Here is a 57,671-nt window from a genome sequence, read left to right as displayed (position 1 = left end):
CCCCTGCGGAGCAGGGCAGGGAAAGACCAATCGCCGTCAAGGCGATTGGTCGTCCCCATCCAGCTGCGCGCACTGCGTCACAAACCGACGCGCTACTGTGTGAAGGGTGAAGACCACCCCTGTGAAGCGGGCGTTCAAGTACCGCTTCCATCCGACCGACGCGCAGGCGGCAGAGCTGTCCCGCACGTTCGGTTGCGTGCGGAAGGTCTACAACCTGGCCCTTGCGGCGCGCACGCAAGCGTGGACGCGGCAGGAGCGGGTGAACTACAACGCCACCTCGGCGATGCTGACGGCCTGGAAGAAGACCGAGGAACTCGCCTACCTCAACGAGGTCTCCTCGGTCCCGCTCCAGCAGGCGCTCAGGCATCTGCAGACGGCGTTCACGAACTTCTTCGGCAGGCGGGCGAAGTACCCGCGCTTCAAGTCGCGGAAGAAGTCCCGCAAGTCGGCCGAGTACACCACCAGTGCGTTCCGGTTCCGCGACGGGAAGCTGACTCTGGCGAAGATGGCGGAGCCGCTCGACATCGTGTGGTCCCGCCCACTGCCCGAGAAAGCCTCGCCGTCCACGGTGACCGTGTCCCAGGACGCGGCCGGGCGCTGGTACGTGTCCCTGCTGTGCGAAGACCCCTCCGTCCAGCCGCTGCCCGCCGCCGGTGCGGCCGTCGGCGTCGACGTCGGGCTCGACCACCTCCTGACCCTCTCGAGCGGTGAGAAGGTCTGCAACCCCCGGTGTGAGCGCCGTGACCGTGCCCGTCTCGCGAAGGCTCAGCGGCAGCTCGCCCGCAAGGCCGCCGGCGACGGCGCAAACCGCCGCAAGGCCCGGCACAAGGCCGCCCGGGTGTACGCCCGGATCGCCGACCGGCGCCGGGACAACCTGCACAAGCTGACGACTCGGCTCGTTCGTGAGAACCAAACGATCGTGATCGAGGACCTCACCGTCCGGAACATGGTGAAGAACAAAAGGCTGGCCCGTGCCGTCAGCGACGCGGCGTGGGCCGGTTTCCGGAGCATGCTGGAGTACAAGGCCCGGTGGTACGGCCGCGAAGTGATCGCGGTCGACCGCTGGTTCCCCTCCTCCAGGCTGTGTTCCGCCTGCGGCGCCTTGCAGGACAAGATGCCGTTGAGCGTCCGCGAGTGGACGTGCGACTGCGGGACGACCCACGACCGGGACGTGAACGCAGCGAAGAACATTCTGGCGGCCGGGCTGGCCGTGTCTGTCTGTGGAGCTGGTGTAAGACCTCAACGGAGTACTCCGGGCGGGCAGTCGGCGACGAAGCAGAAACCCCTACGACGCAAGCCGTAGGAATCCCCTCCCAACAGGGAGGGGAGGATGTCAAGTGGGTTCCTCCCGCACAGTCAGGGCCGCGATGGCGGCTTCACTCGGTCTCTCTCCGCGGCCGACGGGCGGTTCCAACCCTTCCGCCAGGCCTTCCTCCGCCAGGCGGGCCAGCCTCTTGCGGGCGCGTGACAGGCGGGAGCGCACCGTGCCGACGGCGATGCCCAGCGCGGCGGCCGTCTGCTGGTAGTCCAGACCGGACCACACGCACAGGGCCAGCACCTCCCGCTCCTGGCGGCGCAGCCGGCTCAGGGCCGCGTGCACGGCACGCAGTCGGCGGGCGTCGTCGAGGCGTCCGACGGTGGCCGGCGCGAAGTCCTCCACCGCCCGCGGCCGGGGCTGCCGCGCCAGGAACGACTGCCGCCTGCGCAGTCCCCGTTGGGCGTTCTCCGCCTTGTGGGTGGCGATGCCGAGCAGCCAGGGCAGCAGGGAGCCGCCGTCCTCGTGCACCCGGTCCCGTGTCCGCCAGGCGGCCAGAAAGGTCTCGGACATGACCTCCTCGGCCGTCGACCAGTCGCCGGTCAGGCGCAGCCCGTGGTTGTAGACGGCACGGGCGAACTCCTCGTACAACTGGGCGAACGTCTCACGATCCCCCTCGCGCACACGCCGGCGTATCTCGTTCTCTGAGTCCCTCACACCCGTATCTCTCCCTGGCGCCCCAGGAGTTCCTGTGGTCTGCGTCACGCACGGGCACGACGGTCAGCGCGCTTCCCACGCCCGCTCAGGCCAGACCCGCCCGCGGCGCGGCCTCCAGCTCGAAGCGGGCGTCGGGGTCGGCGAGGGCTTCGCCGAACCGGCGGTGCACCTGCTGCAGGCGCCGGCGTGCGGTCTGGGGGTGGATGCCGAGGCGGGCGGCGATCTGCGGGGCCGTGCCGTGCGGCGTCTGCAGGCAGGCCAGCAGGGTACCGGCGGGGCGGTCGTGCTGCTTGCGAGCGAGCGGCTTGCGGCGCCGGCGCACCATGAGGCGGACCAGGGCCGGGCCCGTCGGCAGGAGCAGCCGGCCGAGGGGGCGGGGCGGCCACGAAGGCGTACGGCCTGTGCGTACGCGTTGGGAGACACTGCCGGAGTTCTGGAGGCCAGCGCCTCGTCCGCGAGTGCCACGGCTCGCTGCCGATGCCTAGCACCGTGGCGGTGGCCGCCGGCGATGGCAGTTGGCCTGCCTGCCCAGCGCTCGGCAGTACCGGCGGGCGACCCCCACCGACATCCGGCCGTCCCTTGGAGAACGACACGGCATCGACCGCCCAGGCGTGCGGGCCGATCAGTGGCACCATCCGCTGCGCGATCCGCCGCCGCACCGGCACCGGATCCCAGGTCGACAGGTCCACGAACTGCCGGAGGTCCTGCTCGTTGGAGGGGCGCGCCGTTGGCGACCCGCTCGACGGGCAGTCCGGCCCGGGCCTCGGCGAGGTGCAGCGAGGTGTTCTTCTCGTGGCCCACGCCGAGCAGCAGGACCCTCGCGTCCAGCCGGTAGAGCTCCCCGAGGGGGAGGCGTCCCCGAACGGTTCCGCGAGGTCGTGACAGGCGGTGACCCGTGCCGCGTGCCGGCCCGTCGCGGCGAAGGAGCGGTGCGGGTGGGCACTGCGGAGCGCACCGGGACTCGTCCGCAGGGCCTCGGCGATCGCGCCCATGGACATCGACGGGGTCCACCGCGGTTCGTACGGCGGGAGAGCCCGGCGGATCAGATCCCAGTGCTCCGCCGGGTCGGCGGCCAGGTAGGCCGGGTCGCACAGCTGCCAGGACTGGCTGGGTGCGACCGGGGTTCCCTCGGCCGTGACGGCGTCCGACAGGGCGAGGACGACCGCGGGTGCCCCGCCGACGACACGGGAGAAGGCGGACAGTGCGCTGTGCACGATCAGCGTGTCCGTGGGCTCGACCCGAGGGCCCGCAGGTCGGCGGTGATCAGCGCCGGGGTGGTCAGGGTCATCACAGTGTCCGAACGTGGAACGCCGGTCCGTCCGAGGGGAGTTCGAGGTGGCCCGTGCCGTCCGGGCGCAGGGCGCCCGCGTCACCGTACAGTGCCTCGGCCGAGACCGGGAGGAGCAGGCGTACCGGCTCGTGCCCGGAGCGCACGGCATGGATCAGCAGGCGTTCGCCGCCGAGTTCACGCAGGAACGTGAGGCTGTCGGCGCCGGTGTGCAGCCAGCGGGCGGCGACGGAATCGGGCGCGTCGGTCATCCGCTGCTGCAGCTGTGGCGAGGACCAGTTCGGCTTGGGCATCGAGGGGACGCCCATCCAGGTCTCGTAGCCCGGTTCGCCGTCGTCGAACCAGAACATGCCCCGTTCCGGCGCTTCCTTGTCGGTGCGGGCGGCGGCGAGCCAGGAGTGGCCGTCGCCGCAGTGGTTCGTGGTCAGATCGCCAGGATGCGCCAGCCGCGGGCGTGCACCGCGTCGATGAGGTCCCGGTAGGCGGGCTCGCCGCTGAGCAGCGGGTCGATCCGGTCGAAGGCGGAGGCGTTGTAGCGGTGGTTGGAGCGGGCCGGGAAGACCGGGGTGAGCCAGAGCGTGTCCGCACCGAGGGAGGCGATGTGCTCGAGGCGGGCCCGATACCGTCGAGGTCGCCGCCGTAGAGCTGGTGCGGGGTCTCGGGGCCACGGCCCGGGCAGGCCGGTGGAGTACCTGGCGAGTCCTCACATCCCCGCCGGCGAGATGGCTTGGGAGCGCGGCATCGGCTCCGAGCGGTTGTCCGTTCAGCGCGCCGTCGTTCTGCGCAAGGGAGAGATGAGAGTGACGTCGGATCAGTTCTGCGCGAAGCGGATCCCGTGTGCGGCCTGTACCCGGCTGCCGGTCCGGTACCTCCCCAGGTCAAGGCCTTCCGCACCATGGGCACGACCGGGCGGCTGCGTGATGTACGGCGGCCTGAGCGGGGGCCGGGCGTTGACGAGGGCGTACGGAATGTTCGGCGACCAGTAGTGCACCGCTCAACTACGCCTCGCTCGGGGCGTCCGAGAGGCACTCCCTTTGACATCGGGGACATGTGTTAACAGACTGTACATACGTGCCTTTCAGGCACTCGTGTGCTGGTCCGAGACGACCGCCGAGAAGGTCCGGAGGGATCACGCCCTTCCGAGGAGCCCCAAGTGTCCGAAGTCCTCACCCCGCCACGCCCCGTGCCGGACACCCCGCAGCTGCTGGCGCTGTCCCGCCTGGACGGACTTCTGGCGCAGGCGGTCGAGGCTCTCACGGACCGGTGGGCGGCACAGAGCACGGCGGAGACCCTTCCGGCACTGCACATCAGCGCCGCCGAGGCCCGGCACCTGCTTCAACGGCCACCCGGACGCCCGCTGCTCGACGGGGCTCCCAAGGGGCCCCGGGAACGGCCCGGCTGGGACGACATCACGGCCGGGCACGGCGGCTGGTCATGGCTGCGGTCCCGGCATGGCCTCACCGACCTCGAACTCGACCTGACCCTCATGGCACTGGCCCCCGAGGTCGACCTCCGGTACGAACGGATCTACGGCTATCTCCAGGACGACATGAGCCGCAGACGTCCCCTCGTCGGCCTCGCCCTGGATCTTCTGGCCGGTACCGCCGAGGAAAGGCTCGCCGCCCGGTCCGTCCTCGCTTCCGACGCCTCACTGCTCAGACATCGCGTTCTGGACCTCGTTCCTGATCCCCGCTGCGTCGCCCCTCCCCTGCTCGCGCACTTCCTGGTACTGGACGAACAGATCACCGACGTCCTGCTCGGCCAGAGCGGACTGGATCGCAGACTCGCCGGATGCTGCCGCCTGGAGATCCCGGACGCGGACCCCGCCCCCGGCGCGGACCCGGCTCGCCTCGCCGAGTGGGCCGGGGCGCGGGGACCACTGCGCGTCCACGTGAAGGGGCCCGCCGGATCCGCCCGGGGCCGGCCCGCCCGCGACCTGGCCACAGGGCTGGGGCTCGCCCTGCTGACACTGGAGCCCGGCAGCGTGCCGGACGACACCGACACCGCCGCGGACGTCCTCGCGGTCACGTTCCGAGAGGCCTCGCTGCTGGGCGCACTGCTCCGCATCGACGGCATCGAGCACCTCCGGCGCCCGGACGACGACCGCGGAACACGCGAACGGATCCTCTGCGACCTCCTGGCCGAGCACGACGGCCACGTCGTCGTCGAAGGAGAGACCGACTGGACACCCACGGCCCGGCACTCCCTCGGTTTCGTCCCCGTCCCCGTGCCCCGCTGCGACCGCTCCACCCGGCTGCTGCTGTGGGAGCGGGAACTGGCCGCGCACGGCGTGGGCACGGCCCCCGCCGATCTGCACGATCTCGCCGCCCGCTTCCGGCTGGGCCCGGACCGGATCGCCGACGCGGCGCTGACGGCCGTCGGACAGGCCGCGCGGCGCGCGGCCGGCGTCACCGAGCGGAACCCCGGCACACCCACGGACCTTCCGTGCGCACCCACCCGGGAGGAGCTGTTCGCCGCAGCCCGCGCCCAGAGCAGCCACCGGCTGAGGGGACCGGTACAGCGCGTGCGGACCCTGCACGGGTGGGACGACCTCGTCCTGCCGCCGGACTGCGCGGCACAACTCACCGAGCTGTGCGCACGCGTGGCCCACAGCGGCCGGGTCATGGACGACTGGGGCTTCGCACGAACGCTCTCCCACGGCAGGGGCGTCAGCGCGCTGTTCACCGGCCCGCCCGGCACGGGCAAGACCATGGCCGCCGAGGTCATCGCCCATGAACTCGGGCTGGAGCTGGCCCGGATCGACCTGGCCACCGTGGTCAGCAAGTACATCGGCGAGACGGAGAAGAACCTCGACCGCGTCTTCACGGCGGCCGCCGACACCGACGCCGTCCTGCTCTTCGACGAGGCAGACGCCCTGTTCGGCAAACGCTCCGAGGTACGGGAGGCGCACGACCGCTACGCCAACATCGAGGTCGCCCATCTGCTGCAACGCATGGAGCGGTACGAGGGCCTGGTCGTCCTGACGTCCAATCTGCGCCGCAACCTGGACGATGCGTTCACCCGACGGCTTCAGTTCATCGTCGAGTTCCCCTTCCCCGGCCGCGTGGACCGCGAGCGGCTCTGGCGGGTGTGTCTGCCGCCGGACGCCCCGCGCGACGCCGCGCTGGACTTCGGCCGACTGGCCCGCGACTTCCCGCTGACCGGCGGCAGCATCCGGAACATCGTGCTGCACGCCGCGTATCTGGCGGCCTCCGCGAACACGGCGATCGGCATGCCGCAACTGCTGCGCGCCACCCGCCGCGAGTACCAGAAGCTGGACCAAGTCATGCCCGGGGCGGGTCCCGACGGCGAGGAGAGGGGCTGAGCCGTGTTCCAGGACGTGGACGCCACACTCCGGGCGATGCTGGACGACGACGAGGCGCCGGAGATCCTCCAGGCCGCCGACGTCAGCTTCGTGACGCCCGACAAGGACTTCAAGCCCGCCCAGGACACGGTGAACCTGTTCCTCCACGACATCCAGGAGAATCGCGTCCTCAGGGATCAGGATCCCCTCCTGGAGCGCCTGCCCGACGACGGGTTCGTCAGCCGGCGCCCGCCGATGCGCGTGGACTGCTCGTACGTGGTGACCGTCTGGTCCCACAAGACCGGGGCGGTGAAGACCGAGGAGGAGCACCGGCTGCTCGGCGAGCTGCTCGGGTGGCTCAGCCGCTTCGCCGTGATCGACGAACGGTTCCTGCGGGGACAGCTGGTCCGGCAGCCGGCGCTCTTCCCCGTCCCCGCCGCCGTGGGCCGCCCGAGGGAGGGCACGGGAAGCAGTCAGTTCTGGACGGCCCTGGGCATCGCGCCCCGGCCCGCGCTGTCGTTCACGCTGACACTCGCCGTCGAGTCCCCCGAGGCGGCGGAACGGTTCCCGCGCGTACGCGAGGTCCGGGTGGAGCCCACGGCCGGTCATCCGAGGCTCAGAGGACGGCTGTTGCAGGACGTGGGCGGCTCGGTGCAGCCGGCCTCCGGAGCGCGGGTGGAGGTGCTGGAGGCCGGGCGCGACATGGTCGTGGGCAGCTCCGGCGCCTTCGCCTTCGACCGTCTGGACTTCAGCACCTACACCCTGCTCGTCCGGCTCACGGGCCGGCCGGACACCCGTACCCAAGTGGAGTACACGTCCGGCCGGGACGTCCACACGGTCGTCCTCCCGCCGCATGACCCCTGACGCCGACCCGACGCACCCCAGACCGAGGCCAGGAGGATTCGATGACCGACATCGAGACGAGAGCACCGGGCATCCATCTCCAGGAAGTCGACACAGCCGGCCCCATCGCGGCGGCGGGAACCAGTACGGCGGCCCTGATCGGCACGGTGGCGAGCGACAGCGCCGACATCGTGCCGGGCAAGCCGGTGCTGGTGACCAACTGGACCTCGTACGTGCGGAAGTTCGGGGGGTTCGAGAAGCCGCTCGGCCTGCCGTACGCCGCGCGCGGATTCTTCGAGAACGGCGGCAGCCTGGCCTACATCGTGCCGGTGACCGACGCGGCGGGTCTGGAGGGCGCACTGGAGGCGCTCACGCACACGCTCGACGTCAGCATCGTCTGCGTGCCCGGCCAGACGTCGTTCGAGCAGCAGCAGAAGGTGATCACCCACTGCGAGACGATGGGCGACCGGTTCGCCGTGCTGGACGGAGCCCGTGGTGCCGAGAACCCCGGTGACACCACGGCGTTGCAGGCCCAGCGCGACGGGCTGATGACCGATCGCGGCTTCGGTGCCCTGTACTGGCCGTGGATCGTCATCGACGACCCCGAGGCCCCGGCGGACGGCGCCGAACCGTCGACCGTGACGGTCGCGCCCTCGGGCCACATCGCCGGCGTCATGGCGCGCAGCGATGCCCGGCGTGGCGTACACAAGGCACCCGCCAACGAGATCGTCCGGGGCGCCCTCGACCTGGAGCACCATCTCAACGACGCCGAGCAGGGCGTGCTGAACAGCTCCAGCATCAACGCGCTTCGCGTCTTCCCGGGCGGACGGCCCGTGGTGTGGGGCGCCCGGGCCCTGTCCAACCGCGCCGAATGGCGCTACGTCAATGTACGCAGGCTCGTCGCGTTCATCTCGGACTCCTTGGTGCAGGGGCTGCGCTGGGCGGTGTTCGAGCCGAACAACACGGCGCTGTGGAAAGCCCTGGAACGCACGATCACGGAGTTCCTGACCCGCGTGTGGCAGTCCGGGGCACTGTTCGGGCGGACGGCCGAGGAGGCCTTCTACGTCAAGATCGACGAGGAGCTCAACCCGGCCCCGGTCCGTGAACTCGGCCAGGTGATCGTCGAGATCGGACTCGCACCCACCCGGCCCGCCGAGCACGTGGTGATCCGGCTCGGCCTGTGGTCCGGCAGCGGGCAGGCCGTCGAGGCCTAGACGCGTGGAAGGAAGGACGGGACATGGCACAGACAGGTCAGCGGGTCGATCCCTTCCGCAACTTCAACTTCTTGGTGGAGTTGGACGGCATAGCGCAGGCCAGCTTCAGCGAGTGCAGCGGCCTGGGGTCGACCACAGAGGTCATCGAGAACCGCGAGGGCGGCGACAACACGACCGTGCGCAAGCTGCCCGGCAAGACCAGCTACTCCGACATCACGCTGAAGTGGGGCATCACACCGTCGCGTGAACTGTGGTCCTGGCGGCAGCAGGTGGTGGACGGGAACGTGGTACGCAAGAACGGCTCCATCGTCGTCTTCGACCTGAGCAACCACACCGAGGTGGCGCGCTGGAACTTCGTCAGCGCCTGGCCGACCAAGTGGGAGGGAGCGTCGTTGAGCGCCAAGGGCACCGATGTGGCCGTCGACACTCTCGTCCTCGCCCATGAGGGACTGACCCGAGCATGACGGAGATGCTGGTCACCGAGGTCGATTTCGAACTGCCCAAGGGCTACGTGGACAACGCGGGGAACCTGCACCGCACGGGCGTGATGCGGCTGGCCACCGCCGCGGACGAGATCTACCCCCTCAAGGACCCGCGGGTGCAGGCCTGGCCCGCGTATCTGATCGTCGTCCTGCTCTCGCGGGTGGTGACCAAGCTGGGCGGTGTCGAAGAGGTCACGCCGGGCGTGATCGAAGGGCTGTACTCGGAGGACCTGGCGCACCTTCAGGACCTCTACAACCGGATCAACGGGCTCGCCCCGGTCACGGTCCTGGTGGCCTGCCCGCACTGCGGCGAGGAGCACGAGGCGGAGGTCCCCCCGTTGGGGGGATAACGGGCTACCCCGTGGAACGGATCCGCCGGGAGGTGGCCTTTCTGGGACGCCGGGTCCACTGGTCGCTGGCCGAGCTGCTCACCGTCGACCACGCGGAACGACTGCACTGGATCCGCGAGATCGCCCTCGCCGAGGAAGGAGACGACGCACCATGACACCGGACCATCCGCTGCCGCGGACCCTGGGGGAGCGTCTGGACGCGCAGGGGCGGCGCCTGGCCACCCGGCTGAACCCGACGCTGCCGTGGGCAGGACCGCTGCGGGTGTTCATGGACCACGCGGCCGGGCTCACGCTGGGCGCGGACCGGTTCGAGCGGATCGAACGCGGTGCCGAGGGGCCGGCCCCGCACACCGCCGCCCCAGCCGCGTGGAGCCGGCGCCGGCGCGCCGACGGAGTGCCGGACGCCGCCCCAGCTGCGTGGAGCCGGCGCCGGCGCGCCGACGGAGTGCCGGACGCCGCCCCTGCTGCGCGGAGCCGGAACCGGCGCGCCGACGGAGCACCGGACGCCGCCCCTCCGGCGCCCGTCTCGTCGACGCCCGCCCCGCCTGGGCGACCGAAGGCCGAAGACCCCGCGGCGCCGGGGCCGTCAGTCGCGCCACCCCCCACGGGCCAGTCCCTTCCCGCCCCCGTCCGCTCCCGGCTGCGGGAATCCGTGGGACCGGCAGCGGATGTACTACGGGTTCATGACGACGACCGGTCCGACGCCTTCGCTCGGGAGCAGCGGGCGGATGCCGTCACCGTAGGGCGGGACGTCCACTTCCGCCGCGGCCGGCTCCGGCCCTCGGATCCGAACGGCTTCGGGCTGCTCGTGCACGAGGCCACCCATGTCCTGGCCCTGCTGACGCCCGGCGCGTCCTGGCGGCGGGCCACGGGTGCGGGTACGCGTGCCGAGGAGGCCGAGGCGCTGGCCAACGAGCGCGCGGTCAGGCTGCCCGGCCCGCCCGCACCGGCCGCTCCGCCCGTCGCGCCGTTCACGGCCGGACACGCGGCAGGCGGGCCCGCACCGGCCCTCGACAGGCCGGCCCGATCCGCCTCCGCGACAGTTCCGGCTCCCACGGCTCGCCCCCAGCGGGCCCCTGTCGACCGCCGTACCGACGGCGCGGAGGCGGCACCACCGCCCCTCGACGTCCAGGCGTTGCGTCGGCAGGTGATCGACGACGTGATGCGCCAGTTGCGCAGCGAGTTCGAGCGCGGAGGCTGACATGACGACCGCTTCCTTCCGGCTGCCCTCGCTGCCCGGCCTCGCGTCGGTCAGCGCGGCCCTGGCCAAGGCCGAGATCATCGACACCGCGTCCGGCGAGAGCCACCCGGTGATGTTCAACCCGGAGGAGCTGAAGCTCGACCAGGGCAACAGCTTCGCCGAGGTCGGCATCCCGGGGCTCGACACACCGCCCGTGCAGTACGTGCGCGGCCGGGCGCGCACCCTCGCCATGGACCTCTTCTTCGACACCTACGAGACGGGCCGTGACGTACGCGCGCACACCGGGCCGATCGTGCGGCTGCTGGAGAAGCGGCCGGGGACCCAGGGCCCGCCGGTGCTGCTCTTCTCGCTGGGCAGCTTCCAGTTCCGCTGCGTCCTGGTCGACGCCAACCAGCGCTTCACCATGTTCCTGCGCAACGGCACCCCGGTGCGCTCCAGTCTCGCCGTGCGCTTCCAGGAGTACGTGCCGACGGACGTCAAGGTGCGGGGCGGGGTCTTCTTCGCGTCGCCGACGGCCTCCGCCGTCGCCGACCGGGCCGTGTCGGCAGCCGAGTCCGTCCTGTCGCGGGAACCCGTGGTGCACGTTGTGGTGGAGGGCGACACGCTGAGCGGTCTCGCCGGCGCCTATCTGGGCGATCCCGCACTGTGGCGGGACATCGCCCGTGCGAACGCCATCGTCGACCCGCTCCGGCTCAGGCCCGACACACGGCTGGTCGTGCCGGCGCGACAGCGGGGCGGAGCACGCCTATGAGCACCTCCACCTATGCGCCGCGCTTCGACATCCGGGTCGCCGGTCTGACCATGGCGGCCGAACTCGCCGCGCACGCCGTGAGCCTGACCGTGGAGACCAGCCTCGATCTCGCGGGCACCTTCAGCTTCGTCCTGTCCAACCCCGACAACCGGCTGCTCGACTCGGCCCTGCTGGACCCGGGCAAGACGGTCGAGATCCATCTCGGCTACGGCAACGACCTGAAGCCGGCGTTCCTCGGTGAGATCGCAGCCGTCGAACCGTCGTTCCCGCAGAGCGGGGCGCCCACGGTCCAGGTGTCCGGCTACGACAAGTCGTACCGCATGCGCCACGGAGAGCAGGAGCCCACCGAGTACACGTTCATGAACGACAGCATGGTGGCCGCGCAGATCGCCGTGGAGAACGGTCTCATTCCCGTGGTGGACCCCACACCCGGCCTCAAGGAGAAGATCATCCAGGTCGGTGGTGACATGGCGTTCCTCAAGGAGCGCGCGCAGCGCTACCACTTCGACGTGTACGTCGAATGGGACCGGCTGCACTTCCAGTTCCCCCGCCCTCAGACGGCCGCACACGTGCTGGAGTGGGGCCGGAACCTGTCGAGCTTCAGCCCCCGCATCTCGGCCCAGGGCGCCGCCGGGCTCCAGGCCGTGCGTGGCTACAACCAGGAACTCGCGCAGACCATCCACGGGCTGGCGCTGGCCGCGGACCTCGATCCGGAGCAGCTCACGGAGCGGCTCGGCAGCTCCGCGGCCGACCTGGTCCTCACGCTGACCCGCAAGGGCATCCGCCGGCACGCGCTGGAGAACCCGCTGGACGCGAAGATCCTCGCGGAGTCGCTCCTGACGGAGCTCTTCGAGGGCATGTACGAGGGCACCGGCTCATGCATCGGCATTCCCGAGCTGACGGCCGGCGCGTTCATCGAGATGCGGGGGGTGGGCAAGCGGTTCAGCGGTGTGTACCGGCTCCGCAAGGTCACCCATCGCATCGACGACGGCGGCTACACGACCGAGTTCTCGATCAGCCAGCGCGGGCACTCCAGTCTGCTGGGCCTGCTGCGCAAGCAGATCGCGCACGAGCCGCCGCCCGACCGCGTGGAACCCTTCTACGGTGTCGTCCTGGCCGTGGTGGAGGACAACCACGAGGTGATGGCCGTGCCGCCCAAGATCCCGATCGGCCGCGTCAAGGTGTCCTTCCCCGGCCTGTCCGACCGCTTCACCAGCGGCTGGGCTCCCTGCGCCCGCCCCATGGCCGGCAAGGACATGGGGTTCTACTGGCTGCCCGAGGTGGGTGATCAGGTGCTGGTCGCCTTCGAACACGGCGATCTCGGCAAGCCGTACGTCATCGGCGGCCTGTGGAACGCCGACCAGACGCCTCCCGAGACCAACACCGACGGCACCAACAGCAAGCGCGTCATCAAGAGCCGGGCCGGGCACACCATCACCTTCGACGACGACAGGACCGGCGGTGAGCTGGTCATCAAGGACGGCGGCAGGGGCAGCACCATCACGCTGAACGCGACCGACGGTTCGTTGTCCATCAGCGCCGCGGGAGATCTGAGGCTCGACGCCGGGGGTTCCATCACGCTGGCGGCGGCGGGCGGTGCCACGACGGTCACCGTGAACGAGACGGAAGTCGACATCTCCTGAGGGAGGGACCTCGCATGGGACGTGTCCTGACGACGGCCAGTACCGTGACCTGCCCGCACGCCACCGGGCCCCCTCCCCCGCCCCCGACCCCCCAGCCCGGTCTGGTCACCGTCTCCAGCACGGAGAAGCTGAAGGTCACGGGCAGTCCGGTCCTCGTGAAGACGAGCCTGACCACCGTGAGCAACTGTCCCAACGCCACGTCGGGCGTCGCCTGCGCGTCCGTCTCGGCGGTGCTCGGCGGGGAGTCGACCAAGCTGAGGTCCGCCGGCAAGCCCGTCCTGCTGGACGCCCTGGTCCTGTCCACGAACGCCGTGCCGGCATCGCCCGTCCTGCGTCCCGCCCCCAACCAGGCCAAGCTCTCCTCGGTGTGATCCGGAGGCTCACATGGACCCGGACATCCACGGTCGCGGCATCGCCTTCCCGGTCCGGCTCGGCCCCACGGGGCTGGACGAGTCGGCGGGACCGCTCAGGATCCAGGAGTCGATCCGCGTCATCCTCGAGACGCAGCACGGCGAGCGGGTGATGCGTCCCGACTTCGGCTGCGGCCTCAGACGGCTGCTGTTCGCGCCCAACGACGAGTCCACGGCCGGTCTCGCGCGCTACTACGTCGAGGAGGGGCTGACCCGGTGGGAGCCGCGCATCGACCTCGTCGACGTCACCGTCGCCAACGACCCCGCGGGAGGAGCGTTGGTGATCGACATCAGTTACCGCATCCGCTCGACGGGCGCCGCCGACCGCCTCGTCCATCCCTTCTCCCTGGAGCGATCGCCATGACCCCGGAATCGCGGCGCGGGCGTATCCTCCCGCCCGACCTGGACGACCGGACCTGGCAGGACCTCGCCGCGCAGATGCGTGACCTGCGGACGACGTACGCACCCCAGTGGACGGACGACAGTCCGAGCGACATCGGCATCACCCTCATCGAACTGTTCGCCTGGCTCGGTGAGGGACTGATCTACCGCCTGAACCAGGTGCCGGAGAAGCACTACATCGCCTTCCTCAACCTGATGGGCATCACCCGCGACCCCGCCACCCCGGCCGCCACCCACCTGTGGTTCCGTACCAAGGGGCCGGCACCGGTACTCGTGCCGGCGGGCACCCAGGCACACACCCTTCCCGTGGAGGGTGAGGCCCCCGTCGTCTTCGAGACCGACGAATCCGTCCCCGTCAGCCCGACCAGCCTGACAGCGGCCCTGCTGCTCACGCCGGACGACGACGGCCGGTTCCTCTGCACCGACCTCTCCGCCGACCTGGTCGGCACGGGGACGGGACGGCGGCTGATACCGGTGCCGCCGCGTGGGACGACCCGTCTGTGCCTGGGCTTCGAGGACGCCGTCGAGGGGGAGATCGTGGTCCGGCCGCGTCTTTTCCGGCCGCCCCCGCAGACCCCGGTCGCCTCGGTGACCTGGGCCGCGTCGGTCCCCGACGAACAGCCCGGCACATGGCCGGCCGTCGGCCCCTCCGCGACGACGAGGACCCTGCACGACCGGCCCGTGGCCCTTCCCGTACCGCAGTCGTGGGCCGCCCAGAACCCGGCGCAGGAGTGGGGCGACACGAGTGCGGCTCCAGGCTCCGCGATCCTCGACGCCACGCGCTTCTGGATCGCGCTGTGCGTCAGCAACCCGGCCGACACGCTCCTGGAACTCGGCCTGGACCGGGTGCTGTTCAACGCCGCTCCCGCCCACGCCGCGCTCAGCCTGCGCTCCCCCGAGATGCTGGGCAGGAGCGACGGCGCGCCCTTCCAGACCTTCCCCCTCCGCCACCGCCCGCTGTACCGGGCACCCGATCCAAAGGCCCCGTACGCGCACGTCGAGATCCAGGTCGGGCGGGGCACGCCACCCACCTGGGAGACCTGGGAGCAGGTCCCCGAGCTGCTGCCCGGTGCCGGCAATGTGTACCGGCTCGATCCGGTGACCGGGGACATCGGCTTCGGAAGCCACGACGAGCGCCACACCGACGGGCACGGCAGCATCCCACCGGCCGACAGCCTCGTGCGGGCGTCGGCATACCGGCACGTGGCGTCGGGCAGCGCCGGGAACGTCTCCGCCGGCACGATCGTCGTGATCGGCACCGGCCCCGACGGGACCGTACCGAGCGGCCTGGAGGTCACCAACCCGGTGGCGGCGAACGACGGCACCGACGAGGAGCCCATCGAGGACACCCTGCGCCGGGCCCCCGAGGCACTGAAGATCCGTGACCGTGCGGTGACGGCCGACGACTACGTCTACCTGGCCCGGGAGGCGACCAGCGACGTCCGGATCTGCGCCTGTCTCACACCCCATCCCCCGCGCGGCACCCCGTGGACGTTCGGCGGCATCGACCGCGCGCCCGGGAACGTCTGCGTCATCGTCGTACCCGATCAGGGCGCCACGGTCCCCAGGCCCGAGCCGCCGCCCGAGCTGGTCGACACCGTACGGGCCTATCTGGACGAACGCCGCGACCTGACGGTCCGGTTGTCCGTCGTCGGTCCCCGCTATCTGCCGATCGTCGGCAAGGTGTCGGTGGTCGTGTGGCGGGAGGCGGTCCTCGCCGGCGTGGACCCGCAGGAGGTCAGACTCGAGGTCGAGCGGAAGATCACCGCGTTTCTGCACCCGACCCGGGGCGGACCGGACGGCCGGGGCTGGGACGTGGGCCGGCAGGTCTTCAGCTCGGAACTGTTCCGAGCGGTCGTACCGGCCGACGACGTGGGCTACGTCGAGCAGATCACCGTCGAGCCCGGCCCGCACGATGCCGACGACCGCCCCTTCACCGACGTGGAGCCCGGGGCGTCGGTGCAGGTGGCCGACTACGAACTGGTCTGTGCGGGCGTGCCGTCCGTGAAGGTCAGGCAGTCGGCCGACTGACAACCGGGGAAAGGAGGACCGATCGTGCCCGAGAGCAGCTATCTGCGCCACCTGCCACCGGTGTTGTGGAAGGACCCGCCGCAGGACCCCGGCTTCTCCCTCGGCGCCGCCCTCTGCGTCTTCGAGAAGATCCTCACCGGCATCGACGACGGCGTGCCGATCGTGCCCGTACGGCCCGGGGCGACCGGGGACGAGCGCCGCAGCGACCCGCCCATCGAGGACCGCATCGCGCGGCTGGACCGGCTCTTCGATCCGTGGACGACACCGCGGGAGTTCCTGCCGTGGCTCGCCTCCTGGGTCTCGCTGCGCTTCCCCGAACTTCAGAACGGGCAACTCTGGGACGAGTACCAGCGCCGCAAGGCGACCGCGGAGATCAACCGGGTCCACCGCCGTCGCGGCACGCGCACGGGACTCGCCACGTTCCTCGACCTGTACTCCGTGGGCCGCGTGCGACCCCGGGTGGCAGTGGACGACGGGTCCTGCCTGTTCCTTATGCCCGTCACGGCCGGTGCATCCGTGCCGGTGTCCGCGCCGACGCCGCTGCGGCCGCTGGTGGACGAGAACGACGGGCTCGACGTGGAGCGGGAGGGCCTGATGCGGCCCTGGTGCGCCGCGCACGGATCCGACGGCAGCCTCTTCGTCGGCGACCGGGGCCTGCCGATGGATCTCGCCCCGGGCCTGCGGCGCCGGGTATGGCGGCTCGACGCGAGGGGACGGCCGGACCTGTCCGGCAGTCCGCCGAAGCCCCGCCCGCTGGCGCCCCAGCAGCTGTTCGGGCAGATCACCGCCCTGGCCGTCGCGCCCGCCCGCGCCGGGCGGCCGGAGACCCTCTACATCCTGGACGGCACCGGAAAGATCCTCACCCTGCCCGCCCCGTACACGGCGGAGACGGCCACGGAGCTCACCCGGCTCACGCCGGGCTCCTCCGGGTTCCCCCTCGCGATGGCGGTCGACGACCAGGGGGATCTGGTGGTGCTGGACCGCGGGCTCCAGCCCGAAGAGGCGGCACGGCCGCGTGTGTTCGTCGTCCGCCCGGCACCGGTGAACGTGACGGCCAAGGACCTCGACCCGGCGTTCGTCAAGGAGCCCCTGTCGTTGTTCGTCGACCGCGACGGCGCGCTGGTCGTCGGGGACGGCGGCGACGGGCAGGCACCGCCCGGGGCGGACGTGGGTTGCGGCAACCTGGTGCGGATCGTCCGCGGCGACGCCCAGTGGACGCACACCCGGCTGCTGCCCCAGCGCAACCCGCTCGTGGCCCCGACGGCGGTCGCCCGCGTGGACCCCGACGCCCTGCACGTGCTGGACGCGGGTCTCCAGCCCTTCTGGCCCTCCGCCACGGCGGACCCGTTCATCCTGCGCACGGCCCGCACGGCCGGGGTACTGCGCGTGGAGACGGCGCCCGGGCCGGGGGCGGGCACCACACTCCGGGTGACCGGGCCCGGTCACTTCGTCAACCCCACCGGGATGACCGCCCGCGGCCGGGAATTGCTCATCTGCGACCCCGGCGAGATCGAGTCCTCGGGAGTCCGGCTCGACGGCTACCGGTCCCGGTTCGGGCCGTTCGACATCAACGTGATCATCCACTTCTCGGAATCCGAGCTTTCCGGTGACACGGCGGAGCGACGGCGCGAGCTCCGTCAGGCGGTGGGCACCATCAAGTCCATCGTCCGGCAGCACATACCCGCGCACTGCCGGTTCAGCGAAGTGACCATGACCGAGCCCTAGCAGCGACGAGCGGTGAGCGACATGGCAGTCAAGCGCACGGAGTACTTCAACTTCGACACGGGCAGCGCCCGCAGCGGCGGCACGGTCCGGGCGGAAACCCTCATGGACACGGAGGACTACTACCGCCGCTTCGAAGAGGCACGCGGCTCCTCCCTGCACACCTGGGGCGTCTGCGGCGGCCTGGAGGTGAGCGCCGAGGTCGGGCAGCCGCGCCTGACCGTGCGGCCCGGCACCGCGCTCGACGCCGCGGGCCGCACGACCGTCCTTGCGGCGGACGGGTTCGCCGTGGTGGATCCGGGTGCCGACCCGGACGGCGTGCTCAACGTTCCGATCGTGGAGGTCGGCGGCGACGGTCTCGTCGTGAACACAGCGGGGTCCGGGCAAGGCACCCGTCTGGTGACACTGACGTGGCGTGAGGTCGTCGGCGAGACCCGGCTGATACGGCTGCACGCCCCCTGGCTGCGGTTGCTGCCGGAGGACGGCTTCGAGGACGTCGGCAGGCAGGTGGTCCTGGCGCGGGTCTCACTCGACGCGGCAGGAGCCGTCACCGAGCTGGCTCCAGGGCCGCGCCGAGCGGTGGGCATGCCCGTCGAACTGGTCCGGCTCAGCCGCGCACGCGTGTCCTCGGAGTCCGACGTACGGGTGGGCGAAGGGCCCGCCGCGGAGCTGCGCGCCCGCAGCGGCGGCGGACTGGACATCAGTGTCGCCGCGCCGGACGGCACCGAGCGCACCGCCCTGTCGGCGGACGCTGAGAGCGGCCGTGTCGGGATCGGCACGGCGTCCCCGTCCGCGGCGCTGGAGATCGACACGGCCGGGGTCACCGGGCACGGACTGCGGATCACCTCGCCCACCGCGGGATCAGGCATCGAGCTGGAGAACGACGACGTCGGTCCGGCCTACGGCATGCTCATCGAGGACGACGGGGCGTGGCACCTCACCAACGAGGACGAGGAGACCGACCTCCTGGTCGTCGATTCCGAGGGCTCCTTGGGCGTCGCCGGAGATGTGGAGGTCGGCAGCACCCTGAGCGCCGTCACCGTCGCCGCCACCGACGCGACACTGGGCTCCTTGGGCGTCGCCGGAGATGTGCAGGTCGGCAGCACCCTGAGCGCGAACACACTCGCCGCGACCGACGCGAGACTGCAGAGCCTCGCCGCGACCGACGCGAGACTGCAGAGCCTCGCCGTGTCGACCGACGACAGCCCGCGGGCGGCCCTCCATGTGGACGGGGCGGGGCTGCATTCGGGCGGCGGCGGGGGCGGGTACTCCTTCGCGGACCGTGGTCTGGGGGACTTCGTCGAACAGCCCACGGCGGGAGAGCGGTGGATCTGGTACGCGTTCGCCGGAGCCGCTCGGCTGTGGTCCGGCGAGGACCGGCTCTCGATCGGACTCGGCTCGGGCGACGCGCTCGACGTCCGGGGACGGATGCGGGTGCGGGAGCGGCCGGGCGACACGTCGGCGGGCATCTGGTTCCACCAGATGGCACCCGGGCAGGACCGTGCGTTCGTCGGGATGGAGAACGATACGAGCGTCGGCTTCTGGGGCAACACCGGGGCCGACTGGGGGATCGTGATGGACACCGGCACCGGTACGGTTTCGTGCCGGGGCGACCTGTCCGTCGCAGGAGAAGCCGCCCTGGGCGCGCACTTCGGCCGCCGTGACGGATCGGCTACCCTCCATCTGTTCGGTTCACTCATAAGGGACACCGGTGAAGGCAAACTGATCCTGCGCAGTGGCGGCGACGTAGTCGCCTTCAGCGGCAGCGAGGACCGGGTGGGGATAGGTTTCGCCTCGCCCCAGTTCAAGCTCGACGTGAACGGCGACGCGCGGGTCATCGGCAGGCTGGACAAGCCCGGCGGCGGATTCAGAATCGACCACCCCCTGGACCCCGGCGGCAAGTACCTGTGCCATTCCTTTGTCGAGTCCCCGGACATGGCGAACCTCTACCACGGGACGGTCGAGACCGACGAAGACGGCGAGGCGACCGTCGTCCTTCCGGAGTACTTCGAGACCCTGAACCGTGACGTCCACTACCAGCTCACGCCGGTGGGCGGCATGGCGCAGGCCGCGGTGACGGAGGAGATCAAGGAGAACCGCTTCACCGTGCGGACCGACCAGCCGGGCGTCAAGGTCTGCTGGCAGGTCACCGGGGTGCGGCAGGACCCCTGGGCGCGGGCCCACCGCATCGGCGTGGAGGAGGCCAAGTCCGCCACGGACCGCGGCTACTACCTGCACCCCGCGGAGCACGGCCGGCCGGAGAGCGCGGGTCTCGTGAACCACAGAGAGAGGCTGCAAGATGAGCGATCAGCAGACGGCTGACATGCAGGAGAAGATGCGCGGGCGGCTCGCCGAGCTCAGGCGCGACTATCAGAGAGGCGAATCGCAGCTGCAGCAGTTGATGCGGGACGAGGCAGCGACACGGGACGGGCTCCTGCGGGCCGGCGGGGCGATCCGGATCCTGGAGGAGATGCTGGCGGCCACTGCCCCGGATCCGACCACCCGCCGGGACCACGTCGTCGACGGCGTCGCACCCGGCGCTGCTCCCTGAGCCCTCTGGTCCGAGGTGACCGACGAGCACACCTGGGACCGGCCACCGGGGTGCCCGGATCTACGGCGCCGACCGCTCAGGAGGCGCGCGGGGAACGGGCACCCGGCAGACGAAACGACACCGGACCTGATCCATTCCATCGGTCCCGACGCAAACGGGTGATCCTGATGGCCGAACACATACGACTCGCAGACGTCGTGGCCGGCGTCTCTCGCGACAGACCGTCACCAGGCGGGCCCCAGACGGACGAACGGGAACAGCGGCCGGACGATCTCGCCCGGCTCATCGCGTCCGGCGCCGGAAACCGTGCCGTCGGCGCCTACCTCGACCGGCAGGCGCGACGGAGGCGGCGTGCCCGCACCGCGCCGGAGGAGTGCTCGTCCGACGGCCACGCGCTCGACCCCACGCTGCGGGCTGAGATGGAATCGCACCTCGGTGCCGATCTGTCAGGGGTCCGCCTCCACACCTCCCCCGCCGCGGCGGCATCGGCGAGCGCCCTGCACGCCAGGGCCTACACGGTCGGACAGAACATCGTCTTCGGACCGGGCGAGTACCGGCCCGAGCAGACCGCAGGCCGGGCGCTCATCGCTCATGAGCTGACCCACACGGTCCAGCAGGCTCTCGGCGGGGTCGCTCCCGCCGGCTCGGGCAGCCATGAGCGGGCTGCCGTCGACGGTTCAGCCCGCTGGGCCGGTGGGCTCGGCCCGGCTCCGGTCGGCCGGGGTTCGGCCATCGGCGTCGCCCGGGCGCCCAAGACCGCCGCGGTGGCTCCGGCGCCGGCCCCCCAGACCGTCTCGGACGGCGTCGGCGGATTCGACACCCCCCTCACCAACAGGGAAAGAGCCCAGATCCGGCGGCAGATCGCCCAGGGGAAGAAGCTCACCCCGAACATGAAGGACCGACTGCGCTCGGACGCGAGATACCAGTGGCGCACGAAGACGATGGGGAAGGGCTTGCAGCCCGGTGGGGGATATCAGGTGCACCACATCACCCCGCTGGAATTCGCGCACCGGTTCCCGACCAGGTTTCCCAACGAGCCAGGCAATCTGGTCTTGATGCGGGACGTTGCCCATAACCGATGGCACAAGATGATCAATGATCGCGTCCGCGGCAAAGGCGGAAAACTCTCCCTCAAGGATTTGAGAGACCTCCAGAAGAATACGGTGCTCTTCAACGAGGGCGACGTCTTCGTCATCGGCGAGAACGGGAAGGTCGTTCCGGCGGGAGCGAACCGTGCCGCCGCCGGTTCCAAGGCGGGCAAGGCGGCAGTCTCGAAGCCCAAGGCAGGGGGCACCTCCAAACCGGCCACGCCCAAGGCACGTGTGGCATCCAAAGGCACCGCGTCCTCCAGGCCGCAGAAGGCGACCAAGGCGGCGGCCACCGCACCGGCACCAACAGGGAAGACCGGGACGGGAACGGCCGAGACGGCGCCGCCCAAGGCGGGCGGGGCAGCAGAGTCGCCCGCTCCCAAGGCGGGCGGGGCAACCGAGACGCCCGCACCCAAGGCTGGCGGAGTCGGAGAAACGACCGCACCCAAAGCCGGCGGGGCAAGCGAGACGCCCGCACCCAAAGTCGGCGGAGTCGGAGAAACGGCCGCGCCCAAGGCCGGCGGAGTCGGAGAAGTGGCCGCGCCCAAGGCGGCGGGCAAGACGTCTGTGACGCCCGGTGCCGTCCCCAGAGTCGGCCGTGGCAAAGGCCCTTCCTTCGTCGAGGGTCTGGCAGGGCGCCTGGGGGTGGGCTTCGACCTGATCCAGGCGGTGCCGGAGGTCCTGGAGGAAATCGCCAGGGAGAAGCCCCAATGGTTCCCCGAAGGGGCGCATGTGGAATTCCATCAGGTCGACGAGAACAAGCTGTTCAACCCCAGCACGTTCCACGAGGGGTACCGGAGTACCGGCTACTCCGTCGACAAGGTCAACGGCGAGATGATCTACCACGACTCGACCGGCGCGCAGGTGTCGCGAGAGGAGGCGCTGAAGCCCCCGGCCAGGATCCCGTACGACCCGAACCGCTGGGACCCCGCCACAGGCGCCTGAACACAGCGAGTGGCCCCGTCGAGCGGACGGGTCCTCCTTCCCCGTCATGCTTTTCGCGATCCTGCAATGGGACCGCTGGCCTCCGGGGCCGGTATGACCGGGTGCCCTCTGTCGAACGGAGTGCCAAATGCCTGGAAGTCATCCTCGCACCCCTGTACCTACAAGCCCGCAGATCCAGTCGTCCGCAGGGACAACACCGGGCCGCTTGTGACAAATTGCCTGCATGACAAACCGGTTGATCCCCGTACGGGTGGGCGCGGTCGAGGTGCTGGTGGAAACCGTGCCCGTGCCGGGATCGCAGCCCACCTCACGGCTGCAGGAAGCAGGCCGCCAGGTCGTGGAGTCCTTCGATCATGCCCGCGACGCCGTGGTGGAGATCGCGGCCTCCACCGCCCAGGCGATCGACCGGCTGCACCAGCGCGCAGTCCGGCCCGAGCAGGTCGAGGTCGAGTTCGGGCTGAAGTTCTCGGCGCAGGGGAACGTCATCGTGGCCGGAGCCGCCGGTGAGGCGTCGCTGGTGGTCCGGATGACCTACCGTAGCGCCGCCGCCCCGGACGCCTCCGCGTAGCGTCGTCGGGGGACCGGCCATGGAGGCGGCGACGCGCCATCCCCGGGTGCCGCGCAGTCTGGGACGCGTACTGAGCCCCGACGGCGCACCGGCGGGCACCTGCTTCCAGGTGGCGCCCGGCATCGTCGTCACCGCCTGGCATGTGCTGGCCGGGCTCGGTTGCGGGTACCCAAGCGCACAGGTGCGGACCGACGCGCTCGGCGGTGGGGCGGCCGCCGAGTGGGCGAAGGTCACCGCGGTCGACGACGTACGCGATCTGGCGGTGCTGCGCCGGGCTCGGCCGTTGGAAGAGTCCGTCCCCGGGTGGGCGCCCACGGACGCGGTGCGGCTGCTGACCGGTGTGGTGGTCAACGGCGTGGCCGGGGTGGACGATCCCGGGCACGACTACCGCTTTCTGCAGGCCACCGGCAGCTGGCAGGGCTGGACGGTACGAGATGGTGTCCCGCTGGGCCGACTGTCCTCGTCCGCGTTGCTGCCCGGGATGAGCGGCGCTCCCGTACTCCGGCTGACCGACGGAGTGGTGCTCGGCGTGGTGTCGGCCCGCTACAACAGCGCCGACAACTGGCTGCGCGACTCCGTCTGGGTGGCCAGAACCGAGGACCTCACCCGCCTGCTCGAAGGCCCGGCCGAGATCACCGTACACAGTCGGCTGACCCTCGGCGACGAGCCGGGCACCCTCATCTCGGCCCACGACGCCACCTCCGCGCCCCGCACCACAGTGACCGGAGCAGCGGAAACGGCCCGCGAAGCCGCCCTGGTGCTCACCGCGATCGACGACACCTGCCGTGGCGACGGCCCGCTCCAGGACCTGCTCGGCCACATCCTTGAGCGCGCCGCCACCGGCGCCTGGAACCGACGGGAGACCGACGAGTTCCGCCACCGGCTACGGCTGCGCGGCCTGGAACCACGCGTCCTGCTGCCCCGGCTCGCCGACCACGACGAGGCGCTGCACCGCTGGTCCGCACCACTGCCGGGGCCGGAGCCGGCAGACGAGACGGCGGCGCACGCGGCGCGGGCACTGCTCGGGAGTGTGCGGCGGGTGCTGGCCGATGAGTTGACCGGCGTTATGTTCACGGAGCTGTCGGACACCTGCCGGAGCTGTCTGCGCGAGGCGCTGCTGGACGGGGACGGCATCCCGCTGTCCGGTTTCCTGCACGCGCTGCTGGACCTCCTTCCGCCGATCCGTTCCGCATCGGTGGAAGCCGTGCTCGTCCCGCCCCGCCCACCCGCCACCGGCGACACGGACAGCGTCCCCGCCGTCCCTGGACCGGCCCCCGGCCGCGCCGAACTCGCCGCCGTGGCCGTCCAGATGTGCCGGCTGCCCACACCCGACCCGTGCGTCGCCGGACGCGAGGAGCTGGTGGCCCGTCTCGCCCGCGCGATCGACCGCCGGATGACGCGGTACGGATCGGCCACCGCGTTCCTCTCCGGCCAGCCCGGCGTCGGCACCTCCACCGTGGCCGTCGAGGCCGCCCGCGCCCTCACCCCCGCGTTCCCGGGAGGCGTGTACTACGTGGACCTGCGCGGCCTGATGCCCGAGGCCCGGCTGAACGCCCGCACGGTGGTACGCATCCTCAGTGAGGCACTGCGCCTGGACCTCGGCTCGGAACTGACGGACGACGCCCGGCAGCTCGCGGCACTCACCGCCGTCCTGCACGAGCGCCGCGTGCTGCTCGTCCTGGACAACGCCGCCGACGCCGCCCATGTCCGACCGTTCGTCAAGACACCGTCGGGCTGCGCCCTGATCGTCACCTCGCGTGACCGCACCCAGGACTACGCCGACCCCGGGCTGGTCCTCGATGTAGGTCCGCTGGCCAGACCTGCTTCTGTCGCGGTGCTCATCCGCTGCTGCCAGGAACGCCCCGACGCCTGCGAACCCTCCACGCTGGACCGGGTGGCGCAGCTGTGCGGCGATGTGCCGCTGGCGCTGCGGATCGCCGGGGCACGGCTGGCCCATCCCTCGGGACCGCCCGCCTCGTATCTCGTCCAGCTCCTGGAGGAGGAGTCGGTCCGGCTGGACGCCCTCGCCTACGGGGACCGCGCCGTGCGCCTGGCCATCCGTCTCAGCCACGACGCCCTGGACCCGCCAACCCAGCGGGTCTTCCGGCTGATCGCGGCGGCGCCGGGCGCGGCGGTCAGCGGGGCGGAGCTCGGGCACTGCCTGAAGGCGCCCGCGATGCGGCAGGAGTTGCTGCTGAACCGGTTGGTGGATCGAAGCCTGGCCCGGCAGGACCTCGTCCGGCTGCCCGCCGGTGCGCTACTGGCCACCTTCCGCCTGTACGACCTGATCCTGCTGTACGCCCGCGAGCAGCTGGACCTCACCGAACCACCTGCGGAGATTCAGGAGTTCCAGCGGGCCGGGGTGGCGTACCTGGTCAACCGGCTGGCAGAGATCACCGACCAGCGGTACGGGGCGCAGCTGATCGGCGAGCTCGACCCGGGCCGCTTTCACGCCGCGCTGTCCCTGGCCGAGCAGAACGGCTGGCTGGAGATGGCCACGGAACTGATGATCGGACTGCATGTCCTGTACTCGGCACGCGGTGAACTCGACGCGGTCGTCGACATCAACGACGATCGCATCGCCCTGCATCTGCGCCGCGGGGATCCCGAGGAAGCCGTCAAGGCCTGTCTGCTGAACGCGGACACGCTGCGGTCAGGCCAGGCGCTCAAGGCCGCAGTCGCGGCGGCACGGAAGGCCGTCGGGCTCGCCCGGGAGCACCATCTGCCGGTCCGGGTCGCCGAGGCCGAGTTCAAGCTGAGCATGCTGTTGTGGGAGGCGGAGGACTGGACCGGGGCGCTGAGCGCCGGGGAACGCACCGTCGACACGCTCACCACGACCGGGCGGGCTGCGGCCGCCGTCCCCGTCGCGATCAACAACTTCCGTATCGCCCGCCGGGCCGACAACACCGACAAGGCGTTGCGCTGGGGCCGCAAGTCCGTGGAGCTGGCCGACCGCTGGGGCAGCAGCGAACACCGGGCGATGGCCTGCAACGAGTGCGGGATCGCCGAGGAGGACGCGGGCAATCTGCGGCAGGCGCTACGCCTCTACCAGCGCGGGGCTGCGCTGTGGGAGCAGGCCGAGGAACCCTGGAACACAGCCAACTGCAACACCAACGCGGCCCGCACCGCCGCGCTGCTCGACGACCCGACCACGGCAGTCCACCTCTACCAGGTCGCAGCCGACTGGTGGGAGCGTGGCAACGACCATCCCCGGGTGCTGGAAACGCTGATCGACCTGAGCGCCGTCTACGCCGCCGAGGACGCCCACCAGCAGGCCGTGAACGTCCTGGCCCGCGCCGAGCGCATGGCGCTGGGGGACGCGTCGGACGCACCCGCGATGCTGTGCGCGGAGGTGCTGATCCGCCATGCGGCGGCCCGCCTGTTCGCCAACGACCCGGCTGCAGGCGCCGAGGGCGACGCGCCGGACACCGCGGAGGACGAGGAACTCGACCGAATCCGCACGATCCTGGCCCACCGCAGATCAGGCGCGCTCACCATGCACCAGGCTCGCGAGGAATCCCGCTCCCTGCTCACCACCCGCACCCGCAACCAGGCCCCGCGCAACACCCCGTGGATCTACGAGACGCTGGCGGCGGATCCGGCGGTGCGGACAGCGCTGGACGGTTGACTTGCACCTCGGGCTGAACCCCGAGGATTCTGACCTTCTCGATCGTTGCTGTGCCGCTACGCGGCACGGGGTTCGGTCGGGAATCCGTGGCTTCCTGTTTCTTCGCGCTGTGCCGGGATTGCTCCTGGTCTCACCGGCGCTCCGCAGGCCGATACCGCCGGTCCGGCGGCCGTCTTCACGTTGATCGCGGCATTGGTATCCCGGTCGTGGACGGTGCCGCAGGCAGTACAGGTCCTTTCTCGGATGTTCAGGGGTTTGGGTCCGTCCTTGGAGAGCGGTTTGTAGTGGTGGACGAAGCCGACACGGGAGTACAGCTGGGGGTAGCGAGCCAAGCGGTTCTCGGTGCTCTGCTGGGCACCGAGTCGTTCCCCGCCACAGCCTCCCGCATCCGCCTTCTCGCTGCCCTCGCGCTCCGGTGCAGGACCGCACCCGCGCCGCGGGCGCCTGCACGGCCCTGTACTTCACACGTAAGAGGTGCTGTCATGCCCGCGATAGACAGTCGGCCTGTGCGCCGACGTCCGCCCGAGGTACCCCCATCCCGGAGGAGGACGGTCATGAGCCCGAGATCCGCACACATACGTCTGCCGATGGCGGCGGCCGCGGCCCTGGCACTCACGTGCCTGGCCATGGGCCCTGCTTCAGCGGCCGGCACCACCCTCGACCTGGACTGCCAGGCCAGCCCGCCGATCGGCTCCGCGCAGCAGTTCGACCTCTCCGCCGGTGTCGACGCCGTCGCGCCGGAGACGGTCGCGCCCGGCGGCGCCCTCTCGGTCACCCTGGCCACCGAGCCGATGACGGTGCCCGGTTCGGTCAGCGGCTACACGGTCAAGTCGATCAAGGACATCACGCTCAAGGCCCCCCTCCCGACGAACGCGACGGTGACCGGCACCCGCCTCACCGGCGGTTCCGGACTCGGGTCGGGAACGCCCAGCGTCCGGGTGAGCGGCGGAGAGATCATCATGTCGGTACCCGGTCCGATCGGGGGCGGGAAGACCTTCACCCTGCCGGCGCTGAACCTCGACCTGACGGCCGGGGCGTCCGGCGGTGTCATCGAGACCCGGCTCTCCGGCACGAGCTATGGCAGTCCGGGCCTGACCTTCACCGCCAGCGTCCCGATCCTCTTCGTCACCGTCAGCGTGCCGACATCCTGCTACCCCTCCCCCAACCCGGTGCTCACCTCCACGGCCATCAGCTGATCCGGCAGGCCGGACGAACGGGTCGGGACGTGGTGTCCGGGACCGCCGTCCGGGCGCGGGTGCGCCCCTCCGGCGCCTGAGCGGCCTCGGAAACCCCTCTCGGCCGACAGGAACTGACTGTTCGCCAGTTCTATGGATCACCGGGGCACGAGATTCAGCCTGGACGGTCCCGGGCGGCGCGGGTCCCGGCAGGAGCCGGACGCGGAGCGGGCCGGGGCAGCTTCCGCCTCTCCCGCCCCGTCCGGCGCCGGCCCCGGACGGGCGGTGACCACCGCCGGGACCTGCACACGGCGAGCCGTCGGCCGGCGGCACCCGCCCGACGGGCGCGGGAACCTGTCGCGGTGGGCGGCCCTCCGCCGCCCGCCCCGCGTCCGGGAGTCGCCGCACCGCCGGGACGCGCGCGGCTCCCCCTCTGGTGCCGACAGGGTGTTTCTCGCTCGCCTTTCCAGTCCCCACCTGACGCCTCACGGACGCCTTTTCCTCAACGCTCACCACGACGGTCTTCAGCGTATGGGCCGGTGAACGCGCCTCCCTGACCGCCGCGCACCGCCTCAGGACCGACATGGTGGGCCGTGTCCTCGCACCCGAAGGCGGCGCGGAGGACGGTCGGTGCCCGGTGAGCTGACGAACATCGCGACGGAGGACGCCCAACGGTTCGGCGCCGTCACCACGGCCCTCATCGTGGGCATCGCCTCCGCGACCGGCCTGGTCGTGGGATCGGTCGTGCTGCTGCGGGTGTCGCTCCCCCTCGGTCTCCTCGTCATCGGGGCAGCCCGCTGCTGCTATGCCTCGTCCATCCGCTCAGCAGGCCCCTCGAACGGCCCAGTGAGACCGAGCAGGAGCGCGCCGCCGCGCCTCGGGCGTGGCGGGCGGCTCGCGGCGAGCGGCGACGTCGGCATCGGCATCGGCATCGGCATCGGCATCGGCATCGGCATCGGCATCGGCATCGGCATCGGCATCGGCATCGGCACATCCTCCGCGTCGTCGCCCCGGTCGCCGAAGCCCTGCCATCCGCACGGCTGAGGACGTACGACGGCCCCGCACCGCCTGTGGGCAGGGCGGGGCCGTCGGATCACCGGGCCGCGTACGGGGAGGCGGCGGCCTGGGTGCGGATGGCGGGCAGTTCGTCGTACAGCTTCTGCCCGGGGCACAGCGTGGCGTAGCCGTCGCGGTGACCGGAGACGGTGTGCAGCGTGGCGCGCTCGCCGGCCTTGTACACACCGGTGTCACCGGCCGCGGTGAGCGTCACCTGGGCCTGCGGGTCGACGCCGTCCAGGCCGAGCTTCCAGGCGGCGACGTCGGCGACGGCCGACAGGGCGGCGGGCGTCGGGGTGCCGCCGTTCTCGTAGTCGCCGAGCAGGGAGATGCTCGAGGACACACCGTTGAAGCCGTAGGTGTGGGCGCCACGCACCCGCTCGTCGACACCGCCCGCGCGGCCCTCGAAGACCGTGCCGCACTTGTCCACGAAGAAGTTGTAGCCGATGTCGTTCCAGCCGTTCGTCTGCACGTGGTAGACGAAGATCGCCCGGATGATCGCGGGTGAGTCGGCGCAGGTGTAGTCGTTGGTGCCGGCCGTGTGGTGGACGAAGAACGCCTCGACCTTGCTGATGTACTCCGCGGGGTCCTTCACCAGCGACTCGTCGGCACCCCAGCCGGCCCGGCTCACGATCGCGGGCGCGGTGGGAGCGGCGGGGCTCGTCGACTCCGCGGGGCTCGTCGACTCCGCGGGCGCGGACGCCGTGGGTGACTCGACCGGTGCGCTGGTCTCCGCGGGCAGGCTGGTCTCCGCCGGCGGGTTGTCCGTCGGCGTGGCCTCGGTCGGTTCGGCCGTGGTCTCCGACGGCGACTCGGCGGGCGCGGACGACGACGTCTCGGCGGGGCTCGCCGTCGACGTCTCCCCGGGGGTGCTCGTGGCCTTCGTCGTGTGCCTGCCGGTCTTTGCCGCTGCGCTCTTGCTCTTGTTCCCGGCCGTCGTCCCTGGGTCGACCATGTCCAGGCGCAGCCCCGCGGGGACGGCCGTCTGCTCGCCGTCAGCCAGGACGCGGGCCTCCACCGCGTCTGAGGGCCCCGTCCACAACGGTTCCGAGGCGCCGCGCGTGTCGGCCGCGCTCGTCTCGTCCGTCTCCGGCGCCACGATGTCGAGGTCGAGATCGCGCCATTCGGACCACACGCCGGTCTCGGAGCTGCGGGTGCGGATCTGAGCGGTGCCGTCGAACTCCTTGGTGTGATCCGCCCAGGAGACGCCGATCAAGGAGAAGGTCTCGGTCTGCGTGCGCGGCACGGTGCGCCTGGCCTGGCCGGTGCCGGTGAACGCCATGGTCTCGGCGCTCGCGGGCCGGTTCGTTTCACCGCCGGAGCCCTCGCCGGGACCCGTGGCCACCGCGACCGTGGCCATGCCGGCACCGCCGAGTACGGTGATGCCGACGGCCAGCCAGGTGATGCGGGAGCGGCCGAGTGTGCGGCGCGCGCGGGTTCTTCTGGGGCTCATGTGTTTCCCTGTCCTCGTTCGCTTGCGGTGGTGCCCAAGGGGGCCGTGGTCAGCCCGCGGCGGAGTCGTCCGACTCCGGTCCGGACTCGGCGGCGGGCAGCACGCCGGTGCAGGTGGCGCGGCCGAAGTCGCCGCTGGCGGTGGCGCTCTGGAGGTGTCGGCCCTGTATGGCGACGGCACAGCGGGCCTGGCCGCCCGTCTCACCGAGCACGATGCTGACGACGGGGCTGCGGCCGAGCGGCACCGGCACGGTCTTGCGCCAGGGCAGGGTGGCCGCCTTCACGACGGTCGCCGTGCCCGACTCGCTGCGGGCCTGGTACGTGATGTCGGCGGTACCGGTCCCGGTCACCTCGTAGGTGACCGAGGCGGAGGGCACCGCGCGCTCCCTCTCCTTCTCTTCGCCGCCCGTCGAGAGCAGCCCGAACAGCAGGAGTCCGCCGCACGCGGCGAGAACCACGGCGGCCGTGACGACCCCGGCGCGGTCCGGGCGGCCGGGCCGGGCGCCGCCTTCGCCTGTCGCTGACTGTTCTTCGGACTTCTCGGACTTCGTGCTCGCGTCGCCCATGAATTTACCCCCTCGGCAGGTGAATTGCCCGTACACCCGGCTCGCTCGAGCCGAGACTTGCCGGTTTATACCCCATCTCTGCAGGCGGTTTCCAGTGAGCGGAAATATCGGACAGAAGAGGCCGCCCATATGGGCGTTTTGCAGGCGCTGCGGCAACAAGTGGCCGCATTGTCTGCGCACTTGACTTGCCATCAGCCAGATGACTAGACCTCGGCACCCACCGCATTCGGCCTCGACAGGAGCCTTCTCGGTTCCCTCGGGTAAATGCGGTGGATTTCAACGACGGTTGATGGAAAGGTTTGGCGTGAGTATCAGATGGGGCAAGGCGCTGGCGTGCCTTGTGGCAGCCACGGTGACGAGTTCACTGCTGCCACAGGTCGCTTTTGCCGCCTCCGGTTCCGAGGGTGACGGCGGCGGTTTCGTCGACGGCATCACGGGCTGGATCGGAGACGACGAGGAGCAGGAGTCGGCGGAGCCGGCTTCGCACGACGAGGCGGGTGTCGCGGACCGGCAGAAGCTGCCGAAGGGCAAGGTGACTCCCAAGCCGAAGCGCGTCAAGGAACTCACCGCGCGGCGTACGGCGTACAGCCGGTTCTGGCAGTTGTCGGACGGGCGGGTGCAGGCCGAGGTGTCGGCAGTGCCGACCTCGTACCTCACGGGCAAGGCGTGGCGGGCCGTCGAGACGCGGGTGGCGAAGTCGGCCCGTGCCGGGTTCCTGTTCGCCAACACCACCAACGCGACACGCAGTTGGTTCGGCAAGGACGCGAGCCGAATGGTCCGGGTGGAGTCCGCCGACGGTCACGCGGTCACCTTGGGCCTGGAGGGGGCGAAGAACCTCTCCCCCGTGGCGAAGGGTGACACCGTCACCTACCGCGACGCGGTCTCCGGCGCCGACCTGTCGTACGAGGTCGGCGCCGGCCGGGTGAAGGAGAACATTCTCCTGGCCGAACAGCCCGACGGTCCGGTGAAGTTCGTCTTCGACCTGGACGTGGACGGGCTCACGCCGAAGGCGGCGGAGGACGGCTCCATCGCCTTCTACGGCGAGGGCACCAGCCCGGTTCTGGTCATCCCGGCACCGTTCATGGCGGACACGAGGAAGGACGCCGAGTCCCCCTACGGCACCGCCTACAGCACCGCCGTGCAGCAGTCCCTGTCGCGTGACGGCAAAGCCTGGAAGCTGACCGTCACACCGGACGCGAAGTGGCTTGCGGCGCCGGAGCGGCAGTACCCGGTCACGATCGATCCGACGATCCAGATCGCTCCGACGCCGTCGACGGCTCAGGACGTGATGATCTCCTCGGACGGTCCCGGGTCGAACTACGACACCAACTGGCGTCTGTCGGTCGGGAACACCTCCACCGGCTCCTCGCGCGCGCTGGTGAAGTTCCCGCTCACGGGGGTGCCCGCCGGCACGCGGCTGGACGCCGCCGAGCTGAAGCTGTACTACGACCAGACCCACACCGCAGGTGACACCGAGGTCCATCTGGAGGCCCACCGGGCGACCCAGGAATGGCGCGAGGACACCGCGACCTGGAACAGCGCCAACGGCATCACCGGTGAGCTGTCGGGTACGTCGGTCCTGGTCGACGACGGGGACGCGGGTACGACCGCCGCGTCCGGGTCATGGCCCGCCTCGGGGAACACGGCGTACACGCAGTACGCGGTGAACCAGGACTACCTGTACAACAAGGACTCGGTCGCGGGGAACACCTACACGTGGCAGCCGAACCTCCCCGAGGACGGCGACTACCAGGTCCAGGTGCACTACGTGCCCGCCTCGGACCGTGCCACCAACGCCCCCTACACGCTGACCTACAACGGCGGGTCGAAGGCCTACACCGTCAACCAGCAGTCCGGTACCGGCGGTGTGTGGAAGACGCTGGGCACACACCCGTTCAAGGCGGGCACGGCCGGCAGGATCGTCCTCGGTGACGGTCCGGCCTCGACGACGACGGCGGTGCTGGCGGACGCGGTGCGCTTCACCAAGGGCGGTGTGGTCACCAAACCACCGTCCGAGGCCAACGTCTGGCACTCGTTCCCGGTCACCAGGACCGTCCAGTCGTGGATCGACGGGGCGAACAGCAACCACGGTTTCGTGATCAAGGCGGCGGACGAATCCGCGAACGCACCGAAGGGCGGACCTCGTTACGAGGGAAGCGAGTTCGGCTACGGCGGCGAGACCGCGAACTACCCCCGCCTGCTCCTGACCTACGGCCGGCCGGGTGTCGAGCTCGAAGCACCGACGACGATCCACGACACGGGTGCGGAGCTGAAGTGGTCGGCGTACGCCGATCCCTCCGCCGCGACCGGTGACGACATCGTCGAGTACCAGGTCCACCGGTCGGTCTACCAGACGTTCACGCCTTCGGCGGCGACGCTGGTCTCCCCGGTGTCCAAGTCCCTCACCCAGTACACGGACACCTCGGCGACGCCGACGGCCGCGGACAGCGCGGACCCGTTCGGGCGGGCGTACTACTACCAGGTCGCCGTCAAGACCGCCGACGGTCAGGTGACCGGCGCGCCGGCACAGCTGGTGCGCCTGCCCAAGGCCGGCCGCACCACGAAGATCATCGAGGCGGGGCAGGACACGACGCTCTCGCAGACGGAGTCGACGCTCCCGCACGACACGCTCACGGACGGGGTGGCGCAGAACTGGCTGGCGGTGGGCAACAACTCGCCCACCTACGGCGACACCCGTGCGCTGCTGAAGTTCCCGGCCCTGTCCGGGATCCCGGCCGGTGCGCGGGTGCTGGACGCGACGATGCGTATGTGGGGCACGCAGACCACGACGGAGAACACCGGCGCCGTCTACGAACTGCGCCCGCTGACCCGCGACTTCGACGAGGCGTCGGCGACGTGGGTGAAGGCGAACGCCAACACCGACTGGACCACCGCCGGAGGCGACTTCGGCGCCACGGTCTCGGACACCGCCCCGGCCATGAGCAACGACCCGGCCCGTCACGACTGGAGCGTCGCCTCCCTGGTGCAGGGCTGGGTGACCACACCCGCCTCCCAGCAGGGCGTGCTGGTGAAGATGGCCGACGAGAGCGTGAAGCAGGAGCGCACGGTGTTCCTGTCCTCCGAGGCGAGCGAGAAGAAGCTGCGTCCGCGTCTGGTCGTCACCTACATCGACTCCACCACCGAGTCGACGTACTACGCCCCCAGGACACCGGCCCGGATGACCCCGAACTCCACGTACACGGTCGAGTTCACCCTCACCAACACCACCGGCACGGCCTGGGCCGCCGGTGAACGTGAGCTGTCCTACACCTGGAAGCTCCCGGACGGCACCGACGCCACCACCGGCGGCAACCAGGCCGCCACGGCCCTCCCGGCCCTCTCACCGGGCCAGTCGACCCTGGTGCAGGCGCAGGTCAAGACGCCGGTCAACAGCGACAGCGGGAACAAGCGCACCGACTACGTCCTCGGCTGGGACGTCCGCAAGGTCTCGGACGGCAGCTGGCTGTCGGCGGGCACCGGCGGCATCCCGGCCCTGAAGCAGAACGTGGCGGTCGAGGACCCGACCTCCAACTCCCTGGGCCTGGAGAAGTTCTACTCCTACACGGGCAAGAACACCGGTGCCGGTGCGACGGTGATGAACAACCTCGCCTCCGGCAACAGCGTGTGGTCCTACAACGCCTTCACCAACCCCGGACGCGGCCTGACCACCTTCGCCCGCTTCTCCTACAACTCCCTCGACACCAGCGACACGGTGCTCGGCGCGGGCTGGTCCGCGCAGCTCGCGGGTCCGGTCCGTCTGGGTGCGCCGCTGGACTTCCATCCCAACCCCAGCGCGAACGCCCGTGAGATCCGCCTGCCGGACGGCGACGGCACCACGCACGTGTTCACCAAGCAGGAGGACGGCACCTGGAAGGCGCCGGCGGGCGTCCACTACCGGATCACCATGAAGCCGGGCCTGGACTGCACCCCGGACAAGGACCCGGTCCCGGACGCCTGGACGCTGCTGCGCCCGGACGGGACCCGCTTCCTCTTCGGCTGCGACGGCTACCTGACCTCGGTGGTCGACAAGAACGGCAACACGCAGACCTACACCTACGAAGAGCGCAAGTCCAACAACAAGCCGGTCAAGTTCCTCTCCTACATCACCGATCCGGCCGGCCGGCAGTCGCTGACCGTGGAGTACTACTCCAAGGCCGAGGCGTCCAGCCCGAAGATCGCCGACCACGTCAAGTCGATCACGGACATCTCGGGATCGGTCGCCGGCCTCCCGGTACGCAAGCTCACCTTCGAGTACTCCGACCAGGGTCTGCTGACCAAGCTCACGGACGGCACGGGCTCCGCCCAGCCGAAGGTGTTCGCCTTCACCTACGACGCCACCCAGGGCAACAAGAACGTCAAGCTCGTCACCGCCACCGACCCGCGTGGCCACGACACCATGCTCGACTACCACGCCCCGCAGGCCGGTGACGACCCCAGGTACCACTGGTGGACCAAGAAGATCACCGACCGTCTCGGCGGTGACACCCTCTTCACCTACGCGGCGAACACCACGAACACGAAGTTCACCGACACCACCGTCACCGACGCCGAGAACCACGCGACCGAGTACGTCACCGACGACTTCGGACGCCCGGTGCAGACCGTCAACGCCAAGTCCCAGACCACGAAGATGAGCTGGGACACCGACAACAACGTCACCTACCTCGAGGAGGACAACGGCGCCAAGACCGCCTTCTGCTACGACCAGAAGACCGGATACCCCCTCTGGCAGCGCGACGCCGAGAACAACAAGAACGGCGTCCCGCAGGCCTCGGAGTGCGCGCCCGGCACCTATCCGGCCGACACGGCGAGGTTCGAGTACCAGACCCGCGCCGACGGCTTCGCCGCGGACCTGTTCCGCAAGACCTCTGCCGAGGGCCGCGTCTGGCAGTTCGGCTACGACACGTACGGCAACCTCAAGACCGTCACCGACCCCAAGGGCGTCGCGACCTCCGCCGCGGACGACTACACCACCAAGTACGAGTACGACGCCTACGGCCGGCTGACCAAGGCGACCGACGCCAACGGCAACCCGACGACGTACTCCGCCTTCGGCCCCACCGGGTACCCGAACCGCGTCACGGACGCGAAGACGTTCACCACGGACTTCGTCTACGACGACCACGGCCGGGTCACGAAGGTCACCGACGCGAACCAGAAGATCACCACGCAGACGTACGACGTCTACGGTCGCCCGCTGGTGAAGACGGTGCCGAAGAAGCAGGACACCGGCGCCCTCATCACCACTCCGGCACCCGAGTACGACGCCAACGACAACGTCACCAGGTCCACGGCACCGAACGGCGCCGTCTCCACGGCCGTGTACGACAAGGCGGACCAGGTCACCTCGGCGACCGCCCCGGTGAACAACCTGACCGCTCCGCGCACCACGACGTACACCTACGACAAGGTGGGCAATCTCAGGACGACGACCGAGCCCAAGGGCACGGCGACGACGACGGACGCGACCGACTACCTCACCACCAACCACTACGACGAGATCTACCAGCTCACCTCCGTGATAAACGCGGCCGGTGACAAGATCAGCTACGAGTACGACAACGTCGGCAACATCGTCACGGTCGTCGACCCGAAGAAGAACGCGACAGCCGACACCACCGACTACAGCAGCCGGACGGCCTACGACCTGAACCACCGTGCCACCGTCGTCACCGACGCGGCCGGCAAGACCACCAAGCAGGGCTACGACAAGGACTCCCTGATCACTTCGGCCACCGACCCGGAGAACAACACCACCACCATCACCTACGACGAGCGCGGCAAACAGACCGAGGTCAAGGTGCCGCACTCCGGCACCACCCCGATCACCTACCGCACGACGAGGTACGAATACGACCAGGCCGGCAACACCGTCAAGGTCATCACCCCGCGCGCCGTCGCGGCGGGCACGACCACGGCCTTCACGGCCCGAACCGACTACGACGAGCTGAACCGTCCGGTCAGGCAGTACCAGCCCTACGACCCGGCAGACTCCCGCTACAACAACCCGAACGTCTACACGGAGACGGTCTACGACAAGATCGGCCGGGTCGCGAAGACCTCGCTGCCGCCGTCCGACGGCGAGACCGTCCGCAACGACACGTCGTACAGCTACTTCGACAACGGCTGGGTGGAGTCGTCCACGGACCCGTGGGACATCGCCACCGCCTACGACTACAACGAGGTCGGGCAGCAGACCAAGCGCACCGTGACCTCGGCGGGCGGTTCGTCCAACCGCACGATGACATGGTCCTACTACGCCGACGGCAAGCTGAAGGCGAAGTCCGACGACGGCGTCCCGGTCGGCCAGTCGGTCGTCCTGGTCGACAACTCCGACACCCAGAACACGGCTTCCACCGGTACCTGGACCGCCGGCAACGTCACCGGCCAGCACGGCTACGACCACCGCACCCACGCGGCGGGCACCGGCACGGACGCGTACACCTGGACCCTGAACATCCCCAAGGACGGCACGTACACCGCGTACGTGAAGTTCCCGAAGGTCACGGGCGCGGCAACGACCGCCAAGTACACGGTGACGTACGACGGCGGAACGGTCGACAAGACGATCGACCAGAACGCCACCGCTAACCAGGCGACCTGGGTCTCGCTCGGCGCGTACGCCTTCAAGCAGGGCAACGCCGCCAAGCTTCAGCTGTTCCAGAACAGCGCCGGCACGGTCGTCGCCGACGGCGTCAAGCTCGTCCGCAGCACCAGCGGCGAGCCCGCCGACACGGAGAAGACCGACTTCGCCTACAGCTACGACCTCAACGGCAACCTCACCAAGATCGACGACACCTCGTCGACCGCGAAGATCGACGCCTACACGGTCGCCTACACGGGCCTCAACCAGGTCCAGAAGGTCACCGAGGCACTCGCCGGCGCCGAGAAGAAGAACACGTCGTACACCTACGACGCCAACGGCCAGCCCGAAACGGTCACCCACCCCGACCAGTTCTCCAAGTACACCTACGACCTGCGCGAGCTGGTCAAGACCATCTCCGTCGGCAAGAGCGCGACGGACACCGACCCGAAGGTGACGTCGTACATCTACTCCGACCGCGGCCAGCGGGTGAAGGAGACCAAGGACAACGGCAACACCGTCGACTACACGTACTTCCTCGACGCCGCCGTGAAGACGTCGACCGAGAAGAAGGCCAACGGCACCCTCGTCGCCTCGCACACCTACGCCTACGACGCCAACGGCAACAAGGCGCAGGACGTGACGAAGAAGATGCACGCCGACAACAACACGGCCTATCTCGAGTCGACGACCAACTACGCCTACGACCCGGCCGACCGGCTGAAGGAGACGGTCAAGACCGGAAACGGCGCCGGCACGGAGACCTACGTCCACGACGACAACGCCAACGTCATCCGGCAGACGGTCAAGAACGAGACCACCGAGTTCGAGTACGACCGCAACAGGCTGCTGACCGCCACGGTCTCCGGGGCCACGGCGAACTACAACTACGACCCGTTCGGCCGCCAGGAGTCGGTCACCGCGAGCGGTCAGGTCATCGAGCGGAAGGTCTACGACGGCTTCGACCACGTCGTCGAGGACCAGAAAATGGTCTCCGGCGGCGCGCTGGAGACGACGAAGTACACCTTCGACCCGCTCGACCGCACCTCGTCGAAGACCGCCGACGGCAAGACCACCACGTTCAACTACCTCGGCCTGTCCAAGGAAGTCCTGAACGAGGAGGTCTCCGGAGCCCTGACCAGGTCCTACCAGTACAGCCCCTGGGGCGAGCGTCTGTCGCAGATCAAGCACAACACCGACGGCACGACCGAGGACAGCTACTACGGCTACAACAGCCACACCGACGTCGAGACACTCACGGACGAGGACGGCAACACCAAGGCCACGTACGGCTACACCGCCTACGGCTCGGACGATGAGTCGGAGTTCACCGGTATCGACAAGCCCGACGCGGGTGACCCGGCCAAGGAGGAGTACAACGCCTACCGCTACAACTCCAAGCGCTGGGATTCCCGGTCCGAGACGTACGACATGGGCTTCCGTGACTACAGCCCGGACCTGAACAGGTTCGTCACCCGGGACCTGTACAACGGCGCACTGGCGGACATGGAGCTGGCGGCCGACCCGTTCACCGGGAACCGCTACGCGTTCACGGGCGGCAACCCGATCACCTTCATCGAGATCGACGGACACCTGTCGTGGGGCGATGTCACCGACACCTTCGAGAAGATCGTCAGGGGCGGCACGAAATTCGGCGCCAAGAGGAACCCCATCGGTCTGACGATCGAGGTGGGAAGTTTCGTCCTGGGAGTCGAGAGTCCCGTCGATCAGGGCGTCGACGCGCTCCTCGACGAGATATTCGGTGGTGGCGGTGGAGGCAAGGCCACCTGGCGCCCGGTCGCTTCCGACGGCTGCGACGAGGACGAGCTCTTCACTTCGATAGGATGCGAGGATCCCGCTGAGACGCTGCAAAGGGTCACCGACGAAGTGCACCAGGAGTTCCAGAAGAACCCGCAGAGCTATCTCGACGAGCTCACTCCGGCCGAGCGGGCCGCGACGGAAGCCGATCCGAAATTCGCCCAGGCGAGTTACGGCAAGGCCATGGAGCGGGCGGTGGCCAGGCACCCGGACGTCCAGCCGCACTTCGAGCACGTGGGTGGAGCCGGCAATCCCGACTTCCTGCTGGTGACCCGTCACGGAGTGTCGCCCTACGAGCTCACCACGAACAGCAACGGGGCGTTCCTCGGCCACGTGAACCGGTGGTACGTCGAACCGCTCACGTACATCACCTACCCGTCTGTGCCATTTGGATTTGGGGTGCTCCCGTAGCTCATGAAGTTTCAGGAACGGCGTCAGAGGATTTCAGGCGTGACCAGCGGGCCGGGCGCGCGAGTGACCGGCACGGACTGGGAGAGGGTCCAGTTCCTCAACTGTGTTTCGAGGTGCACCCCTGATCCCCGGGACCGTCTGCGGGTGACCGGGGTGAATCTGGTCGACTGCAGCGAGAAGGGCTGTTACGTCGAGGGTGCGATGCTGACGGACGTCACGGTGGACGGCCTCCTCGTCGAGGAGGCGATGCCGCTGAAGCTGGCAGGCTGCGTGTTCCATCGCGTGACACTGCGCGGTGAACTCGGACAGATCATGATCCGTCCGAAGCTGCACATGGCCTACCGGCAGTCGCAGCCTTCCTACGACGCCGCCAACTCTGCGGCGTACGCAGAGATCGACTGGGCCCTCGACATCTCCGGCGCGCGAGGATGCGCGGTGGACGTGCAGGGGATTCCGAGCCGATTGATCCGCAGAGATCCTGAGACCCAGGCCGTCATGACCTTCGAGCAGGCACTCGGGGGAGCGTGGCGGGAGGTCGACCTGGCCGGTACGCCCTTCGGCGTGCACGCCAAGATCATCCTTGAGACGGGCGCGGAGGACATGGTGCTCGCGGCCGATCACAGCAGCGCGAACTTCGCCCATCAGGTGGCGAAGCTGGCGGAACTGCGCAAGCTCGGCTGCGTGCTGCCCGACTGACGCGTGCTCGGCGCTGTCGGCCGACAGCGCCGAGCCGTGGCCCCGGCCGGTGCCGTCCCCTCCCCCGGGCACGGCACCATCCACCATGCCGCCTCGGGCCGGTCCGCGGACCGGCCCGGGGCGGCACTTCGCTGTCCTGGGCACCCCCTCCCCCGCTGAGAGGCACTGACGGCAGGCAACCGGGCGCAGGCCAGGGCGTCGCGACACAACAGAGGTCCGCCGCTCTCCGCCGGTCACCGCGGACCGTGCGACGGGCGACCCCGCATGCGTATTTCTGGAACCACTGGGTCCGGTTGGGCTGGATCCGCGCGGCGGCGACCGGACTCGGTGCCGGGGACCAACTCCTGGCACCACCAGGCCGTCGCCCCCTGCGGCGCCGGCCTGGTGGTGACCTGACGCACGAGCGACGGCGTGATCGAGTCGGTGGAGCTCCCGGGTGCTCCGGTGCTCGTTTCGACGCCTTCACCGGGCCCCTGTACCGGCAACACTTTCCTCGACGTGGATGTGCTCCGCGACGCCGGAGCGACGGACCTGTCGCCGTACGGCGGCACGGGCGAACTGCGGTACGACATCTTCGTCGATCCGCCGACGACGTGGCCCGCCCGCCGGGGAGTGTGTGATGTCGCGATCAATCTTGCCGACCCGGGTCTCCTGACAAAGGGCATCCGGTGGGAAGTCGATCGTGACGCGCAGGCAACTCACCCACGAGCAGGAGAAGTTGATCGAGCCGTTCCTGCCGATAGGCGAGTACGGCCCGCACCCCGAACGTCTGCGGGACCAGTTCGAGGGGGTGATCTGGCCGTTCCGCACCAGCAGCCAGTGGCGTGAGACGCCGGGCGAGTTCGGTCCGTGGCCGACGGTCTACGGCCGCTTCCGGATGTGGAGGGACGCCGGGCGTCCTCACCGCGCTGCTCGAAGGACTGATCGCCGAGGCCGCCCGGCAGGGCCGGACGGACGTGTCCCTGGTCAGGGTGGACTCCACCGCCGCCCGCGCCCACCACGACGCGGCCGGGATGCGCATCGGCGAGGAGAGCGTGACTCCCCCGCCCAAAGGCGGGGGCTTCTCAACGAAATCCAGGCGCAGCGAAATCCAGGCGAGCTGGGCCAGGATATGCGCCGACCGGCCGTGACGAGCCCGCCTCCCCGGACATCGCGGGTCGGGCGTCCGGCCGTGCTGTCGGAGGCGCAGGCCGCTTCCCGGATGGCACCGGGTCGCGGGCGGTCGATTCGCGCTCGTGCAGCCTCCGCCGTGCTCGGCGGACCCCCGTCGCACAGCCGTTGCGCCATGGGCCCGGGGCCTCGTGGCCGACGGGGCGCACCGCACCGGCCGGAGCGCCTCGGAATCGGATCGGAAGCGGTTGGCGGGTTCCGGCGGAAGCAGCCGGACTGGTCGGGTGGACAGCGGTGAGGCCGGGCGACACAGCGCGCGGCACGGACCGCGGGAGATCCCGCGAAGGGGGAGCTGGGAAATGCGGAGCAGCCCGTCGGTCCGGGGGAACGGCCCGCTTCCGCGCCCGGCCTCGCCTTCGCCGTCAGTCCCCGGCGGGTGCTCCGGGTACGAGGTCGTGGAAGCGCTGCTCCACCGGCGCGAGGTCGGTCCGGGCCAGTTCCTGGGGCCGGATCACGAGACGGAGTTCAGGGGCCAGGGCCCGGTGGCGGCGGCAGGCGTCGATGAAGGAGTCAACGATCAGGGAGGCCAAGTGACCCCGGTCCAGATTCGTGACGCGCGCGAGCCCGGAACCGATCAGCGGGACGGCGACCGGCTTGAACAGGCCGTGGACGGCGACCGACGCCCACAGATTCTCCAGACTGAGCCGCAGGTCAGCTTCACTGGACTTCGCCACCAGATCGTTGCCGAGACGCGAGTACGCGGTGGCGAACACCCGGCGGCCGTCGACCGGTACGACGACGACGGTGCCCACCGGGTAACGTACCCGCCGCCCCGCCGGCTTGGACCGCACGCTCTCGGTGCCCAGTGCCTTGATCTTGCGCAGCCCCACCCGGAGCTTGTCGTCGAGCAGGCTGCGCCGCCCCTCGAACAGCCGCTCGACGAGCTGACTTTGCACGCTTTCACGGCTGATGACGACGTCTTCGACGGTCTCCGTGTCGTAGGTGTCGGAGAACCCGATCACCAGGTTGCAGTCCGATTGGTCGAACAGGTCGCCCCGCACCAGCACCACATCCGCCCGCTGGCCGGGCAGGGGAACACGATGCCGCAGCAGTTCGTCTCCGTGCCGGGCGCGCAGCTCCGCGCGCAGCGTGTCGAGCACTCGGGCGGTCTCGATGTCGTCGGGGTGCTCGTGGGCCAGCTGTTCGGCGACCGGCAGTGCGCGTTCGGGGCGGCCCAAGTCTGTCTGTACACGGACCAGTTCACGCTGGGCCGACTCCTGAAGGGAGACCAGACGGCGGATGAAGGAGACGGCGAACCCCTCACCGGCCACCTCGGCCAGCGGTCGGCCACGCACCAGGGACAGCGCCTCGGTCAGCCGGTGCGCCGCAGTGGCCGGCGGTGCCAGCAAGGCGTCGCTCACCATCGCGGTGAACCGCGCGCTGTCCAGTTCCTCGGGCCGCAGGAGCAGACGGTAGGCGGTCTCCGGGCCCTGCACCGTGACCTGTTGCTCGGTGCGCAGGACGCTCGTTCCGTCGCCGTCCCGGCCGGGGGCCAGCGCGCGCCGCAGCTCCAGGACCCGCTTCTGGACCTCGTTCCGGTGGCGCTGGTCCAGGTGGCGCGGCTCGTCCGCGAGCCCCCACACGTCGCGGCGCAGTTGCCGCACGGGCACCGCCTCACCCCCGGCCACCACCAGACGAAGCAGCAGTCGTACGGTCAGAGGTGTCAGCCGGACCGGATCGCCGCCGACTTCGCATTGGACCGGGCCGAGTACTCGCAGTCGGATACACGCTCTCGCACCGGCCATCCCCGTCGCCCCCCGGCGTATACATTCCACTACTCTGCGTCATCTTGTAGTGGCTGCCAGATTATCAGCAGGCCGCGGGGCACCCGTGCTTTCCGGTGATTCCGGTGCCCTGGACCCGACTGACCCGCTAGGGTCGCGTGGCGCCTCGAGACCGCCCGCCCGGCCGCCGCGCCCGCGGCGGCCGTCGGGCCTGCTTCGCCCGCGTCGCCGAACCGTTCCGCGTCTGCCTCGCGGTACAGGGCGTGCCCGGCAGGTCTTCGTACGCGACACCATGGTGGCGTTCGGCGGGCTGTCCGCCGTGCTCCAGGTCGTGGGCCCGTTCGTGCCGCACGTCGGTTCCGGCACGGCCGTCGGGCTGTCGGTCGGTGCGTGCCTGTGCTGGGGGCTGCTGCGGGCCCGTCCGACGGCCCGGGTGCGGCAGGTGTTCCGGCGCCCGGACATGACGGTGCTGGTGGAGGCGGGCGACGTGTTCGACCGGCCGGCCCATCTCGTGGTCGGGTTCTGCGACACCTTCGACACCCTGTCGGCCGACGGCCGGGTCATCAACGGCGACAGCGTGCAGGCCCAACTCCTCGACCGCGAGTACGCCGGCGACGTGGCCCGCCTGGACGCGGAGCTGAGCGCGGCGCTCGCCGTGGCCCGGCCCGTCGCACGCGAGGCGCGGGCGGACAAACCGCTCGGAAAGCTCGACCGCTACCCGATCGGCACGGTGGCGGTGCTGGGCACCCGGCCGCGACTGGTGTTCGGCGTGGCGTACAGCCGGATCGGCAACGACTACGTGGCCGCCTCCGGTGTGGAGGACCTGTGGCGGGGGCTGGGCGGACTGTGGGACGCCCTGGGCACCCACGCCCAGCTGGAGAGCGTGGCGATGCCGTTGGTCGGGTCCGGGCTGGCACGACTGGGCCATCTCGACCGGGACAGCCTGCTCCGGCTGATCCTGATGTCCTTCGTGGCCCGGTCCCGGGAGAACGCGATCTGCCGCGAACTGCGTGTGGTGATAAGGCCCGAGGACCTGGAAAGTGTCGACATGGGCGAGCTGGCCGCGTTCCTGGACGCTCTGGCGTCGGACCGTGCCCGCTGACGGACGTACGGGCCTGGCCACTCGGTCCGTCAGCGCCCGACGCCGCGCCCGAGGGGACCGGGAGCCTGCGGCCTCCGGTCCCCTCGCGCCGTCCGTCAGGCCAGTCGGCGATAGGCCGCCAGATTCCCGAAGTACGACAGGTCGCGCCAGTCCGGCCGGGTGTCGTCGAGATCGCACCCGGCTCCCTTGAGCCGTTCGACGATCTTGGCGACGGCGGTCTCGGAGCCGTCGAAGTGGACCACGTTGCGGCCCGCGAGGTCGGCGGCGGGCCGCACCTGCCCGAACTGCACGATGATCGTCCGTTCCGGGTATGCCATCAGCGCCATGCCGAGCTCGATCAGCACGTTCTGCCGGGGCTGACCGGTCGGCTGGATCTCGTAGGAGGGCTCGCTGTCGCCGAGCAGCTCGGGATGGAGCCTGGCGATGTCGTCCGGGGTGCACAGGACCAGCGCCGCCTGCGCCTGCGACAGCGCCGTGGCGATGACCTCCCCGAGGAACGGCGCGGTTCCCCCGGTGGCCCGGACCAGCCGCTCCCACTCCAGCGGACGCAGGTCCAGCCGGCGCAGCAGCCCGAACATCGCCGTGCGTACCTCTTCGTCGCGACCGTGTACGACGAAGACGCTGCGGCTGCGGCTGTGGTCCACACGTGCCTGGGCTGCGCGCGCCGCCTCCTGCTGCGCGGACGGATCGGACTGCTGGGGGGTGTTGTAAACGTTGTAGCCGAAGCCTGTGTTCTGCCCGCCGAAGACGTTCTGGTTCCGGTCACCGAAGGTGTGGCCCTGACTCGTGGTCACTGGTCTTCCTTTTCAGGACGAGCCGCCGCCGGGCGGCTGGTGGTTGTAGCCGAAGTTGCTGTTCTGGCCGCCGAAGACGTTCTGGCTGTTGTCGCCCAGCAGGATGTTGGTCTGTGCGCGGTCGTGCTCGAAGAGGTCGACGTCGTGCTCGTCGAGGAACGCACGGATGTTCTGCAGCAGGCGACGCTCGACGATCTTCATGTACTTGGTCGCGTCGGCCTGCTGGAAGAAGTGGTGGTAGCTCTCGCTGGTGGCCAGTTCCCTGACGCTGGCCAGCGCTCCGCAGTTGAGCGAGTGGTTGACGTAGCGTCCGAGCCGGAACTCGCTGGTGTCGGTCACGTCGTCCGACAGCAGCAGCTCCGCCGTCGCCCTCCTGGCCCTCCTGGCCCGCCAGGGCCGGCTCCACCGGGCGGCCCACCCCGGCATGAAGCGCTCCGGGAGCAGCCACAGGGGCCACAGACACAGTGTCATCCACCAGCGCACCATGGCCGTGAGCATGTCCCAGGCCACGCGCACCGCCAGACGCCCGTCGATCGCGCGGGGCAACTGGTCGACGAGGTGGAAGTCCTCGACGAGCGGCCTGAGCACATAGGTGTAGAACTCGGTGTGCAGCGTGTTGCCCTTGATGTCGAACCCGACGAAGATCGAGGTCACCAGTTCCTCGTCCCACGACCCGACGCGCACGCACAGGTATTCGCGGGCGGCGTCGTAGTCCTCCCGCCAGTGGATGCCGGGCAGGTCGTCCCCTCCGGGCAGTTCGGACCAACCGCTGCCGGTGGAGCGGTCGTTGGTGCGGATGGCGGTGGTGTAGCGGCGCTGCTCGACGGTCAGCCCGTCGATCCGCTCGTCGGGGTGGGCCTCGTCGCGCAGATCGGCGGCCATCCGCACGGCGACCTGACTGGTGATCTCACGCACGGTGAACGGGACGACCTGCCTGCGCTCGACGGTGTCGAGGTCGGGCGGTGAACCGTCCTCACTCTTGCGTGCCATGATCCGCGTTCTCGGCGCGCCGAGCAGCAACTGCGCGTTGGACCATGTGCGCAGCGGCAGGCCCGCGCCGACGAAGGGCCGGTATCCGCCGTAGAAGACCAGGCCGCCGCGGCTGGCCTGCTCATGGTCGATCTTGCGGGCGAGTTCGGCGGTGAGCTGTGCGTGCGAGGGGCAGGCGCCGTCGAAGCCGCCGTCCGGGCCGCTCTCCCGCAGCCGGGTCATCAGGATGTGCAGGGTGACGAGTCGGCGCAGATAGGCCGCCGCCCACGGCACCCAGCACAGCGCGAAGTACCCGAGCGGCTGGCTCAGCAGCCCACTGCTCATCAGCAGCAGGACCACGGCCGCCGTACCGGCCACGCAGGCCCACTGGATGCGGTGCAGTCGGCGCGCGGCCAGGGCGTGGGCGAGGACCGACACGGTGTCGTAGCCGAAGGAGGGGGCGACGACCCGGAAACGCCTCTCCAGCAGCTCCCGGATGACGGCGCGACGGTAGCCGGGGTCGAGATAGGTCCCCGCCGACAACAGCCGGGTGGCTCTGGTACGCGCGTACTCACGCTGTCGCGGCGGCTCCTGCGGGGCCGGGCCGGGCGGGGGTGGGGGTGGGGCAAGTGCTTCTGTTGTCATGGTTGTTCAGCGCTCCGCTCATCGGGACGCACCCCTGCGGGTACGCCCGGTCGGTGTCAGTCGGTCTCGACGCCCTTGCCGCTGGTGATCACACCGCCGCTGACGGTGTAGGTGGCGTCGTACGAACGCGTCGTACCGTCCGTGCGAAGGGCGTCGATGGTCAGCCGCACCTCGGGGCCGTTCACGGACTCGATCGTGATGGTGTCCCGCGCGGTGTCGGCGTAGCCGGACACGAAGCTGCCGTAGCTGGACTCGAGATTCCGGCCGCCGAGTTCCCAGGCGGTCTCGTAGTCACGGGCGTTGATCGCGTCGAAGTAGGCGGTGACCACGTCGCCCGGTCCACGGCTCGCGCTCGGCGTCGGGGTCGGGTCCGGGGTGTTGATGGCGGTGTCCTGCGGAAAGGGGTGGCCGCCGTCGGACCCAGTCGTCTCGGGGGTGCCGTAGACGTCCGTCGTGCCGGTGTCGCCGTACGGCCATCCGGGTTCCGTCACCGAGGCCTCGCCGGTCGGCGGAGCGGCTGTGTCCCGGCTGTCCCGGTCGGAGACGTCCGGGCCGAAGGAGCCGGACCCGGACGAGCCGAACGATGCGCCGGAATCAGATGATCCGGTCGGGGCGGAGTCGTCCGTCGGGCCACCCAGCAGCGACAACGTCAGGGCGAGGAGCACAGGCGTGGCGATGACCGCGAGCCCCCAGGTCCGGGCGGGGCCGGTGGGCGGTAACAGCCCCGGGGGGCGATAGGCGGGCGGCGTGTGGTGGGCGGACGGGGGTCCGGCGGGCTCGGCAGGCGGTTTCAGCCACGGGGCGGTCATGGGGTTCTCCAAAGATCACTGCGGTGCGGCGCCCGCCCGGCTGCCCACACGGCGGCCCGCACATACGCGCGTACGCGATGGTTGTGCCGCGGGCCGCGGTGGACAGCACTGCTCGGACCGGCGGTTGATGCATCCGATGCGACCAACTGCGCCGCTTCCGTGGCCAGAACCCAGCTGCTTCCGATCCGCTTCCGGCCCTCCGGGGCCCTTCGGAATGTCCGAATCCGCCAACGCTCCCCGCGGAGACATCACCATGCCGAGAGTCCGACACCGCGGCCCGGCCACGCATCGCCGACCCGGCCGACGCCGCGGCCCTCACTCCCGGCTTGCGCAGACGCCCCTCCACCAGGGTCTGCGGGCGCTCCACCACCCACGGCACCCTCTTGGCCGCCCGCGCCGCCCGGCGGCGCCACCACGCCCTTTCTCTCCCTCCCCAGACCACCCACGTCCTCGCCCACTGGGCTGACGACGGCACCAGACGGGCGCGAGCGCTGACCCGCACGCCCGTGGACCGCGCCCGCCTGCCGCCCGCTCCTGTTGTGGATCCGGCCGTGCGGCCGGCGTCCGTCGACCGAGCCCCGACTGTCGGCGACGGCTGAGCAGCGAAGCTGGGAGCCCCCTTTCGTAGTGGGATACACGAAAGGTCACCACAGCCGTGATCCACAGCGGCCGTGTCCGTGGGCGGACAGGCCACCCATGATCACGTAGAGCCGCGCCGGCGCGGCAGGAGGCGTCGCCGATGACGCGAGTGAGGGCGAGGGACAAACTCCATTCCAGGTCGAGCTCGGCCTGAACCCGGGCGCGGAGCTCGTGGTCGAGCCGCAGCTTCGCATCGTACGACCGAGGTCCACCAACGGCGCCCGACTGCCAGACTGGGTGAAATCCGACACGCGACTTTCGCCCGGATGGCCTCTCTTGACCGTGCTCCGCTCCCGGCACACCTAGGCTGCCGTCGAAGCCACCCCCGGGAGCAAGATGATCAAGGTCAGCGTCGTCGTACCCGTCTACAACGCAGGCGCGTACATCGAGCGCTGCGCGCCCTCGCTGCTCGGCCAGTCGCTCGGTCCGGAATCGTACGAGATCGTCTACGTCGACGACGGCTCGACGGACGACTCGCTCCAACGCCTCGAACGCCTCGCGGCCCGCCACCGGCACGTACGCATCCTCAGCCAGGAGAACTCGGGCTGGCCTGGCAGACCCCGCAATGTCGGTGTCCGAGCAGCCCGCGGCGAGTACGTGCAGTTCGTCGACCAGGATGACGAACTCACCCCCGAGGCCCTCGAACGCCTGCACCGGCTCGGCGCCCGCAACGGCTCCGACATCGTCCTGGGCAAGGTCACCGGCACCATGCAGGGCCCGAGCCGGGTCTTCAGGCGGACCGTCGAGCGCTGTACGGCCGCAGACGCCCCGCTGTTCGAGAGCCTGACTCCGCACAAGATGTTCCGCCGCGGCTTCCTGCTGGATCACGGCATCCAGTTCCCCGAGGGGCGGGTACGGCTGGAGGACCAGATCTTCATGGCGCGGGCGTACGTCCGCGCCAAGACCGTGTCGATCCTCGGCGACTACCCCTGCTACATCTGGAACCGCCGGGCGGACGGCGGCAACACCAGCGGCAGCGCGACCACACCGGAGGCGTACTACGGCCATCTGCGCGAGGTCATCGACGCCGTCAAGGAGGCCACCGAACCCGGCCCCGAGCAGGACGACCTCCTGCGCCGCTCCTTCCGCGTCGAACTCCTGCGCCCGGTCGTCGAGCCCAGGGTCCTCCAGCGCAAGGGCAAGGACCTGGAGCGCTACTTCGGCGTGGTCCGCCGTATGGCACTCGAATGCTTCCCGCCGGGCGTGCCCGAAGGACTGCCAGCCGTCTCGGCCCTGCGGGCGCGACTGCTGATCGAGGGCCGCCTGGACTCCCTGGTCGAACTCGCCCGCCGCACCCGGCACATCAGACCCCTGCTCACCGTCTCCGACGTCCACTGGGAGAGCGGCCGCCTCTCGCTGACCACGGACCTGCGCATGCTCCGCCCCGACGGCGAGCCCCTCAACCTGCACGAGCACCGCGGCCGGTTCCTGCTCGACCCTGACCTGCTGGCCGGCATCGAGGGCGCCAAGGAGTGGAAGGTCTCCGACCCCTTCACGGCCGCCTTCGGTGACGTACTCGTGCACGACACGGCCCGCGACCTGTGGTGGTTCGACGACACCGAGCTGACGCCCGGCCTGGAGGGCCTGTCGGGGAACACTCACACGGTGGTGCTCCGTGCCACGACCCGCCTCGACCCCCTCACTCTGGCCGGCGGCAACCCCCTGCCTACCGGCACGCATCAGGTCTGGCTCTACGGCCAACTCCTGGGCGTGGGCCGCAGAATCCGCTTCCCCGCGTCTCACATGAGCCTGTGGGGGCGCTCCTTGGGGACCCAGCCGCGCCTGGTCGCCCTCACCCGCACCATCCGCGAGTCCCAACTCACCCTGGCAGTGGGCCGACCCGGCCGTACGGCCCTCCCGGACCGTCTCCTCCTGCGGGCCACGACCGACCCGCGCCTTCGCGGCGCGGTCCAGGACCTGTCCCGCCGCGTCCCCGCCCGGCTCCGCCCTCTGTTCCGCAAGGCGGACCCGTGGGCCAGAGGGCGGTCCACGCAGCACGACTGAACGTGATCAGCGCCGCCTGCCTGAGGGCCGGGCGCCGGCGGAGCACCTCGCTGAAGACGGCTACCACCAACTCCTCGCCGAGGTAGGTCACTTCCTCATCCACCGGCTTGACGCTCACATCGTCTTCGCCTCCATGGAACGCGGCGACATCCGGCACGCGCACGCCGTGGCATCCCGCATGGCCACACCAGAGCGGTGCACGGTGCTGCATGGCGCCTACGGTCCGCAGCAGGTCCTCGACACCGTCACGCAGCTGGACCTGGCCGTCGGCATGAGGCGGTAATGTCGCGATCTCGCCTTCCAGCGCAGACTCCAGGACCCGCTTGGTCAGCTGCTGCAGCAGCCCACCCTGCCCGGTCAGCTGCAGCCCCTCCGACCGGGCCCGCTCCACCAGCATCGCGACCAGCTGCTCGTCGGACACAGGCACAGGCGAACCGGACTGGACACTCTCGACAGGCTCTACCTCGGAGAAGGAAGGAACCAGGGGGCAGGAATCAGGGATTGGTGAGGTTGCTGGTGTACATGCTGGTCTTCTGGCGGGACAGGATGTCCGGCGGCACCTTGCGCAGGGACTCCGATCCGCTCATGAGGTTGTCGAAATCGTTCTCGTGGCCAGAGCCCAGGAGGAGGTGGCCGAGTTCGTGCGCCACGCCGCCCCACGAGACATCGGCGGCAACTATCGCTTCGGGCTTGCCGGGCCGGTGCCTGGCGCAGCCGAGGGTCGTGCCGGTGGTCGACTTTGAAGGCAGCGAGCCGACGACGTAGAGGACCGCATCCGTGTCGGGGACGTCGGGCCGATGACTGAACAGTTCGGTCTGGTCGGTGGTCAGCGGATACCTCTCGTCGCACATGCCTACGTCGACGGTCTTGATCTCGGACTCGGTCTCGGTGTCGCGTAGTTCGAGGTGCCTGAAGGTGACGGTGTCGACGATCACCTCGACGTTGCCGTACAGCGAGGTGACGTCGGCGAGCTTGGCGCGGAACACGGTGTCGTCGCTCGCCGGGCGGTTGACCATAAGGACGTGCACCCGGAAGTGTTCGGTGTCCCAGGTGTCGGTCCCGACCCGGCGGTCGGGACGGACCCAGAAGGCGTCCATATGGCCGGGGCGCCGGGAGATCAGGCTCACGGCTCCTGGCAGGGCGCTGCCCGCCGCCGTGGCGGGTGAGCCGGACCAGCCTCCGGGGACATGGTCGTCCAGGGACAGGGTGTGCAGTCGGTCGCCGGGCGAGATCCAGGCGACCTCCAGCCGCGTGCGGGTGCGCGCCACAGCGGCCAGCGCCCCAGGCTGTGCCGCGCCGGGCGCCGTGATCGGCCAGGGTGCGGGCCAGTTGAGCCGGGGGTTCCAGGCCGTGGTGCCGATCGCGCCGTCGGGGCCGATCCAGAACACGTCGAGCTGATCAGCGCTGCGTGAGACGACGGTGAGCGCCGCTCGCCGCGGCGTGGTCCGGTCCCCCACGAGGACATGCCCGGCGGGCGCGATGGACCGGGAAGGCCAGTTGGCCCGGGGGTTCCACCATGCGGTGGAGACCCCGCCGTCGGGGCGGACCCAGAACAGGTCGAGCTGGTCCCGTACGCGGGAGATGACCGACAGGGCACCAGCCGGGTGGCGTGCCGCGGCCGGGGCCGTGATCGGCCACGGGCGCAACCAGCCGTGCGAGGGGTTCCACGCGGTCGTGCCGATGGCCCGGTCCGGGCCGATCCAGAACACGTCGAGCTGGTCCGGGTTGCGTGACACGGCGGCCAGCGTGCCGGGCAGGGCGCTCCGGGCGCCGGCGATCGGGAAGGGCCTGGCCCAGCGCCGGGAGGCGGCGTTCCACCAGTTGCTGGAGACCCCGCCGTCGGGCCGGACCCAGAACACATCCAGATGACCAGGATTGCGGGACACGGCGGCGAGCCCGCCGCTGAGCGCTCCGACGGAGGCCGAGCCCGGTGGCGCGACCAGCTGCGGATCCCACACCTGGCGGCCGTCGCTCCAGTAGGCGGTGGCGACGGCCCCGTCCGACCGGATCCAGAACAGGTCGAGCTGGCTCGGTCTGCGGGACAGCGAGACGATCCCGCTGGACTCGACGCCTCCGGACGGAGGGACGGCTCGCTCCCGGCCCCACGCGTGCGCTGTCGGCGCGGGGATGAGCGAGATCAGGAGCAGGAAGAGGAGCAGGATGATGTTTCTGCGGCGCATCGGCCGCCTCCGTTCCGGTAGCGCCGCCCCGCCGGGAGTCCGGGCGGGGCGGCGGGTGTGCTTTTTGTCACGGGCCCGCTTGCGGTCGCGGGCTCGGGCGCGGCACCTACGGGCGGGTCGTCCAGAAGGAACGGCCCGCCCGGGTCACGTTCGGGTCCGTCAGCCGATGAGCGTGCGCAGTACGGGAACGGCGGCTCCGCCGCCCAGCAGGCCCGCGAGGGCCGCTCCGGCGGTCGGCGTGCCGCTGAGGAAGGTGAGGATGCTGACGATCAGACCGATGACGACCGCCGTCAGCAGGACGAGCGCTGTGTGCAGGGGCAGGAAGGGGTCGGGGGCGCAGCGCCCGGTCCCAGGCCGGCCCGAGGCCCCGGGCGAGGACTTGCTCGGGCCGGGCGGCCCGGACGAGGACACGTACGACATGTGCTGCTCCGTGGGGACGGCGTGGAAAGGTGACGGGGAAGGCAGGCCGGGTGTGCGGGTGACTCGGATCAGCCGGGCTCGCCGCATTCGTACAGCGGCAGCGTCCCGAGATCGGCGTCCGTGCGGTTGCCGTGCGTGTCCTCCGCCACGGCGTAGAGGCGCAGCTGTACCGTCTCCAGAGGCTTCGGGCCCGTCCGGTAGGCGGGGACGTCGAAGCGGACGGCATCGCCCTCGGCGACGCCCGCGCCGGATTCGTACGTCGCGTCCGTGGGGTGCTGGACGTACAGGGTCAGGCGGAGGATGCCGGAAGGGTCGGATGCCGCCACCCACGCGCTGTAGGTGGTGGGGGTTCCGCTCGGGCCGCAGGTCTGCATCAGCGAGCCGTGGTTGTCCAGGACTTCCTGGCCGACCGCACTCGTGCTCAGCCCGGCCAGGCTGACGCTGGGACCGGTGGTGTCCTCGGCTCCGCCGTTCTCGACGCCCCCGTTCTCGACGCCTCCCTCGATGGTGCCTCCGTCTGTGGTGCCTTCGTTCTCGGTGCCCTCGTTCTCGGTACGGCCGTTCTGAGGCCCTCCGTTTTCGGCGCCTGCGTTCTCGGTGCCCGCGTTTCCCGCGCCTCCGTTCTCGGTGCGCCCGTTCTCGGTGCCTCGGTTCCCGCCTCGCATGTTCTCGATGCCGCCATTCTCGGTGCCTCCGTTCCCGTTGCTCCCGGTGCCTCCGTTCTCGTTGCTCCCGGTGCCTCCGTTCCCAGAGCTGCCGGTGCCGCCGGAGGACGACCCGCCCGACGTACCTCCCTGGGAGGTGATCTCCTCCAGCCCCGGGATACTGCGGATGTCGGGGAGCGGAACACTCCCCTGGCCCTCCTTCGCGAAAACGGCTGCCGCGAGGAGTGCCACGAGGCTCGCCACCAGGACCTTGCCGGCGCGGCGACGCGGCCGTCGGCGAGTGCCTCGGGTGGGGTCAGCCGTCGGTGCGTCCCACGTGGCGCCGCGCCTTCCGAAGCCGGTGGCGTCGCGCTGGGCAGCGGTGTCCGCCTCGTGCCGTGTCCTGCTCCGCCCCTCGGACTTGAGACTCACCGAGTCGCAGACGTTGCGGATCCGGTCGTACAGTTTCGGCGACGGGGCGAGCACCACCCCGGGGAGCCACATGCGGTGCCGCACCTTTTCCCCCACCTCTTGGCAGTCGGCGCACACCTCGATGTGCTCCACTCCGGCCTTTCGAGCCTGAGGGGTCAGCGGCGCGCCCTCCTGGTCGGACGACCTTCCGCATGCCAGCAGCAGCCCCGTGCAGGGCTTGGCCTCCTGCAGCATGTGCAGCAGGAGCAGCGCGTCGCGTGCTTGCTGCCGAGCCCGACGGGACCCCGGGTAGTAGTCCCTGTGCAGTTGCAGGTTCAGCGCCTGCGCCTGCTCGAGCGCCGGCCGGTCCGTGGTGGCGTCGTCGACGGCCGCCGCCATGATGCGCCGTTCCTCATGGTCGAGGGCCTGCAGAAGGCGGATGAAGGCGCGTTGCTCGGTGATCCGGTCCACGCCCGCATCGTCGGCGGGCAGTGTTTCCTCGGGTTCGCCGACGGGTGTCGGCGGCCTCCTGCGGACCACGTCCACCGCCTTACGGGCGACCACCGTCCTCAGCCATGCTTCCGCGTTCCTGATCGGCTTGTCGTCCTTCGCCAGCGCGGCGAACGCGTCGCCGACAGCCTCCTCGGCGTCGTGCCAGTTGTTGCCCAGCTTGGGCAGGGCCGCCTTGACCATGGTGTGCCAGTGGTGCTCCAGCAGTTGCCGACCTGCCTCGTATTCTCCGGCGCGAAACCGCGCCACCAGGTCCCGGTCGTCGGTCGTCATCGCTTTCCTGCCTTTCGTCGCGCCTGGCGGGGGCCGCCCCCACCTTCTCGACGCGCTCGACGGAAAGTCGTCGCCGCACGACCAAGATTGTTAAGGGGCCGTTCGCGGTGGCATCCGGAGAGCCGTGGCGCTGTGCACGCTACGGACCGACGCCCCGGGGACACACCAGGGATCTCCCTAGTCCTGGATGTCTGGTGACAACTCGTCCGAGCCGACGCTCTTGCAGAAGCCGCTCACGCGGGGATGTGGGCGTCGACGGCCAGGCGCCCGGCGAGTTCGACTCGTGACCGAATACGGAGCTTGGTGTAGATGTGGCCGAGGTGGTATTCGACCGTCTTGTCCGACAGGAAGAGCGCCGCGGCCACTTCGCGGTTGGTGTGCCCTTTGGCGACGAGGACAGCGACCTGTGTCTCCCGTTCGGTCAGTACGACGGGTTCACGGCCGGGGCGGGTGGGCGTCTCGAATCCGGCGGCGCGAAGTTCCCGCTCGGCGAGCGCCGTCCACGGATCCGCGCGGAGGCGTTCGAATACCTGTCGGGCGGCGACGAGCGGACGACGGGCGGCACCGCGCTTTCTTCTCCTCCGCAGGAATCGCCCGTAGGCCAGTTCGGTGCGGGCCCTGGCGTAGGGATCCGGCAGTCGCTCGTGGTGCCGCAGGGCCTCGACATAGGCGTCCTCGTCGGAGTGGACGAGCCCTCGGCACCGGGCGCTCACCGCGTGTCCCCACGCGGAGGGCGCCTGCCGGACCTGGTCCGTGAGTTCGTCCAGGGCCGCCTGTGCCCCGGAGTCGTCGCCCGCGGCCAGGCACGCTTCGATCAGGTCGGGCTGGTGCTGCAGGACGGTGGGTTCCCGCAGCCCGGAAGCGGCGACCTGCCGCTGGAGGTCATGGAGGCGGGCTGCGGCCTCGGAGTCCTTGCCGGTGCCCAGTTCGAGGAGACCGAGCGCGGCTTCCATATAGGGGCTGACGAGCTCCGCGCCACGGCCCTCGATGAGTTCGCGAAACCGGCGGGCGTGCTCGGAGCACTTCTCGGCGCGTCCCCGGGCGGCCTCAATCCGGGCCGAGGTGGAGACCGCGTAGGCCTCCAGGACCGGTTGTCCGATCTCGGCGGCGAGGGCGGCGCCTTCGCCGGCCAGGGCGTACGCCTCGTCCCAGCAGCCGGTGCGCAGTTGGGTGTCGGCCAGGACAGTCAGGTACGGGACCAGCCGCTCGGAGGCGCCGATCTCCCGCGCGCACAGAATGGCCCGTTCCAGCAGCGTCCGCGCGGCGGGGAACCGTTCGAGCCACATGAGATCCATCGCGGAGAAGCTCGTCGCCTCGACACCGATGGATAGGGGGTCGGTCGTGGTGAGGTACTTCTCGCAGGAATCGAACACGGCGGCGGCCTCGCCTCGTTGGCCGGCGAGCATCATCGTGTGGGCGCGCATCAGGGCCGCGGGGTGCTCGAAGGCCGAGGCCTCGCCGTGACAGGCCAGCGCGGAGGCCCGATCAGCGGTCACGCGCGCCTGGCCGATCGCGCCTCCCATGCACGCCGCGGCGGCGGCACCGACCAGCAGCGGGACCGCTTGCACCGCCTCAAGTTCTGCGGCGATGCCGACCAGTTGGTCGTGGACACGGCGCGGCGGCCGGCGCAGCAGGAGAATCTGACCGCGTAACCCGGTCGCCCCGGCGCACACCGCCGCGTCGTCGGTGGCGTTCGTCGCGGCCTCGGCCAAGGTCAACGCCTGCTCCTCCCGGCCGGCGAGTTGGGCCACCTCGGCAGCGGCCAGAAGGTGACGGCCCCGGTCGACCGGATCGGCCGAGAGACCGGCAGCCCGCTCGTAGGCGCGGACCGCGGCGGGCAGGGCGCCCCGGTCGCGGGCCCGGACGGCGGTGTCGACCAGCGCCGACGCGGCGGTACGGTCCGGTGCGGCCGCCGCGGCTGCGAGGTGCCAGCTGCGCTGGTCACGGTCCACCGGGCCGGTTCGGCCGGCGAGTGCGCCGGCCAGGGCGCGGTGGGCTTCTCGTCGCTGCTCGGCTCCCGCCATGTGGTATGCGGCCGCGCGCAGCAGCGGATGCACGAACCTCACCCTGCCGCCGGAGCGCTCGATGACGTGCGTTGCCTCGAGCACGCGCAGGACCTCGGCGTCCAGGTCCAGTTGATCAAGCGCCGCCGTCAGGACCGCGGCCTCCTCGGTGAATCCCGCCGCCGCGACCGTCACCGCTCGGCGGCCGGCCTCCGGGAGGCCGGCCAGCCGGGCGGAATAGGCGGTGGTCAGCCGCGGACCGACCGGCAGGGGCCCGTCGGGCGCGTGGGCGGACCCTTCGGCGTCATGCAGGGCGGGCGCCGCTTCCAGCAGAGCCAGCGGGTTGCCGGCGGTCTCCCGGTAGAGCCGTTTGAAGGACTCGCCGTAGGCGGGCATGTCCGTCACGCTCTGCACCAGCTCGGCGGCCGCCGCTGGCCCGAGGCCGGTGAGCGTCACGCTCGGCAGGCCTGCCTGCGTGAACCGGCAGTCCTCGCCGTCGCGTGCCGTGACCAGCACCGCCACCGCCTCGGCCTGTAAGCGCCGAAAGGCGAAGAGCAGGGCCTGTGCGCCGGCCTCGTCCATCCAGTGCCCGTCGTCCACGGCGACCAGTACGGGTGATGCGGCTGCGGCGTCCGTGAGGAGCGTCAACGTGGCCGCCCCCAGGGTAAGCGTGTCCGGCGCTCGCCCCTCCTCCAGCGTCAGGGCGGTGCGCAGAGCGCTCGCCTGCGTCGACGGCAGCCGGTCGATCAGGTGCAGCACGGGACGTACGAGCTCACCCAGCCCGGCGAAGGCCAGTTCGGCTTCCATCTCGATGGCCGTGGCCCGCAGTACCGTCATCCCCTCGGCGTCTGCCACCGCCTCTTCCAGCAACGCGCTCTTCCCGATCCCCGGTTCGCCCCGCACTACGAGAACACCGCTTCGCCCCTGCCGAGCGTCCGCCATGAGTTGCCGCAGACGCGCCCGCTCCTCCGCGCGCGACAGCAGCTCCCGCCGTCCAGGCCCAAGCGTCATCACAGCATCCCTCGCGACCGGTGAACCATCAGTGGCGACGCGCCTACGCCGCGTACCGAGTGTGACGGATTCCCGCGCGCTCCCGCAGGCGAGCTCTCTTACCCAACAGGAGCGGAACCAGGGTCTTTGAGAAGTGATGTTGTGTCCGGGTTCGTCATGCCAGGCCGAGGGCGGTGAGGGGCCGCAGGTGGTTTCGGGCGGTGTGGCGGAGGG

40 protein-coding genes and 4 pseudogenes are annotated in these 57,671 nt (G+C 70.5%); 26 read left to right on the top strand and 18 right to left on the bottom strand.

Annotated elements, in window-relative coordinates; all coding sequences use genetic code 11:
• Window positions 1–106: 106 nt before the first annotated feature.
• The gene (locus tag ACFYR0_RS27570; RefSeq protein ID WP_389333558.1) at window positions 107–1,303 is read left to right on the top strand and encodes an RNA-guided endonuclease InsQ/TnpB family protein; all 1,197 of its coding nucleotides are present in this window, start codon (window positions 107–109) and stop codon (window positions 1,301–1,303) included.
• A 30-nt stretch (window positions 1,304–1,333) separates the two neighbouring features.
• On the opposite strand, the gene ACFYR0_RS27565 is transcribed toward ACFYR0_RS27570, so the two are convergent.
• The 6 genes and pseudogenes from ACFYR0_RS27565 to ACFYR0_RS27540 all read right to left on the bottom strand — a co-directional run bounded on the left by ACFYR0_RS27565 (window position 1,334) and on the right by ACFYR0_RS27540 (window position 3,861).
• Window positions 1,334–1,951, bottom strand: coding sequence for an RNA polymerase sigma factor (locus tag ACFYR0_RS27565; protein WP_389333727.1), 618 nt, complete (start codon window positions 1,949–1,951; stop codon window positions 1,334–1,336).
• Window positions 1,952–2,057: 106 nt separating this feature from the next.
• Entirely contained in the window at window positions 2,058–2,297 is a 240-nt protein-coding gene (locus ACFYR0_RS27560; RefSeq protein WP_389333555.1) for a helix-turn-helix domain-containing protein, read from the bottom strand.
• A gap of 127 nt (window positions 2,298–2,424) precedes the next feature.
• Window positions 2,425–2,631: pseudogene (locus tag ACFYR0_RS27555) on the bottom strand (hypothetical protein); the annotation flags it as partial.
• Window positions 2,632–2,713: 82 nt separating this feature from the next.
• Window positions 2,714–3,186, bottom strand: a pseudogene (locus tag ACFYR0_RS27550) (aminoglycoside N(3)-acetyltransferase); the annotation flags it as partial.
• Window positions 3,187–3,259: 73 nt separating this feature from the next.
• The gene (locus tag ACFYR0_RS27545) at window positions 3,260–3,610 is read right to left on the bottom strand and encodes a hypothetical protein (RefSeq protein ID WP_389333552.1); all 351 of its coding nucleotides are present in this window, start codon (window positions 3,608–3,610) and stop codon (window positions 3,260–3,262) included.
• Window positions 3,611–3,684: 74 nt separating this feature from the next.
• On the bottom strand, window positions 3,685–3,861 hold the full coding sequence (locus ACFYR0_RS27540) for an alpha-amylase family glycosyl hydrolase (RefSeq protein WP_389333724.1): 177 nt from the start codon (window positions 3,859–3,861) through the stop codon (window positions 3,685–3,687).
• A gap of 552 nt (window positions 3,862–4,413) precedes the next feature.
• On the opposite strand from ACFYR0_RS27540, the gene ACFYR0_RS27535 reads away from it, so the two are divergent.
• The 18 genes from ACFYR0_RS27535 to ACFYR0_RS27450 all read left to right on the top strand — a co-directional run bounded on the left by ACFYR0_RS27535 (window position 4,414) and on the right by ACFYR0_RS27450 (window position 26,393).
• The gene (locus tag ACFYR0_RS27535) at window positions 4,414–6,585 is read left to right on the top strand and encodes an ATP-binding protein (RefSeq protein ID WP_389333549.1); all 2,172 of its coding nucleotides are present in this window, start codon (window positions 4,414–4,416) and stop codon (window positions 6,583–6,585) included.
• A 3-nt stretch (window positions 6,586–6,588) separates the two neighbouring features.
• A complete protein-coding gene (locus tag ACFYR0_RS27530; RefSeq protein ID WP_389333546.1) occupies window positions 6,589–7,428 on the top strand; it encodes a DUF4255 domain-containing protein in 840 nt (279 codons plus the stop codon).
• 41 nt (window positions 7,429–7,469) lie between these two features.
• Window positions 7,470–8,621 (top strand): phage tail sheath family protein, encoded by a 1,152-nt coding sequence (locus tag ACFYR0_RS27525; RefSeq protein ID WP_389333542.1) that lies wholly within the window; start codon window positions 7,470–7,472, stop codon window positions 8,619–8,621.
• Between the two features lie 23 nt (window positions 8,622–8,644).
• The gene (locus ACFYR0_RS27520; protein ID WP_386385761.1) at window positions 8,645–9,085 is read left to right on the top strand and encodes a phage tail protein; all 441 of its coding nucleotides are present in this window, start codon (window positions 8,645–8,647) and stop codon (window positions 9,083–9,085) included.
• A complete protein-coding gene (locus ACFYR0_RS27515) occupies window positions 9,082–9,453 on the top strand; it encodes a hypothetical protein (protein ID WP_389333539.1) in 372 nt (123 codons plus the stop codon). The genes ACFYR0_RS27520 and ACFYR0_RS27515 overlap by 4 nt, the downstream gene beginning before the upstream one ends.
• A gap of 32 nt (window positions 9,454–9,485) precedes the next feature.
• Window positions 9,486–9,608 (top strand): hypothetical protein, encoded by a 123-nt coding sequence (locus ACFYR0_RS27510; protein ID WP_389333536.1) that lies wholly within the window; start codon window positions 9,486–9,488, stop codon window positions 9,606–9,608.
• Window positions 9,605–10,654 carry a DUF4157 domain-containing protein gene (locus ACFYR0_RS27505; protein ID WP_389333534.1) on the top strand — a complete coding sequence of 350 codons (1,050 nt, stop codon included), beginning with the start codon at window positions 9,605–9,607 and terminating at the stop codon, window positions 10,652–10,654. Before ACFYR0_RS27510 ends, ACFYR0_RS27505 begins: the two co-directional genes overlap by 4 nt.
• Before the next feature lies 1 nt (window position 10,655).
• The gene (locus ACFYR0_RS27500; protein ID WP_389333532.1) at window positions 10,656–11,405 is read left to right on the top strand and encodes a LysM peptidoglycan-binding domain-containing protein; all 750 of its coding nucleotides are present in this window, start codon (window positions 10,656–10,658) and stop codon (window positions 11,403–11,405) included.
• A complete protein-coding gene (locus tag ACFYR0_RS27495) occupies window positions 11,402–13,048 on the top strand; it encodes a phage baseplate assembly protein V (RefSeq protein WP_389333529.1) in 1,647 nt (548 codons plus the stop codon). The genes ACFYR0_RS27500 and ACFYR0_RS27495 overlap by 4 nt, the downstream gene beginning before the upstream one ends.
• Window positions 13,049–13,062: 14 nt before the next feature.
• On the top strand, window positions 13,063–13,419 hold the full coding sequence (locus tag ACFYR0_RS27490; protein WP_389333526.1) for a hypothetical protein: 357 nt from the start codon (window positions 13,063–13,065) through the stop codon (window positions 13,417–13,419).
• A gap of 13 nt (window positions 13,420–13,432) precedes the next feature.
• On the top strand, window positions 13,433–13,822 hold the full coding sequence (locus ACFYR0_RS27485; RefSeq protein WP_389333523.1) for a GPW/gp25 family protein: 390 nt from the start codon (window positions 13,433–13,435) through the stop codon (window positions 13,820–13,822).
• A complete protein-coding gene (locus ACFYR0_RS27480; RefSeq protein WP_389333520.1) occupies window positions 13,819–15,891 on the top strand; it encodes a putative baseplate assembly protein in 2,073 nt (690 codons plus the stop codon). Before ACFYR0_RS27485 ends, ACFYR0_RS27480 begins: the two co-directional genes overlap by 4 nt.
• Window positions 15,892–15,915: 24 nt before the next feature.
• On the top strand, window positions 15,916–17,616 hold the full coding sequence (locus ACFYR0_RS27475; RefSeq protein WP_389333517.1) for a phage tail protein: 1,701 nt from the start codon (window positions 15,916–15,918) through the stop codon (window positions 17,614–17,616).
• 21 nt (window positions 17,617–17,637) lie between these two features.
• Entirely contained in the window at window positions 17,638–19,935 is a 2,298-nt protein-coding gene (locus ACFYR0_RS27470) for a hypothetical protein (protein ID WP_389333514.1), read from the top strand.
• Window positions 19,913–20,164 (top strand): hypothetical protein, encoded by a 252-nt coding sequence (locus tag ACFYR0_RS27465; protein ID WP_389333511.1) that lies wholly within the window; start codon window positions 19,913–19,915, stop codon window positions 20,162–20,164. The genes ACFYR0_RS27470 and ACFYR0_RS27465 overlap by 23 nt, the downstream gene beginning before the upstream one ends.
• 167 nt (window positions 20,165–20,331) lie before the next feature.
• Window positions 20,332–22,197 (top strand): DUF4157 domain-containing protein, encoded by a 1,866-nt coding sequence (locus ACFYR0_RS27460; protein WP_389333508.1) that lies wholly within the window; start codon window positions 20,332–20,334, stop codon window positions 22,195–22,197.
• Window positions 22,198–22,420: 223 nt separating this feature from the next.
• Window positions 22,421–22,765 carry a CU044_2847 family protein gene (locus tag ACFYR0_RS27455; protein ID WP_389333505.1) on the top strand — a complete coding sequence of 115 codons (345 nt, stop codon included), beginning with the start codon at window positions 22,421–22,423 and terminating at the stop codon, window positions 22,763–22,765.
• Window positions 22,766–22,784: 19 nt separating this feature from the next.
• Window positions 22,785–26,393 carry a trypsin-like peptidase domain-containing protein gene (locus tag ACFYR0_RS27450; protein WP_389333502.1) on the top strand — a complete coding sequence of 1,203 codons (3,609 nt, stop codon included), beginning with the start codon at window positions 22,785–22,787 and terminating at the stop codon, window positions 26,391–26,393.
• Between the two features lie 56 nt (window positions 26,394–26,449).
• Here the strand turns inward: ACFYR0_RS27450 and ACFYR0_RS27445 are convergent, their stop codons facing one another.
• Window positions 26,450–26,725, bottom strand: a complete 276-nt coding sequence (locus ACFYR0_RS27445) for a zinc ribbon domain-containing protein (RefSeq protein ID WP_389333499.1) — start codon at window positions 26,723–26,725, stop codon at window positions 26,450–26,452.
• Window positions 26,726–26,947: 222 nt separating this feature from the next.
• Between ACFYR0_RS27445 and ACFYR0_RS27440 the strand changes: the two genes are divergently transcribed.
• Both ACFYR0_RS27440 and ACFYR0_RS27435 read left to right on the top strand, forming a co-directional pair.
• Complete coding sequence (locus ACFYR0_RS27440; protein ID WP_389333496.1) at window positions 26,948–27,589, top strand: cyclase; 642 nt, start codon at window positions 26,948–26,950, stop codon at window positions 27,587–27,589.
• A 609-nt stretch (window positions 27,590–28,198) separates the two neighbouring features.
• Window positions 28,199–28,612 (top strand): hypothetical protein, encoded by a 414-nt coding sequence (locus tag ACFYR0_RS27435; protein ID WP_389333493.1) that lies wholly within the window; start codon window positions 28,199–28,201, stop codon window positions 28,610–28,612.
• Between the two features lie 49 nt (window positions 28,613–28,661).
• Here the strand turns inward: ACFYR0_RS27435 and ACFYR0_RS27430 are convergent, their stop codons facing one another.
• Window positions 28,662–30,077 carry an N-acetylmuramoyl-L-alanine amidase gene (locus tag ACFYR0_RS27430; protein ID WP_389333490.1) on the bottom strand — a complete coding sequence of 472 codons (1,416 nt, stop codon included), beginning with the start codon at window positions 30,075–30,077 and terminating at the stop codon, window positions 28,662–28,664.
• A gap of 49 nt (window positions 30,078–30,126) precedes the next feature.
• Window positions 30,127–30,642 (bottom strand): hypothetical protein, encoded by a 516-nt coding sequence (locus tag ACFYR0_RS27425; protein WP_389333487.1) that lies wholly within the window; start codon window positions 30,640–30,642, stop codon window positions 30,127–30,129.
• A 289-nt stretch (window positions 30,643–30,931) separates the two neighbouring features.
• Here ACFYR0_RS27425 and ACFYR0_RS27420 point away from each other — a divergent pair, with 289 nt between their 5' ends.
• From ACFYR0_RS27420 to ACFYR0_RS27410, 3 genes and pseudogenes are all read left to right on the top strand, one after another.
• Window positions 30,932–39,454 (top strand): DNRLRE domain-containing protein, encoded by an 8,523-nt coding sequence (locus tag ACFYR0_RS27420; RefSeq protein ID WP_389333484.1) that lies wholly within the window; start codon window positions 30,932–30,934, stop codon window positions 39,452–39,454.
• Between the two features lie 144 nt (window positions 39,455–39,598).
• Window positions 39,599–40,150 (top strand): hypothetical protein, encoded by a 552-nt coding sequence (locus ACFYR0_RS27415; protein ID WP_389333481.1) that lies wholly within the window; start codon window positions 39,599–39,601, stop codon window positions 40,148–40,150.
• Between the two features lie 682 nt (window positions 40,151–40,832).
• Window positions 40,833–41,232, top strand: a pseudogene (locus ACFYR0_RS27410) (transposase); the annotation flags it as partial.
• 450 nt (window positions 41,233–41,682) lie between these two features.
• Here ACFYR0_RS27410 and ACFYR0_RS27405 read toward each other — a convergent pair.
• The gene (locus ACFYR0_RS27405) at window positions 41,683–42,930 is read right to left on the bottom strand and encodes a macro domain-containing protein (protein ID WP_389333478.1); all 1,248 of its coding nucleotides are present in this window, start codon (window positions 42,928–42,930) and stop codon (window positions 41,683–41,685) included.
• Window positions 42,931–43,336: 406 nt separating this feature from the next.
• On the opposite strand from ACFYR0_RS27405, the gene ACFYR0_RS27400 reads away from it, so the two are divergent.
• Entirely contained in the window at window positions 43,337–44,146 is an 810-nt protein-coding gene (locus tag ACFYR0_RS27400) for a macro domain-containing protein (protein WP_389333475.1), read from the top strand.
• A gap of 95 nt (window positions 44,147–44,241) precedes the next feature.
• Here ACFYR0_RS27400 and ACFYR0_RS27395 read toward each other — a convergent pair whose 3' ends face one another.
• The 3 genes from ACFYR0_RS27395 to ACFYR0_RS27385 are packed head-to-tail and all read right to left on the bottom strand — an operon-like array spanning window position 44,242 to window position 47,363.
• Window positions 44,242–44,940 (bottom strand): TIR domain-containing protein, encoded by a 699-nt coding sequence (locus tag ACFYR0_RS27395; protein WP_389333472.1) that lies wholly within the window; start codon window positions 44,938–44,940, stop codon window positions 44,242–44,244.
• Between the two features lie 12 nt (window positions 44,941–44,952).
• A complete protein-coding gene (locus ACFYR0_RS27390) occupies window positions 44,953–46,554 on the bottom strand; it encodes a hypothetical protein (protein ID WP_389333469.1) in 1,602 nt (533 codons plus the stop codon).
• A 56-nt stretch (window positions 46,555–46,610) separates the two neighbouring features.
• Window positions 46,611–47,363 carry a hypothetical protein gene (locus ACFYR0_RS27385; RefSeq protein WP_389333466.1) on the bottom strand — a complete coding sequence of 251 codons (753 nt, stop codon included), beginning with the start codon at window positions 47,361–47,363 and terminating at the stop codon, window positions 46,611–46,613.
• A 975-nt stretch (window positions 47,364–48,338) separates the two neighbouring features.
• Here ACFYR0_RS27385 and ACFYR0_RS27380 point away from each other — a divergent pair.
• Complete coding sequence (locus tag ACFYR0_RS27380; protein ID WP_389333463.1) at window positions 48,339–50,006, top strand: glycosyltransferase family 2 protein; 1,668 nt, start codon at window positions 48,339–48,341, stop codon at window positions 50,004–50,006.
• Between the two features lie 289 nt (window positions 50,007–50,295).
• Here ACFYR0_RS27380 and ACFYR0_RS27375 read toward each other — a convergent pair.
• From ACFYR0_RS27375 to ACFYR0_RS27355, 5 genes and pseudogenes are all read right to left on the bottom strand, one after another.
• Window positions 50,296–50,490: pseudogene (locus ACFYR0_RS27375) on the bottom strand (IS256 family transposase); the annotation flags it as partial.
• A gap of 10 nt (window positions 50,491–50,500) precedes the next feature.
• On the bottom strand, window positions 50,501–52,186 hold the full coding sequence (locus tag ACFYR0_RS27370; RefSeq protein WP_389333460.1) for a hypothetical protein: 1,686 nt from the start codon (window positions 52,184–52,186) through the stop codon (window positions 50,501–50,503).
• A gap of 159 nt (window positions 52,187–52,345) precedes the next feature.
• The gene (locus tag ACFYR0_RS27365; protein WP_389333457.1) at window positions 52,346–52,606 is read right to left on the bottom strand and encodes a hypothetical protein; all 261 of its coding nucleotides are present in this window, start codon (window positions 52,604–52,606) and stop codon (window positions 52,346–52,348) included.
• Window positions 52,607–52,674: 68 nt separating this feature from the next.
• Window positions 52,675–54,444, bottom strand: coding sequence for a sigma factor (locus ACFYR0_RS27360; protein WP_389333454.1), 1,770 nt, complete (start codon window positions 54,442–54,444; stop codon window positions 52,675–52,677).
• A 233-nt stretch (window positions 54,445–54,677) separates the two neighbouring features.
• Window positions 54,678–57,458 (bottom strand): AAA family ATPase, encoded by a 2,781-nt coding sequence (locus ACFYR0_RS27355; RefSeq protein ID WP_389333451.1) that lies wholly within the window; start codon window positions 57,456–57,458, stop codon window positions 54,678–54,680.
• Window positions 57,459–57,671: the final 213 nt, after the last annotated feature.

The sequence above is a fragment of the Streptomyces sp. NPDC005017 genome (assembly GCF_042873115.1).
Taxonomy (GTDB): Bacteria; Actinomycetota; Actinomycetes; order Streptomycetales; family Streptomycetaceae; genus Streptomyces.
This window is presented reverse-complemented; position numbering and strand designations above follow the sequence as displayed.

What these genes read in the sequence shown, in the direction of transcription:
- ACFYR0_RS27360 (WP_389333454.1), bottom strand. Translation starts at nt 54,444, where the DNA reads ATGACGACCGACGACCGGGACCTGGTGGCGCGGTTTCGCGCCGGAGAA.
- ACFYR0_RS27465 (WP_389333511.1), top strand. Translation starts at nt 19,913, where the DNA reads ATGAGCGATCAGCAGACGGCTGACATGCAGGAGAAGATGCGCGGGCGG.
- ACFYR0_RS27545 (WP_389333552.1), bottom strand. Translation starts at nt 3,610, where the DNA reads ATGTTCTGGTTCGACGACGGCGAACCGGGCTACGAGACCTGGATGGGC.
- ACFYR0_RS27500 (WP_389333532.1), top strand. Translation starts at nt 10,656, where the DNA reads ATGACGACCGCTTCCTTCCGGCTGCCCTCGCTGCCCGGCCTCGCGTCG.
- ACFYR0_RS27505 (WP_389333534.1), top strand. Translation starts at nt 9,605, where the DNA reads ATGACACCGGACCATCCGCTGCCGCGGACCCTGGGGGAGCGTCTGGAC.
- ACFYR0_RS27460 (WP_389333508.1), top strand. Translation starts at nt 20,332, where the DNA reads ATGGCCGAACACATACGACTCGCAGACGTCGTGGCCGGCGTCTCTCGC.
- ACFYR0_RS27470 (WP_389333514.1), top strand. Translation starts at nt 17,638, where the DNA reads ATGGCAGTCAAGCGCACGGAGTACTTCAACTTCGACACGGGCAGCGCC.
- ACFYR0_RS27370 (WP_389333460.1), bottom strand. Translation starts at nt 52,186, where the DNA reads ATGCGCCGCAGAAACATCATCCTGCTCCTCTTCCTGCTCCTGATCTCG.
- ACFYR0_RS27385 (WP_389333466.1), bottom strand. Translation starts at nt 47,363, where the DNA reads ATGACCGCCCCGTGGCTGAAACCGCCTGCCGAGCCCGCCGGACCCCCG.
- ACFYR0_RS27355 (WP_389333451.1), bottom strand. Translation starts at nt 57,458, where the DNA reads ATGACGCTTGGGCCTGGACGGCGGGAGCTGCTGTCGCGCGCGGAGGAG.
- ACFYR0_RS27380 (WP_389333463.1), top strand. Translation starts at nt 48,339, where the DNA reads ATGATCAAGGTCAGCGTCGTCGTACCCGTCTACAACGCAGGCGCGTAC.
- ACFYR0_RS27515 (WP_389333539.1), top strand. Translation starts at nt 9,082, where the DNA reads ATGACGGAGATGCTGGTCACCGAGGTCGATTTCGAACTGCCCAAGGGC.
- ACFYR0_RS27490 (WP_389333526.1), top strand. Translation starts at nt 13,063, where the DNA reads ATGGGACGTGTCCTGACGACGGCCAGTACCGTGACCTGCCCGCACGCC.
- ACFYR0_RS27425 (WP_389333487.1), bottom strand. Translation starts at nt 30,642, where the DNA reads ATGGGCGACGCGAGCACGAAGTCCGAGAAGTCCGAAGAACAGTCAGCG.
- ACFYR0_RS27480 (WP_389333520.1), top strand. Translation starts at nt 13,819, where the DNA reads ATGACCCCGGAATCGCGGCGCGGGCGTATCCTCCCGCCCGACCTGGAC.
- ACFYR0_RS27525 (WP_389333542.1), top strand. Translation starts at nt 7,470, where the DNA reads ATGACCGACATCGAGACGAGAGCACCGGGCATCCATCTCCAGGAAGTC.
- ACFYR0_RS27520 (WP_386385761.1), top strand. Translation starts at nt 8,645, where the DNA reads ATGGCACAGACAGGTCAGCGGGTCGATCCCTTCCGCAACTTCAACTTC.
- ACFYR0_RS27455 (WP_389333505.1), top strand. Translation starts at nt 22,421, where the DNA reads ATGACAAACCGGTTGATCCCCGTACGGGTGGGCGCGGTCGAGGTGCTG.
- ACFYR0_RS27390 (WP_389333469.1), bottom strand. Translation starts at nt 46,554, where the DNA reads ATGACAACAGAAGCACTTGCCCCACCCCCACCCCCGCCCGGCCCGGCC.
- ACFYR0_RS27485 (WP_389333523.1), top strand. Translation starts at nt 13,433, where the DNA reads ATGGACCCGGACATCCACGGTCGCGGCATCGCCTTCCCGGTCCGGCTC.
- ACFYR0_RS27440 (WP_389333496.1), top strand. Translation starts at nt 26,948, where the DNA reads ATGAGCCCGAGATCCGCACACATACGTCTGCCGATGGCGGCGGCCGCG.
- ACFYR0_RS27560 (WP_389333555.1), bottom strand. Translation starts at nt 2,297, where the DNA reads ATGGTGCGCCGGCGCCGCAAGCCGCTCGCTCGCAAGCAGCACGACCGC.
- ACFYR0_RS27450 (WP_389333502.1), top strand. Translation starts at nt 22,785, where the DNA reads ATGGAGGCGGCGACGCGCCATCCCCGGGTGCCGCGCAGTCTGGGACGC.
- ACFYR0_RS27420 (WP_389333484.1), top strand. Translation starts at nt 30,932, where the DNA reads ATGGAAAGGTTTGGCGTGAGTATCAGATGGGGCAAGGCGCTGGCGTGC.
- ACFYR0_RS27430 (WP_389333490.1), bottom strand. Translation starts at nt 30,077, where the DNA reads ATGAGCCCCAGAAGAACCCGCGCGCGCCGCACACTCGGCCGCTCCCGC.
- ACFYR0_RS27400 (WP_389333475.1), top strand. Translation starts at nt 43,337, where the DNA reads ATGGTGGCGTTCGGCGGGCTGTCCGCCGTGCTCCAGGTCGTGGGCCCG.
- ACFYR0_RS27495 (WP_389333529.1), top strand. Translation starts at nt 11,402, where the DNA reads ATGAGCACCTCCACCTATGCGCCGCGCTTCGACATCCGGGTCGCCGGT.
- ACFYR0_RS27365 (WP_389333457.1), bottom strand. Translation starts at nt 52,606, where the DNA reads ATGTCGTACGTGTCCTCGTCCGGGCCGCCCGGCCCGAGCAAGTCCTCG.